Origin of the sequence: Arthrobacter sp. SIMBA_036 (assembly GCF_046535135.1) — a bacterium.
In the GTDB taxonomy this organism is placed as follows: domain Bacteria; phylum Actinomycetota; class Actinomycetes; order Actinomycetales; family Micrococcaceae; genus Arthrobacter.
The window spans coordinates 1-57,671 of record NZ_JAWRXG010000013.1 but is presented as its reverse complement, the minus strand read 5'-3'; the positions used below and the strand labels follow the sequence as shown (position 1 = coordinate 57,671).

Here is a 57,671-nt window from a genome sequence, read left to right as displayed (position 1 = left end):
AGGGTTATCCCGTTGCCGCCAAGGATTGTGCGTGCCTCACGGCAGATTTCGATAGCTTCCCGGCAGTTGTTGAGCTTGCCCACGCTGATCTGATGGTTCTGCAGCTTGCCGGCGTCTTTTAGCCGTCCCAGGTGCAGAGCGAGAAGGAAGCCCTTGTTGATCTCCAACGCCATGTTCACGAGTTTCTGCTGGGTCAACTGGTAACCGGCCAAGGGCCGTTCGAACTGAAGCCGATTCTTGGAGTAGTCCAACGCGTCTTCAAAGGCGTCGCGCGCGGCACCCATGGTGCCCCACGCAATGCCGTAACGTGCTTCATTCAGGCAGGTAAAAGGGCCTCGGAGGCCAGTGACATTCGGCAGAACTGCGTCGGCAGGCAGACGTACCTCATCCAGCCGGATTTCACATTGGACAGAAGCGCGCATTGACAGCTTCGGCTCAATTGGCGTGGCGGTAAAGCCGCGAGTCTGGGTTGGTACAACAAATCCGCGCACGCCGGTGTCTGTCTGGGCCCAGATAACTGCCACCTGGGCTACATTGGCGAGTCCGATCCACCGCTTGGAGCCGGTCAATATCCAGTCCTCGCCGTCGCGGCGGGCAAAAGTGGCCATGGCAGAGGGGTCTGAACCGGCAGTGGGTTCCGTAAGGCCAAAGCATCCGATGGCGGTGCCGGCAGCCATCTGGGGCAGCCATTCCGCTTTCTGTTCTTCAGAGCCGTGCTTCGAAATTGCCGACATGGCCAGAGAGCCCTGGACGGAAACGAACGTGCGTATGCCTGAGTCACCGGCCTCGAGTTCGGCAGCGGCCAACCCGTAGTCCACTGCGCTTCCGCCGGCGCAGCCGTAACCTTTCAAATGCATTCCGAGCAGGCCGAGTTTGGCCAGATCAGGGACGATTTCCAGCGGGAACCGGGCCTCTTCATACCAGCTGGCGATGTTCGGTTTGATTTCCTCCCGAACATAATTCCGGACCCGGTCGCGCAGGGCGATTTCCTCGTCCGTGAGGAGGGTATCGAAGGAGATCAGATCCGAGGGCTCGAGCGCGGTAGCGGCCTCGACGTCGGCGGAACTAGGGGCGAGAGTCATGATGTGGTCCCTCCTGGGCATAAACGACTTCTGAATGGGCGGCACTTTGAGGGGTGTAGGTAAACGTTTTGCTTTTGGGGTGGTTCCGTAGCCAGTCCAGCACGTCTTCGGTGTGCTCACCGAGGGCGGGTGGAGCTTGGGTCCGGGGCGGCAGTGCCGGCGTCCAGGTGATCGGATGGCGGATCTGGCGGCCGGTAATGTTCCCGCCGGCGTCATGGACGTGAATTGTCGGCTCCAGGCCCAAGGATTCGGCGTACGCGATGCCTTCACCGATGCCGGCAACGCGGCCGGCCGGTACTCCCACGGATACAAGCCGGTCCTGCCATTCCTTCGCTCCAGCGTCTGCGAGCCCGGCTTCCAGCAGTGGCACAAGTTCCCGGCGGTGCCTGACCCGAGCAGAGTTCGTGAGGAACCGGGGATCAGCGGCAAGTTCCGGGTTGCCGATGGCGGCGCAGAGCTTGGCGAACTGTGAGTCGTTTCCCACGGCAACGGCCAGTGGGTCATCACCTGTGGCAAGAAGTTGATAGGGGACGATGGAGGGGTGGTCATTGCCCAGTCTGGTAGGAGTAACACCGGCGCCGAGGTACGCCTGTCCCTGGTTGGCAAGGGCGCCCTGGAGGCTCGATAGAAGATTGACCTCGATCCGCCTGCCCAGACCCGTGGAATTACGCTCGGAAAGGGCCGCGAGGATGCCGATCGTGGCGTCTTTCGCTGTCAGAACATCGACCAGGGCGACGCCCACTTTATAGGCGTCGCCCTGCGGGTCGCCGGTAATGCTCATTAGTCCGCCGACAGCCTGCACGATGAAGTCGTATCCGGGCAGATCACGACCGCCTTCCGAGCCGAAACCCGAAATTGATGCGTACACCAGCCCGGGGTTCTCCTCGGCCAGTGACTCATATCCGAGGCCGAGCTTGGCGAGCCCTCCGGGTTTGAAGTTCTCCACCAGGACATCGGCGCGGAGTGCCAGTTCCCGGGCAAGCTGCAGGTCTTCCGGGTCGGTCAGGTCAAGGGTGACGGATTCCTTATTCCGGTTGACGCTTTCGAAGTACGTCGCACCTGTCGTTGAGGAAGGTGGCGCCCACTGCCGGGTGTCATCTCCGGTTCCGGGGCGCTCAACCTTGATGACCCGGGCGCCGAGATCGGCCAGGGTCATGGTCGCGAGCGGACCGGCGAGCACGCGGGAGAAATCGGCGACGACGATCCCCTCCAGTGGTGCGCCCGAGCCCGCTCCCGACCTCATAGCTGGCCCCGCCGGGTCCGCCTTCCCCGGAAAATCACGACAATACCGACCGAATGGATGCCTCCAGCACCGCAAGGCCCTCGTCAAGGACGCCCGTTTCGATCCCGAGCGGAGGCAGCAACCTGATGATGTTTCCGTTGGTCCCGCAGGTAAGAGTCAGGACGCCGTGAGCGTTGGCTGCCTTCGCGGCCGTGGTGGCAAGGTCTCCACGGGGTCCGGAGGCATCGCGGAATTCGATTGCCATCATTGCACCCCTGCCGCGCACGTCTGCGACGCCGTCAAGTTCTACGAGCGGCTCCAGGCGGCGCCTGACTGCGGCTTCAATGGCAGTGGCGTTCTCCAGTAGCTTGCCGTCTTCGAGGAGTTCGAAGACGGCCAGAGCGGCCTCGCAGGCTACGGGGTTGCCGGCGTAGGTCCCGCCGAGACCACCGGTGTGGACTGCGTTCATCAGTTCGGCGCGGCCTGTGACGGCTGACAGTGGCAATCCACCGCCAAGAGCTTTCGCGGACAATGTGATGTCGCCGGCGATACCCTCGTGCTCGGAGGCGAACAGCGTGCCGGTCCGGCCCATGCCGGCCTGGATCTCGTCGATCACCAGTACGATGCCGTGGCGGGTGGCGATTTCGCGGATGCCTTCAAGGAACCCGGGGGCCTGAACTATAAATCCGCCTTCGCCCTGAATCGGTTCGATGACCATGGCGGCGAAGGTTTCGGCGTCGTGTTCTGCCAGAAGAGCCTCGATCTGTTCGAGTGCCTTCCCAGGCCCCTCGGGGGAGGTGTGGGCGGGTGCCGTCGGCGCCCGGAAAACTGAACCCGGCAGAGGCCCGAAGTTGATCCGGTACGGATTCTCCTTTGCCGTCATCGCCATCGTGAGCTGGGTTCGGCCGTGGTACGCCTCGTCAAAGACGAGGATGTTGGGGCGCCGAGTTGCGGCCCGGGCGACCTTAATGGCGTTTTCCACAGCCTCCGCACCGGTAGTGAACAGTGCTGTGCGCTTCTCGAAGTCGCCGGGGGTGTGCTCATTGAGCCAACGGCAGACTTCGACGAAGGACTCATATTCGGTGACCATGAAGCAGGTGTGGGTGAAACGCTCCAGTTGGGCGGCGGCGCGCTTGGCCACCTTCGGGTTTGCAGCACCAACGCTGGTCACGGCAATGCCTGAGGCGAAATCAATCAGATGGTTCCCGTCAACGTCCACGAGCAGGGCACCCTTGGCGTGGTCAATGAACACAGGCAGAGTGATGCCAAAAGCGTCGGTGACGTGCTGGCGGCGTTCGGCCTCCAGCTCGCGGGAACGCGGGCCCGGAAGGTCGGTAAGCAGGCGACGGGCGATGGCCTTAACAGCGGCCGGATCGTTGGCCTGGTTCGCTGCGAGTTCTTGTGTGACAGTCATAGGTCCTCCTCGTGTGGTGAAATCCACCATAGGGAGAGTCTGCTGATGTGTCGTTGGACGATCTGTCCAAAGATACTGAAGGATCAGTCTCTACGTACAAATCCCGGTCGCCTATGATTTAGCCATGATCACCCTGGCACGGCTTGTTGAGGCCGCAAAGCGGGACCTGGCGCCTTACTGGCCCGTTCCCCTCCCCCGTGTTGAACTGACGGGCGTCCACGTCTCCGAGCTGGAGGATCCCACAATGTTCCTCTACGGCGGCGAGCTTCTGCTCACCGTTGGACTGCAGCTCACCGGTCTGGATGGAGACGCGCGCCAAGAAGCGGCCGAGAACTATGTCCAGCGCTTGGTGGACGGCGGCGTGGCTGCACTGGGCCTCGGCTTGGGTTCAGGGCATGCCATGGTGCCGGACGAACTCCGGACAGCTTGCGTGGAGGCCGGCCTGCCTCTTCTGACGGTTCCCCGCGAGTCCCCGTTCCTGGCTGTGTCGCGCGCATATTGGGAGCTTGTCAGGCAGGGGGGCGAAGCCGAACTCACCGCTTTGTTAGGGCTTCAGGTGGCACTGACGCGCGCCGCCGCGCAGGATGACGCGGAACCGGAGATCGTCCGGGAATTGTCCCGCGCTCTGGGGACCTGGGTTGCATACCTGCCTGAAGGCGACCGAACCCCGGCCTCGGCCGCCAATGGTGCTGAACTCCCGCCAGGATTGCTGACCGATCTCACAAGGGAATCTGCCATTTTGCGTAACGCGCGCCGAGGTGCCACCGGTAATATTCAATTGGCCTCCGGTGTTGCTTCCCTCTACCCGGTATCTGACGGTCCGGCCGCGTCGGGCTACCTGGCCTTAGGCAGGAGCGGGCAACTGGCTGCTGCCGAGCGGCACCTGTTCCTCACCGCATCCACGCTCCTGGCGGCCAGAGCAGCCGGACAGCGCAGCGCCGCGGCTGAGCGTCGACGCGCTGAGGGTATGCTCGCAGCGCTGGTCCTGGAAGGACATGACGATGCAGCCCGGCTCCTTGCAAGGCAGATGGACTCCGACCCGCTACCGGAAACAGCCTTCGTCGCCGTCCTGCCCGACTGCGAACAGCGGGCGGCGCAGCACGATCTGTCAGGGCTGGTACTCGAACGTTCGGGTGTTGTATTTGTGCTTCAGGCAGCGTCGAGCCCCTATCCGTCCCTGCCAAAGGGTGTCCGCGGTGCATGGGGTGGCCCCATGCCTCTGCGGCGTCTTCACGAAATCGGATCCCAGGTGGCCGAGGCCGCCGCCTCAGCACCCCCAGGTCAGCTGATACGCGTTGGTCACGGCCTCGACCTGCCGGCAGATGAATGGGTGGAGGAACTAGCCTCCCATCCCGGACAGCTCCTTGAAACAGTCCGCTCCTACCTGGCCCACCGCGGGCAATGGGAGGCGGCCGGCCGCGACCTGGGAGTGCACCGGAACTCGGTCCGTTACCGAATTGCCCAGGCAAAGGAACTGCTGGGGGTTGACCTGGATAACCCCGACGTAGCAGCCCAGCTCTGGCTCGCCCTTAGAGGCCGCTCTCAACGAACCCGGAACGACTAAGCCGCAGCGCGGTCCTCCTTGGCCGGTAACCCACCAGCCACCGGCCGAAGCGACCCCTGGTGAAAGCCGCCAATGGGGCCGCCGCGTGGGTTCTCCCCTAACCGCGGTTCCACAACTGCGCCCGCACACTTTGACGCATCGTACAAAGGAAAGCGCAGATATCGACTTTCTGCACCGTGACGCATCCCCTCCCGGCTACCTAATCTCAATGGACAGTGCACAGCCTTACTGCACCACCGAGAGGACAATCGTGACGATCGAAGATACGAAGTCAAACGTGATGCCGGCGACCGGCACCAGGACCATACGCGGGGCGGTACTTGAGGTCATAGGGGCAGAGCGGCCCTACGCGGACACCCGTCCTATCCATGTGGAGGACCTCGAGCTCGAAGGGCCCGGCGAGGGCGAGATCCTGGTCCGCATCGAAGCGGCCGGTATATGCCACTCCGATCTTTCCGTCGTCAACGGAAACCGGCCGCGACCGGTTCCGATGTTGCTCGGCCATGAGGCGGCCGGAATCGTCGAGGAACTGGGCGGAGGCGTCAATGACATTTCGTTGGGCCAGCGCGTCGTTATGACCTTTCTCCCCCGCTGCGGTCAATGCTCCGGATGCAGATCCAACGGCAAAACGCCGTGCGAGCAGGGCAGCGCTTCCAATACTGAAGGAACGCTGCTGGGCGGGAGCCGCAGGCTCTCGCGCGAGGGCGAGCCTGTCCAACACCACCTTGGAGTCTCGGCTTTCGCCACCCACGCCGTGGTCTCTCGTCGTTCCGTTGTGCCGGTCGGGTCCGACGTCCCGGCGCACATCGCAGCTTTGCTCGGATGTGCCCTTCTCACGGGCGGAGGAGCCATCCTCAATGTCGCCAAGCCAGCGCCTTCCGCCCGGGTAGCCATCGTCGGTCTCGGCGGAGTAGGCATGGCGGCACTCATTACTGCCATCGCCACGGGAGTCGAGCACGTCGTGGGCATCGATACACTGCCGGCCAAACTGGAAGCGGCAAGGAACCTCGGCGCCGTTGACGCCATGACGTCGGCCGATGCCCTGGAACGCGGCGAAAAGTTTGACGCCGTCATCGAAGCCGCTGGGCACCCGCGGGCTTTGGAAGCTGCCATCGCACTGACGAAGCCGGGCGGCATCACAGTCACGGTGGGATTGCCGGCGCCGGGCCAGTCGGTCTCCATCGACCCCCTGACCCTCACAGCCGAGGCCCGGTCCATCGTGGGCAGCTACCTCGGCTCGGCGGTCCCGGAACACGACATCCCGATCTACGAAGAGCTCTGGCGATCCGGACAGCTGGCCGTTGAAGGCTTGGTGTCGGACACTATCCGGCTCGAAGACATCAACCGCGCCATGGACACGCTCGACGGCGGCCACGCGCTGCGCCAGATCATTACCTTTTCCTGACCACTCCGCATTCCAGCTCCGAAGAGAGAACATCATGACCTCCACAAATGACCACATCTACAGCGCAATCATCATCGGCGCAGGCTTCGGCGGCCTCGGCCAAGGAGCTCAGTTTGTCCAGGAAGGTATCGAAGACTTCCTGATCCTTGAGCGCGGCAACGACGTGGGTGGCGTCTGGCGGGAGAACACCTACCCCGGCGCGGCATGCGACACCCAGGCCCTTGTGTACTGCTACAGCTACTTCCTGAACCTTAAGGTAACCCGGATGTTCGCCGGGCAAGCGGAGCTCCAGGGCTACCTGCGTTCCATGGTTGAGGAATTCGGGCTCGGCAAGCACATCCACTTCGGCCAGAACATCACCGCGACGGAGTGGGACCAGGACCGCCGCCTTTGGACCGTGCACACCGCGGACGGGTCGCAGTTTCTGACCCGCTCGGTCGTGGCTGCCTGGGGCCAGCTGAACGAACCGAACATCCCTAACTTCCCCGGCACGGAAACCTTCGAAGGCGTAGCATTCCACTCCTCCAAATGGCGGCACGACCTTGACCTGACCGGCAAACGCGTCGCATCCATCGGCTCCGCTGCAACTGCCGTACAGTACGTGCCCGAGGTTGCCAAGGTCGCATCGAACCTGACCGTATTCCAGCGCTCGGCCAATTACATCCTCCCCCGTGACCAGTACATCTTCACGGAGGAAGAGAGCGCCCGCTTCCAGGAAGAGCCGGACACCTACCGCCAGCTGCGCCAGGAAATTCACGAATTCCGCGAAGCCGGATTCGAACGCACCCGCAAGCACACCTCAGCTTCCGAGGAAGGAGTCGGCCTCGCCCGCCAGCACCTTGAAGCCCAAGTGTCCGACCCGGAACTGCGGGCCAAGCTCACCCCTGATTATGATTTCGGTTGCAAGCGCATCCTGCGGAGCGACGATTTCTACCCCGCGCTGACCCGCGAGAACGTTGACCTCGTGACAGAGGCAATCACGGAATTCACCCCCCGTGGCCTGCGTACCGCTGACGGTGTCGAGCACGAATTTGATGTCATCATCTACGCCACAGGGTTCAAGAGCCACGCCTTCATGGGATCCATGCGCGTCACCGGGCGGGAGGGCATTGGCCTCGACGAACGGTGGGGCAACGCCCCGGAAGCCTACCTGGGCATCACCGTTGACAACTTCCCCAACCTCTTTCTGGTCTACGGCCCCAATACCAACCTCAACCACAACTCGGTAGTGTCGATGCTGGAGGCCCAGCACCGCTACATCGCGCAGGCTGTGCAGTACATCGCGGCCGATGAAGCACGGTTCCTGGAAGTAGACCGGGCGGTAGTGGAGAAGTTCAACGCACACGTTCAGGAAGAACTTCAGAAGTCCGCGTTCTCCTCCGAATGCTCCTCCTGGTACAAGAACGAGGACGGCCGCGTCATCAACAACTGGTCCGGAACGGTCGAAGAATACCGGGCCCACACCCATGACCTCCAGCTTGAGGACTACCTGCAGCTGGCGGACTCCGGGCCCGCGAAGTGACAACGACCGACCGGTTCAGCGGCAGGCCCGTTGCCCCGGACGCTGCAGAGGTTCTGCAGAAATTCCGGGCGGCCGGCGGGCGCCCGTTTCACTCCTACCCCGTGAAGCAGGTGCGCGAGCTCTATGAGAGCGGCTGCGCGGCCAATGGATTGAGCGGAGACCCGCTGCCGTCAGTCACTGACTTCGATGTGGCGGAGTTCAAGGTTCGGGTTTATGACCCCCGCAACACCGCAGGATCCACCCCCGCCGTTCTGTTTTTCCACGGCGGGGGGTGGGTCATGGGAAGCCTCTCAACTCATGACGGGTTGTGCCGTCGATTGGCCGCGCTCACCAACCTGCCCGTCGTCGCGGTGGACTACCGGCTTGCCCCGGAGCATCCCTACCCGGCCGCTATTGACGACAGCCGCAGCGCGATTCGTTGGCTGTTTGGTGGTGGCAAGGAGCACGGCCTGGACGTCACCTCGGCTGTGCTCGTCGGTGACAGCGCGGGAGGCCAGTTGGCCGCAGTCCTGGTCAATGAGAACGCCGGCTCGCCGGACCCGCTGCCCGTCATTGGTCAGGTCCTCCTGTACCCCATGGTGGATCTGACCATGTCCTCGCCCTCCTACGACCGCGTCACCGATGGGTTCCCATTGGTTGCCGATACCATCGGCTGGTTCGCTGACCACTATCTGCCAGAAGGCGTGGACCGCTCGGCACCGGATATCAGCCCCGCCATGGCTCAGGTCCCTGCCGGGCTGCCGCCAACATACGTGGTCACCGTGGACAACGACCCGCTGGTTGATGAAGGCGCAAACTATGCCGCAGCCCTGGCCAGGGCAGGCACGGAAGTCCTGTACCAGCACCTTCCCGGGTACGCCCATGGGCTGTTCACCTCTGCGGGACGAATTACCCGGGGAGAACAAACAGTGGACCAGGTTGCTGCCTTTATCAGGGACCGCACTATCTGACTGAGGTGGAGTACGTCCCTTCATCCGATCATTCAAAGGACGGCGATAGCCCCCACCAAGGGGTGGGGGCTATCGCCGTCACTCACGTTTCTTTAGGAATCTCATGACTACTGCCCTCCTTGATCCGACCGTCCCACGCCAGCGTGAGGCCGATCTCCTCGCCTCCGTCCCTACCGGTTTATTGATCGGAGGTCAGTGGCGGGACGCGTCCGACGGCGGAACGTTCGACGTTCACGACCCCGCCACCGGAGAGGTGCTCGCCACCCTTGCCTCAGCCACCAGCGAAGACGCCATCGCTGCGCTCGACGCCGCGGACGCCGCCCAGGCATCCTGGGCGCAGACCGCACCCCGGGTGCGGGCCGAGATCCTGCGCCGCGCCTTTGAGCTCGTGACCGAGCGGGCCGAGGACTTCGCGTTGCTGATGACCCTGGAAATGGGCAAGCCACTCGCGGAATCCCGCGGCGAGGTCACCTACGGGGCGGAATTCCTGCGCTGGTTCTCCGAAGAAACGGTCCGGGATTACGGCCGCTACCTCACCACGCCCGAAGGCAAAAACAAGATCCTGGTCCAGCACAAGCCGGTGGGACCCTGCCTGCTCATCACACCCTGGAATTTCCCGCTCGCCATGGCCACCCGTAAGGTCGCCCCGGCCATCGCCGCAGGATGCACCATGGTCCTCAAGCCCGCCAAACTGACCCCGCTGACCTCCCAGCTGTTTGCGCAGACCATGATCGAGGCCGGCCTTCCCGCCGGTGTCCTGAACGTGGTGTCCTCCGCCAGTGCCTCGGGAATCTCCGGACCGCTTCTGAAAGACTCGCGGCTGCGCAAGGTCTCCTTCACCGGGTCCACCCCGGTGGGAAAACGGCTGATAACCGACGCGGCGGAGAATGTGTTGCGCACCTCGATGGAGCTCGGCGGCAACGCACCCTTCATCGTGTTCGACGACGCAGACCTGGACCAGGCCGTGGAAGGGGCCATGGCCGCGAAAATGCGTAACATGGGCGAAGCCTGCACCGCCGCCAACCGCTTCCTCGTCCACGAGTCAGTGGCCCAGGAATTCACCGCCAAGTTCGCCGCCGCGACGGGCGCCCTGACCACAGGCCGTGGGACCGACCCCGCCACCCAAGTGGGCCCGCTGATTGATGCCAGCGCCCGCGACGACGTCCACGCCCTCGTAACTGCCGCCCTCGACGCAGGAGCGACCGCCGTTACCGGAGGTTCACCCGTGAACGGTCCCGGTTATTTCTACCGGCCAACGGTGCTGGGCAACGTTCCCCACAACGCTGAGATCCTCCGTCAGGAGATCTTCGGGCCCGTCGCCCCCATCACCACCTTCGCCACAGAAGAAGACGCCATTCGCTTGGCCAACTCCAGCGAATACGGTCTGGCCTCCTATCTCTACAGTCAGGACGTCAACAGGCTCCTGCGCGTTGCCGAGCAGATCGAATTCGGCATGGTCGGCTTCAACGCCGGCATCATCTCCAACGCCGCCGCCCCCTTCGGCGGCGTCAAACAATCCGGCCTCGGCCGTGAAGGCGGCTCCGAGGGCATCGCCGAATACACCACCACCCAATACATCGGAATTGCCGATCCCTACGCCGGCAGGTAGCTGACAGAGTCCCTCGTCAGCGCGGAAACCGTACCTAAGGGCCATCTATGCCGGCCCCGGCAGCCGCAAACGCCTCATCCGTTAGCGATCTCCCTGATCGTCAAAGTCAAAAGGAATCTTGATGAAAATTGTTCATCAGCGGGCTCAGGGGAAGGAACGTGAAATGGCAGCCCGACGACCGGCAGGCGCCCACGCCCCGGCTGGCCTTCCCGCGGTGCCGGGGCCAGGAGCCGCCCGCCGGCTCCTCCTCGCCCCGGCAAGCACTATGCCCTGGAACTGGACTGCCTCCCCTCGCCTCGAGATGAATGCCGCCAGGTTCACGCCCTCTGGGCGCCAGGCCCTTGGTACCAGCAGGGGTGCCCCTCATGGGGTCAATGCGTCAGATTCCGCCGAGCTCTCCCAAGTTTTGCCAATAGCTGCCTTTCAGGTTTTTGACAGCGTCGACTCGCAGGACGGTTGCGAGGAAGGTTGCCACTACTGCAACGGCCCGGAAACGGACTGAGACCTGCAGATACGACGGCACCCCTTAGGGGGCATGGTCAGACAACTGACGTTTTCTCACCAAAACCCGGAAGTGCACATAGCCCGCTACGAGCGGGCCCGCGAAAGCAGAACCCAGGAAGGTGACCTTCAAAAATCTGAAATCCCATGTTTTACATGGCGGTAACACGGTGGAACCAAAGCGGGCGATTTTCCCGGCCAAACTGGGATTATCACTCAAGCGACGAACCGTCTACCGTCCCGGGTTGAACATCTCTCCAAAATTCCCCCCCGTCACCTCTTGCGATTTCAAACATCTAAAACTAGAGTTATCAGTGACGCGGATCACGATGAGCTGATCCCAGCCCCAAGCAGACGTTCTTTCCTTTCAGCGATAGACGGCGACGCAGCCGTCCCAAGGAGTCCCCATGTCCACCAATTCCACGGGTGCAGAGCACTCTCCGATAGATGAAGACGCCGAGCAACTCGCCCGGCTGGGCTACACGTACGAAACGCAGTTCAAGCGGGAAATGTCGTTCTGGGGGAACGTCTCTCTCGGGTTCACCTACCTCTCACCTGTCGTGGGTGTCTACACGCTCTTCGCCTCCTCTCTTGGCCTGGGCGGGCCGCCCATGATCTGGTCCTTCCTCATTGTGGGAGTGGGTCAGTTCTTCGTTGCTCTCGTATTCGGAGAGATCGTCTCCAACTACCCAGTTGCCGGGGGTATCTACCCTTGGGCCCGACGGCTCTGGGGGGCCAAGTGGGGCTGGATGACTGGCTGGGTCTATCTGGTCGCCCTGCTGACCACCATCGCCGGCGTGGCCTACGGAGCGGGCCCATTTCTTGATGCCCTCATAGGGGTAGAAGCGACAACCGGCTCCACCATCACCTGCGCCATCCTGTTGATCCTCGCCGCGACTGCCGTCAACTTCGGCGGAACCAAGCTCCTCAACAGGGTCGCAATGCTGGGACTGTGCTGCGAACTGGGTGGGGCCCTCGTTGTTGGGATCTGGCTCCTTGTCACGGCCCGCAAACACGACCTCAGCGTTTTGTTCAACTCCTTTGGAGCCGGTGGCGGAAGCAACTACTTCATCGCATTCGCGGCCGCTGCGCTCATTGGCATCTACCAGTACTACGGGTTCGAGGCATGCGGTGACGTAGCCGAAGAGGTTCCCAATCCTGGCGTCCGTATCCCTAAAGCAATGCGTATGACGATCTACATCGGCGGGTTCGCTGCCACCTTCGTCTGCTTGTGCCTGATTCTCGCCGTCCCCGATTACGCCGCCGTCATTTCCGGTCAAAACACCGACCCCGTCGGCACGGTCCTCTCAGGAGCATTCGGTGAAGTCGGTTACCGGGTCGTCCTTGGGATCGTTCTGATCTCCTTCCTCTCCTGCGTCATGAGCCTTCAAGCCGCCGCCAGCCGCCTGAGCTACTCCATGGCCCGCGACCGCATGCTGCCCGCCAGCCACCTGCTCGCCCAGTTCCAGGAAAAGCGTCACGTTCCCCCTTACTCCCTCCTGCTGGCCTGCGTTGTCCCGGTCTTGGTCATCCTCGGATCTGTCGTCTCCCCGGACGCACTTGTCGTGATTGTCTCCTTCGCCGCGCTGGGAATCTACCTGGGCTTCCAGCTGGTCGTCTTCGCGGCATTGCGGGCTCGACTCAAAGGCTGGAAGCCAGCCGGACAATTCCAGCTGGGCAAATGGGCCGTGCCGGTCAACGTCGCAGCCCTGGCGTGGGGTGTCCTGGGCATCACCAACATGATCTGGCCCCGCACCCCGGACAGCCCCTGGTACGTCAATTACCTCGTCTTGCTCTCCGCTGTTGTCGTCGTCGGAGTGGGCCTGCTTTACCTCTTCGCGAAGAAGCCTTACACCCACAGCGACTCACCATCAGCGGACGCTATTCCTGGTACCCCCTCCGTAAGTGCCGCCTCGGCAAGCCCATCCAACAACGTTGAAAACTACCTGTGAGAGAACCATCATGACTACACCCATTGCTGAAGCCCCGTATCTGGATATTTCCGATCCCACCTTCGCGATGCAGTCCGAAGCACTCCGGAACGCCCGTGACCAAAGCTGGTACGCACGGACAAACTACGGAATCGCCGTCCTTCGCTATGAGGAAGTCACCAAGCTGCTCAAGGACCCCCGGCTGAAGCAGGGCAGCGCTCAGTGGCCCCAACACCATGGCGTCCACAGCGGCCTGTTTTACGATTGGTGGACCAAAAACCTCCTGGTCCTTGAGGGCGAAGACCACCACCGCATCCGCCGGCTCCTCAACCCCGCCTTCTCGCCCCGTTTGCTTAAGTCCCTGGTTCCCAGGTTCCAGGCCCTGGCCAACGAACTCGTCGACGCATTCATCGACAAGGGCGAATGCGAATTCGTCAGCGACTTCGCCGAGCCCTACGCCACCCGCGTGCTGACCATCATGCTGGGAATCCCGGAATCCGAATGGCCGACCATCGCCCGACTCGCCTCAACCATCGGGCTGGCCCTGGGAGTAACCCTCAAGCAGGATCTTCACAAGGTCGAAGCGGCCCTGACCGAGCTGTACGAGTACGCCGAGGAACTGATCAAGGACCGCCAGGCCAACCCGGGCGAAGACTTTGTTAGCCGTCTGGTGCTTGCAAGCCGGGACGGGGACAGCCTCAGCGACGCCGAACTCCGCAACGCACTTGTACTGCTGATTTTCGGCGGCATGGACACCACCCGCAACCAACTCGGACTCGCGATGCAGTCGTTCATGCGCAACCCGGATCAGTGGGAGCTTCTGGCAGAACGTCCCGAGCTTGGATCCAAGGCCGTTGAAGAAGTCATGCGGATCAATCCCACGGTGACGTGGGTAACCCGCGAGGCAGTTGAAGACTTCAACTACGAAGGGCTGGACGTAGCCAAGGGCACAACCGTCCACCTCTTCACGCAAAGCGCCGGCACCGACCCCAGGGCTTTCCCCGAACCGGAAATGAATCTCCTGGGCGAGCACGCACCCCACCACGGCTTCGGCGGCGGTGTCCACCACTGCCTCGGTCACTTCGTCGCACGATCAGACATGAGCGAAGCTCTCCCGCTCCTGGCACGTCGACTCCGCAATCCCCAGATCAACGGCGCGGACGAATGGATGCCGGACTCCGGTAACACGGGTCCGATCCGGCTGCCGATCAGCTTCACCAAAGGCGAATAGCCGGACCCGCCCCCAACGGACCCACAAGAACAGGAATGACCATGAAAATCTTTGTTGACCGCCAGCTCTGCGAAAACCACGGCCAGTGCGCCATCGCCGCGCCCGATGTATTCCGGATGAACTCCGAAGGCATCCTTGAATACGAGGAGAACGTCAACGACTCGTTGCTCGCCGACGTCGAAGACGCCATGGACGCCTGCCCTGTCCAAGCCATCTTCATCCAAGACCAGCCATGAGCCGCCGAATCATCGTCGTCGGCGGCTCGATGAGCGGACTCCGCGCTGCAGAACAGCTCCGGGCCGCAGGCTGGACCGAAACCATCACGGTCATCGGCACTGAGACGCACCTGCCCTACAACCGGCCGCCCCTGTCGAAGGAACTTTTGGAGAACCCCGGAACGACCGCCGAGGCCTTTGACTCGGTAAAGTTCCGCCACCGGGCTTCGGTCTCTGACGTCCAATGGCAGTTGGGCACGGAGGTTATCGGCTCGAACCTGGCCGAAAACACCCTCACCCTGGACACCGGCGAGACCGTCGCTTACGACGGACTCGTCATCGCCACCGGTCTTCGGCCCCGCAGGCTGCCATTGCCCGGCCCGCTGCGCGGACGCCACGTCCTGCGCACACTCGAAGATGCAGTTGAACTGCACGAGGAACTCCGCCCGGGCACCAAGGTAGCCGTCATCGGCGCTGGTTTCATCGGCTGTGAAACAGCAGCCACCGCAACCAAGCTCGGTTGCACCGTCACCCTCATTGAGGGCACTAGCGGACCAATGCAACGGGCATTGGGTGTAGAGCTCAGCGCCGGTATCCGGGACTACCTGGTCCAGCAAGGCGTGACCTACCACGGGCATGCCAAGGTTGCAGGCCTTCTCTCCACCGAAGCCGATACCGAAAGCGACTCCAGCTGCAACGGCATCACGCTTGCGGACGGCACCGAGATCAGGGCTGACGTCATCATCGAGTCAGTCGGCTCGATTCCCAACGTCGAGTGGCTCGAGGGCAACGATATTGACATCAGCAACGGCGTGCTCTGCGACGAACACCTGCGTGTTACAGGGACAAAGAACGCCGTGGCGGTCGGCGATGTCGCCCGCTTCCCCGATTTGCGGAACGGCTCCGGTGCCCGACGGATCGAGCACTGGTCCATCCCGGGCGATACCGCGAAAATCGCGGCAAAGGCCCTTATTGCAGAGCTTAACAACACGGCACTTCCAGAGCCGGCTATTCCCCTGCCCAGCTTCTGGAGCAACCAGTTTGACCTCAAGATCCAGGGAGTTGGCAGCCCTAACCTGGCCACGAGGATCGTGGAACTGGAAGGCTCCGCAAAGGCCCCCCATGACGGAGTCGTCATGGGCTATTACCAGGACGAAGCTCTCGTCGCAGTAGTAAGCGTGGGCCTGCCGGCTGACCGGCAGCTGCACTACAGGCAGCTCGTGGACAAGCGGCATTCAGACCAGCCGCAGCAAGACACCCAGCTTCAAGCCATCTGACCCAAGGACCGAAATCACCATGACTACCCTTTCCGAACGCCCCGTCCTTGACATAGTCAGCGACCGTAATGCCTTCGCCGCTCACCAGGAAAAGAACCTCAGCGCCGGCGTCATCGAGGACATGCAGCGCAAAATCAATGAAGCTGGCGTCGAGTACATCTACTACATGCTCCCCACCATCGGCTCACGTGTCATCGCGAAGATGGTGCCTGCCAACCACTTCAAACGCAACCTTGAAAAGGGCATCGCATTCCACCGCACCGCGCTGGCTGATCTTCAGACCGACCGGTTCGGCAACCTCATCGGTGGCGGAATCGAAGCGAAGGAATTTGTCGGTCTTCCCGACCCGGAAACTTTCGCGCCCCTCCCGTGGGACACCAGCGTCGCCCGCGTTTTCTGCAGCGCATACGAGCCGCCCCACCTCAACGAAGTCGGTGGCCGCCCGCTGGCAACGGATTCCCGCAGCCTGCTCAAGCGCGCCCATGCAGCATTCACCGAACGCACGGGCATGGAAGTCCGCTCCGGCTGTGAACCGGAAATGACCTGGACCGGTCCGGGCATGGAAGTTATCAAAAAACCAGGCTCCAGCCCCGCCTACCAGGTGGAAAACCTCGAGCGCATGCGCGAGGTGTACAAGAAACTCGTGACGTACTCAAAGGCCCTGGGACTCGACATGATCGAGGGTGACTACGAGGACGACGGCCAGCTTGAGCTGAACTGGATGTACGACCGCGTCGAACTGACAGCAGACCGCCTCGTTACCTACCGCCAGATCTGCAAGCAGGTTGCCCGTGAACTAGGCGTTCACGCCAGCTTCATGCCCAAGCCCTACACCGGATCCATGGGCAACGGCTGCCACCACAACATCAGCCTCTGGAAAGGCGACACCAACCTCCTGATCGACGAGGGACGGGTTGAACTTCACCTCAGCGACATCGGCCGCTACGCAGTAGGCGGAATGCTCGAGCACGCCGCGGGATCCATGTCCATCATGGCCTCAACCGTCAACTCCTACAAGAGGTTCTGGGACGCCGGACAATTCGCACCCAGCGCGGTCAACTGGGGCTTGGACAGCAGGGCATGCATGGTGCGCATTTCCTCTAACGGGCGGATGGAGTACCGCCTGCCGGACGCGAGTGTCAACCCCTACCTTTCCCACACCCTGTTGATCGCTGCGATGGAAGACGGCATCAACAAGCAGACCGATCCGGGTAAGCCCCTTGACGACCAGGTCCGCGGTTCGGCAGAACCTAAGTTCAAGCCCTTGCCGCTGACTCTGGGTGGTGCCATCGATTCCCTCAGCGCCGACCCGTACATCCTGAATGCACTCCCCGAACAGCTCGGAGACATTTACACCGCACTCAAGAATGACGAGTGGGCCCGTTATTGCGGCGCCGTCACCGACTGGGACCGCGCGATGTACTGGGAGACCCTGCCATGAGTGACCGACTGACACTGGCCTGCATCGACTCTGAGGCCCCTCCGCTGTTCAATGCCAGCCCTGATGGTGTACGTCGAACCGGTTATGAGCCAGAAGCCGCAGCCCTTGTCGCGGCTGAGATCGGCCGTGAGGTGGACTGGCTCATCACGTCTTGGACCGAGATGATTCCGAAAGTCCAGACGGGCGAAGCGGATGCTGTCTGGTGCGGACAGGGCATCACTGCAGAGCGGCAGGCCCAGGTTGATTTCACTCTTCCTTACGCGATCTTCGATGAGACGGTGCTCGTCCGTAAGGATGACCCAGCGCGGGGCCCCGGGGATCTTGCCGGCTACCGCGTTGCTGCCATCGCCAACAGCACGAACATGGCACTTGCTGAAACCTTTCCGGGCATCATTCCCGTCCCCTTCGGTGCCAGTGATGACGTCTTCGCGGACATGCTGGATGCCTTGCGCAAAGGAACCGTCGACGCCGTCGTGGACGATGACGTCGTCACCGTGCCGCTCGGGACAGACCCGGACTTCGCGATCGCCTTCACCGAACCGACTGGGAACCGATGGGGAGTTGGGGTAGCCAAGGGCAACTCGGAGCTGCTTCAGCAGTTGAATACAGCCTTGGAGACAGTCATCGAAGACGGACGGCTTGAAGCCATCTGGACCAAATGGATGCCCGATCTGGCCTTCCCATTGAACCAACCTCAAAAGGAACGGTAATGACAACACCGCGAACCAACGCTCCAGCAGAGGGTGGCGACCCTCAGCCCAACGACCAGGAACGGCCGCTGATTGGGGTGCCGGGCATGTGGTCCGGTTCGGTCCAAGGCCTACGCTTTGACGGCATCGCAGTAGCGGTTGAAGTCCTGAGGTCGATTCTGCGCGCTGGTGGAGAGCCGGTAATTCTGTTCCCCAGCGAAGACCACAACGATCGCTCCCGCTACGCGCTACTCGACGGTGTGGTCCTGCCAGGCGGTGCAGATGTGTCCCCGGAACTCTACGGAGAGGTGCCGTCTGACACCACCCGGGTAGCTCACTACGGAGGGCAGGACGCCGCGGAAATCGCAGTGATCCGGCACTGCGTCGAACTGGAAATACCGACGCTCGCCATCTGCCGAGGCCTCCAACTGCTGAACGTCGCATGCGAAGGGACCCTCACCCAGCACCTGGATGCGGAGGAGATCGACCACGTCAACAGTCTGCACACCGTGGACATTTCAGAAGGCTCCCGAACCGCAGCAGCAATAGGCACCCTCACGCCCAAGGTCTCGTCCTATCACCACCAGGGAGTGGCGAAACTGGGGCGCGGCCTCAAGGTCGTCGGCCGCGCTGACGACGGGGTGATCGAGGCAATCGAGCACGATAGCGCCCCGATCATCGCCATCCAATGGCATCCGGAAGACAACGCGGCAACCCTGGGCTCCGATCAAGCACTGTTCGACTGGGTCGTGGGGGAAGCCCGCACGAGGAAACTGGGCAACGCCGAAGCACGTGCAGCAGAAAAGAAAAAGAAAGCAGACCTTCACTCATGACTAACCGAGACGGCCGTGTCAGGACCTTGACTCCCATTACGCCAGCTGATGTTATCCCCGATGGCTTCGCCGAGCTCCCCGGGAATGCGCCGATCATTGCGGTGGTAGTTTCGTTGAACTTCCCTGACATGACCGTCGAGGTATCCCAGCTCGTGAAGCGTTTCACCAGGACCGCCCTGGAGACCCTGCTCAAAGCAGGGGCCAGGGCAGTCCTGGTGGACAGCAGTGCCACCAGCCTGCCGGACCCCAAACATATCGCCGGCGCCAGTGGCGTGCTCTTCCTCGGCGGTGGGGACGTTGATCCCAGCTTGTATGGTGTCTGCGGCCCGGTACCGAACCTCTATGGAGTGGAACGCCGTGCCGACGAATACTGCATGGAACTGATCGACAAGACGCTGGCCCGCGATGCACCCCTGCTGGCCATTTGCCGCGGTTCCCAACTCCTGAATCTCACCAGCGGAGGGACTCTCATCCCTGATCTGGACCCTTACGACCTGCACCGCGGTGGCAAGGGAGAAAGCATGTTCCTTGACGAACCTGTCACTATCCTGCCGGGAAGCCGCCTTCACAGCATTCTGGGCAGAGACCGCATCACTGTCCGCTCGGGGCACCACCAGGCCGTCGAAGAGGTAGGGCCCCGTCTCCGGGTCTCCGCAGTGGCCGATGACGGCATCATCGAGGGAACTGAACATATGGACAACACCTGGGTCGTCGGCGTCCAGTGGCACCCGGAGGACTCTGACGGAAATGCCGAAGACCGGGAGTTGCTCTTCAAAGCATTTGTCGAACAGGCCAGCAGTCATGCCGAAAAGATGCAGAACCAGGCAATGGCTCACACAGGCGGTCCGGTGTGAACGCTTACGATGCCAGGTGCAGGAAATGAAGATTCAAAGCCGGAACTTCCAGCGCAATCTTGCGTGCACCCGGCGGGGTTTCCTTAACCCGGTTCCCCACCAGGAATCGGCCCGAGTTACTCACAATGACCCGGTCCTGACTGTTCAGCAATGCCGCGTCTCCCGGCACCGCGCGCATCGCTGGAACGAATACTCCTTCCAGGTCCCTGACCCTGATATCACTGCCCGTAACCCCCACGAAGTCACTGTTGACATACAGCGGCACCGTCAGGGTGAGGATGTACTCCCCCATGCCGAGGTAGTCGACGTAAGGCCCCACCAAGGTGAGCTGACCGGTGCGGGCAGCGATCGTGAACCAAGGCTGCTGCTCGTAATCGTAGTAGGCATCGGTATCAGGAATCAGGTCGAACTCCCGCTTGCTGATCCGACCGTCGTCATCCCGGAGCCACCACTCAAGAACGCCCTGCGCCTTGCTGACGCTGGCCACCGCGAAGATCGCGCCGGCACCAACGGCGGTTTGGTGTCCTTCAAGGAACGAACGCGATATTTCAGGGAGGTCAAGCAAATCAGAATTATTGATCTTGGTGCGGTCGCCCATCCGCCGCGTCAGCGATTCGCTCATTTTATCGGAAGCGGATTCAAGGTCGCGGTAAAAGGACTTAAGCCATTGGCTGATCTTGTTCGCACACTCCTGTGCGACGGCGTCATTACTCATAATTGGTCCCTGTCATGCGTCGCGTATGTCAGCGTTAGTTTGACGTCAATCAGATGATAAATATTCGCACGAATGTGCTCGAGCGCAATTTTCTGGGCCAGCTCCCGGTCATCCCGGCGCAGGGCAGCAACAATGGCGAGGTGGTCCTCCGCCGCGCGGACCTGATCAAACTCCCTAGTAAGAGGCGCCCACAGCAGCTCGCCCACTTCCGCTTGGAGTCGGACCTCGGACGTCATGAGCCGTTCCGACTGGGCCGCCACCGCAACGCCGATATGAAACCTGCTGTCAGCACGCGTACGGGCGCCGGGGGAATCGGCACGCTCCAGTGCATGAGCCAAGGACTCAAGCATGTCCAGGTCCGTTGGGTCCGCCCGATCCGCAGCCATACGGATCGCCCCAGCGGCGATGGTTGCGTGTTCGTCACCCAAGTCCCGCAGCTCAGCCATGGACAGGGACGTGATGCGTTTGCGCAGCAGGTCCAGGGAAGGACTAGGCGCGCCGACGACGAACGTGCCCCCGAACCGACCCCGCCGGGTCTCAACAACGTTAAGATCCCTCAGCGCGGCCAGAGCCTCTCTGAGTGTGGCAACTGCAACACCGAACATTTCGGCCAGCTCAAGTTCGGCAGGCAACTGGTCACCGGGACGGATGAGGCCAAGCGACACTGCGGTGTTGATGCGCTGCACGATGGCCTCGGCCCTGTCCAACTCGGGAAGGGCGCGGTAAATCTGTGCACTGAAGTCAGCCAGCCCTGCCATGCGCGTGTCAGCCCCCTCCATCAACCAAACCGGTTCTATTCTATGCGATTCTATATTCCCTCCCGAACACGGCAGCAGACATACCGATCGTGTTGGGTATTGAGCGCTTATAGTCCCCGCACTCCCCCTATTTGAGACTTTCTAACTTCACGGTCCGTCAAAAACTATCGATTGGTAAGGCAAAATAAAATGACTGCTTATAAAACCATTAACCCCGCTACCGGCGAGACGCTCCGCGTCTTTCCGGAAGCCACTTCAGCAGAAATCAGCGATGCAATCAGTCGGGCGCATAAAGAATTCCTCAAGTGGAGGGAGACGCCGGTAGCAAGCCGCGCAAAGATCATCGCCAGGGTCGCCGAACTGTACCGCGAACGCAACGACGAACTGGCGCGCATCATCAGCCTCGAGATGGGTAAACCGCTCGCCCAGGCCCGCGGTGAAGTTTCATTCGTCGCAGACATCTTCGACTACTACGCGACCGAAGGACCTGGCTTCTTGCAGGATGAACACCTGAATGTAAAAGGCGGCGGTGAGGCCATTGTCAGGTCGACCCCAGTCGGCGTCCTCCTGGGAATCATGCCCTGGAACTACCCGTACTACCAGGTTGCCCGCTTCGCGGCCCCCAACTTGATGCTGGGCAACACAATCCTGCTCAAGCACTCGGCCAACTGCCCGCAGTCCTCACTGGCCATGGAGAAAATCTTCCATGACTCAGGCCTTCCCGAAGCTGCCTACATCAACGTTTTCGCCCGCCGCGAGCAGGTGGCACAGATTATCGCCGACCCGCGGGTTCAAGGCATCTCCTTGACCGGCAGCGAGGGTGCCGGCGCAGCCGTCGCCGAAGTGGCCGGCCGTAACCTCAAAAAATACGTTCTCGAACTTGGAGGCAGTGACCCGTTCATTGTGCTCGACACCGAGGACATGGACGCAACAGTAAAAGCTGCCGTCAGCGGCCGCATGAGTAATGCCGGCCAAGCCTGCACAGCCGCTAAGCGTTTCATTGTGGTAGCTGATCTTTACGATGAGTTTGTTCAGAAATTTACCGATGAAATGTCACGGATTACGCCTGGCGATCCGCTGTCCCCGGACACAAAATTTGGACCGATGTCTACGCAGGCAGCGGCCGATGACTTGATCGAGCAGATCCAAGATGCCGTTGACAAGGGTGCCACGTTGAAAACTGGGGGCAAGCACCTGCCGGGGCCCGGTGCCTTCGTCGAACCCACAGTCCTGGCGGATGTAACCCCGGACATGCGAGCCTTCTCAGAGGAACTCTTTGGGCCTGCCGCCGTTGTGTATAAAGTCGCTGACGTGGACCAAGCCGTCGAGCTGGCCAATAATTCCCCCTACGGTCTGGGCGGGGCGGTGTTCAGCAAGGACGTGGAAAAGGCCAAGGCCGTTGCTGACCGCCTTGAGACTGGGATGGTGTTCATCAACGGAAACACTGATTCCCAAGCCGATCTTCCATTCGGCGGAGTTAAGCGGTCCGGAGTTGGCCGTGAACTCGCGCGTTACGGAATGAACGAGTTCGTGAACAAGAAGCTGATCCGCACTCCTGAACGACCTGCCCCCAAGGTAGAGAGCGGGGACTCAGTAAGGCCCTAAGGCGCCGGCCAGGACATCGGTCAGCAGCGGCGGGAGGCCGTGGCTAGCGGGCTCCCGCCGCTGCAACTCTTGCTGCCCACAACCATTTAGAGCAACAGCATCGAAGCAGCAAGCGATCATCTGAAGTGCGGCAAGTAGCAGGGTCTTCTCAGCGACGGTGCCGGACGCCGACCGTTGACATTAGTGCGCACCATGTCTCCTGAGGAACTGAGCCCTTGAAAGACAGCGGAAGATACATGAACACAGAAACTAGCGTGACGGGCAGCAGCCGTGTGAAGCGCGGTATGGCGGAGATGCTCAAGGGCGGCGTCATCATGGACGTCGTTAACGTCGAGCAGGCCCGTATCGCTGAGGACGCCGGTGCTGTGGCGGTCATGGCGCTTGAGCGTGTCCCTGCCGATATCCGCGCCCAGGGCGGCGTGTCCCGCATGTCCGATCCGGACATGATCGATGCGATCATCGCTGCTGTGTCCATTCCGGTCATGGCGAAGGCCCGCATTGGTCACTTCGTCGAAGCGCAGGTTTTGCAGTCCCTCGGCGTCGATTACATCGACGAGTCCGAGGTCCTGACCCCGGCTGACTACGTCAACCACATCGACAAGTGGAACTTCACCGTTCCTTTCGTCTGTGGTGCCACGAACCTTGGTGAGGCGCTGCGCCGGATCAACGAGGGCGCGGCGATGATCCGTTCCAAGGGCGAGGCCGGTACCGGGGATGTTTCGAACGCGACCGGGCACATGCGGAAGATCCGTGCGGAGATCGCGAAGCTTTCAGCCCTTCCCGAGGATGAGCTGTACGTTGCGGCCAAGGAACTCCAGGCCCCGTATGAGCTGGTGAAGGAAATCGCGGCCACGGGCAAGCTCCCGGTGGTTTTGTTCACCGCCGGTGGGATCGCGACCCCGGCTGATGCTGCGATGATGATGCAGCTCGGCGCTGATGGTGTGTTTGTTGGTTCGGGCATCTTCAAGTCCGGGAACCCGGCAGAGCGCGCCGCCGCCGTCGTCAAGGCCACCACGTTCTACGACGACCCCGATGTCATTGCCAAGGTCTCCCGCGGCCTGGGCGAAGCGATGGTCGGCATCAACGTCGACGAGATCCCCCAGCCCCACCGCCTCGCAGAGCGCGGCTGGTAACAGGAACATCAAACGCTTTTAGTGTCCACATCACATAGCCGCTGGGCGGGTCTGGTCTTTTGCCAGGCTGTGCAGTCTTCCCATCAAGCCAAAGTGGGAGCACTCACCCGTGACCGGCTGAATCCGGGTCGCGCTGGTCACCAGTTTGGACGGCAAGGCTAAGGCGGGCGACGCCGTGCATAGCATCAGCTGCACGCACGAGGGCAAGGTGGGAAAAAGCCTGCGGGTAGTTGCCCGCCATCCGCATCTCTTTTGCGTCGTACTCTTCGCTCAGCAGGCCTAGCTCATTGGCAAACCCTATAAGTTTGTCCATGAGCATCTGGGCGTCAGCGCGGCGTCCCGTACGTGCGTACTGCTCCGCAAGCCAGAATGAACAGGCCAGGAAGGGGTGTTCCCCAGGCTCCAGACCGTCAAGACCGCTCTCCGTCCGGTAACGAAGCAGCAGGTCGCCGTCGGTTAGAAGCTCGTCCTCCAACCGGGCGACGGTTCCCAGCATGTGTTGGTCGTTGTAGGCGATGAAGCCAACTTGGGGCAGTACCAATAGGGAAGCGTCAGTCTGTCCCCCTCCATATGTCTGGGTGAAAGAGTTGAGGTTAGGGTCAAAGCCCTTCGCCATAACTTCTTCCCGAAGCCGGTGGCGCAGGGCCTCCCACAGCTCGACATCGCCGGGGAGGCCGTACTGGCGTACGGCACGAATCCCACAGTCAAAGGCTGCCCACATCATGACGCGGGAGTGCGTGAAGTACTGGGGTTCGCCTCGCATTTCCCAGAGGCCAAAATCCTTCTCGTCGAAGTGCTTCTCGACAAATCCCAATAATGTCCGCTGAAGGGCCCAGGAGAAGTTGTCCTCCTTCCCTCCAGCGAGACGTAACCGTTCCAACGCCACCATCACTTCACCGACAACATCGGCTTGAAATTGCGATACCGCCTCGTTGCCGATACGGACGGGCCTCGACTCCTCGTACCCCGGAAGATGCAGAAGCTCCCGTTCCGAAAGGTCCCGCTCGCCCCCAACGCCATACATAATCTGAAGATCTTCGGGATCGCCTGCGAGGGCGCGAAGGAGCCAGTTGCGCCACTGCAATGCCTCCGTTTCGTAGCCGTGGGTCAGCATCACCTCCAGGGTCAGGGCGGCATCCCGTAACCAGCAGAACCTGTAATCCCAATTCCGTGGGCCGCCGAAGTCCTCTGGCAGCGAAGTCGTGGGGGCGGCGACAATACCCCCTGTCTCATGATGTGTAAGGGCCCGCAGCACCAACAGGGAACGTTTTACCGCGCCTCCATAAGTACCTTCGTCCCGGCAGTGGCTCCCCCATCTTGTCCAAAAATCGACGGTCGCTTCGAGCGCAAGATCGACGTCCATGGCTTGTGGAAAAGGACGGTACGAAGGAAACCATCCGAATTGGAAATCCAGGGTCTCACCCTCTGATACATCGAAAGTTCCTTCATGCCCGTGAGGGTACGCCAGTGGGAGTGTAGGTCCTCTTAAAGCGAAAGCGTCGGGGCCCGCCATCGCCAGCAGAACCGCTGCCCCTGTGCCGGCAACGTCTTGGACGCGGCTCACCCAGGGCAAAACCCCTGCATACCCTGGACGAATAATGAGTTCCTGGCGCATTTCCACGGTTCCTGATTGCCCCGTAACCCGGCGCAAAAGAGATGAACCTTCGGTCCCTACCGGCATGAAATCTGTGACAAGTACCTGCCCTGTCGTCGTCCCCCAGGTGGTCTGGAGCACAAAGGTTGATTCAATGTAGTGGCGTTCGATAACCACCGCCGTTGGCTCATTCGGAGCTAATAACCACCGGCCATGCTTGGCGGTCCCCAAAAGGCTGCTGAAAACCGATGGTGAGTCAAAGCGTGGGAAACATAGCCAGTCAACGCTCCCATCCCGGGACACCAGAGGCCCGGTACGGAGATCTGACAGCAACGCGTAATCCTCTATGGGGGCAGCCATGCTTCACTCAACCACAACTGCTGCATCATGCGGCAGGCTTTCAACTGCGAAAGATGCCTCTTCTGCTCCGCTCCCGTTCAACTAGGATCCAGCAGAGGGACCGGGCTGCCTTCGCCGCAGCACGTCGCCGTGGTGGCAGCGGCGCGGTCTACCGAACCCAGATCCACCTGCTCTACCAATCATATGAACTTAGATTATTTTGATTTCCGCACTCGCCACCAAACTGTCCAGTCAGGTAGAGGAAATATCTACGTCGCTCTTTCTTTTTTAAACATCTAAAACTAGACTTATAAATGAGCTCACAACAGACGGTGCCGGTCCTCACCGATCCCTCATCTACTGCGCACCGAACTACTTGAAACAGTCCAAAGGAGAACGAGATGACGCGCGAAGAAGCCTACGCAAAGTGCCCTTCCGATTCGTACGTGGAGTTGTACGGCGGCCAGTGGCTCGTCGTCCCATTCGCACCTGTCGTCCAGCCCCCGTTTTTTACCTGCTTGCCAAGCTCTCAGCATGTCGCACGACAGAGGGCAGTTAGCGGAACCTAGCCCCGCTGGACTCCAAGCTCCAGAAAAACTAAGGAGCTAGTCTGTACCGACGAACTACAGCGCGAGAGCGACAGACTTGATCCCTTCCCGGAGGATCACGTAAACCACCAGGGCCCTCCACTCTCGCAACGGGGAGGCCCTGGTCCACCATCCGAGGATTAAGTGCTGGGGACCTTAGGACATTGGTGTCCGCCAAACGGCGACCTCATGCATAGGAACATCAAGGACCATGACGCCAGCCAATGAACAACACGCGCAACAGCATCAGGACGTGTGTCTCAATGCACCTACCGGCGACCTTGCACCAGTAAGTGGTTGGTGGCGGCCGGACGGTGATCCCGTGCCATTTCGTTACCTCGAACAGGGGGAAACCATGCCCCGGCTGGGCGGAAAACATACGATCTGGACCCTTGTGTTCGATATAGCGCCCTCAAACAAAGCCCAAGTTGCCAAGCTGCGCCCTTGACCTGCCGACCGACCTTATTTCCTCGGCCCCCACAGGGTTCGAAAGTACGACTACTAGTCCAAGCATCGAAAAAAGGAGGAAGGCATTGGAGCATGAGAGCATTTTCCACGATCCGCTCGCCGGCTTAGGAGCATACAAGCCTAACCCTGAGCCCTTTCCAGAGCGGGGCAACAATCCCCGGAAGGGGCAACTACGGACGGAATAGAGCACACCCCAGCCTGACGTCAGGGGGTGGCACGAAAGTACGTCAGAATAGGGTGTCCGTGCCTCGTTCCGGACATGATCTGGCGAGGGTCTTTGGTTTCAACCTGACACATTCAGTGCATCGTTGCTGACGGTGGCTTCCTTCGTTTAGTGCTTGGGAAGGGTCCAATCAAAGTCCCTGTCACGTTGCGCCCGGGATCCCCGTTGAGGTCCCTCGGTGCAAGGCTGGGCCTAAATGAGATAATAAGGCCTCCTTCTAACGCTTAGCCGGATAACTGTAAGGATTCTTTGCGTGTCCTTACACTTACTCCCTAAGAATCCGGATCTGTCAGGGCTCCCGGTCGTTATTTACACCTACATCGATAAATGTAAGAATCTGCTGGAGATCTTTACAGATAGGACAGTATGGAACGGCCTAGGAATCAGGGCGGCACTTCCGGGTACGTCACGCACCCTGAGGCGGCCATCTCCTCGGGCTCAAAGCTTGGGTGGCCGCAGGGCGAGTACGAAAGCCACGAGTGGGTGGGCAACGTTGATGCCTTCAAATCCAGCAGCTACCTCTCAGGGATGGCGGGACAAACGTACGAGGCGTTCATCCCGCCGCTGATTGCACGGTCTTCCTACCTGCCCTCTCCCGCTACGGCGACCCTTGCAGAGGAGGCGGCGCACGAGATCAGCCGCTTCGATGAACGCTACGGGGAGCACGTCAGGCCCTTCGCTGCGCTGCTGCTGCGAAGCGAGTCCGCGGCGTCCTCGCGGATTGAAAACCTGACAGCCAGCGCCCGCAGCCTCGCCGAAGCCGAACTCGGGGTCGAGGAGCGCGCCAATGCGACCTTGATTGTCCGCAACGTGCGGGCCATGGAGTCAGCCCTCGCGGCAGCGGAGCACCTGGACCCGGGGAGCATCCTGGATATGCACCGCGCCCTGACGGACGGCACGAAGGATGCCGACGTCGCTGGGCAGTGGCGCGAAGAGCAGGTGTGGATCGGATCCAGCCACGTCAGCCCGATCGGCGCAGACTTCGTTCCCCCGCACCACAGCCGCGTCCCGGCGCTGATGGAGGACGTGATGGACTACGCGCGGCGGACCGACCTCCCGGCAATGGTCCAGGCTTCCATCGCCCACGCCCAATTCGAAACCATCCACCCGTTCACAGACGGCAACGGCCGCACCGGACGGGCGCTCCTGCATTCCATGCTTAAACGCCGTGGTCTGGCCTCCCACGTGACAGTGCCAGTGTCTGCCGGTCTCCTCGCCGACGTCCACAACTACCATGACGCGTTGACCGCCTTCCGTGCCGGTGATCCGGAACGGATCATCACCGTCACAGCCGAGGCGTCATTCCTGGCCATCGATAACGGCACCCGGCTCGCCGCTGACGTCGCCGCCATCAATGAATCCTGGACCGATAAGGTCAAAGCTCGACGGGACTCCGCCGTCTGGCCCGTTCTTGAGTTGCTGGCCCGTCAGCCTGTGGTGAACGCCGCGGTCTTGGAATCCCAGCTGGGGCTGGACTACATGCGCCAGAAACGCGCGATGGATGCCCTTGAGTCCGCAGGGATTGTCATCGGCAACGACAAGTACAAGAAGGGCCGTTTCTGGCGGTCACCGGAAATGCTGGCCGCACTGGACGCCTTCGCGGAACGAGCCGGCAGGCGCGTGCGTAGCTGACGGGAGACTCCCCCCGATCCTCCGCGCACCAGGGACGCATCGACACCCGGCCACTGAGGATTCCATGAGCACCGTCAACTACCCGCTACCGGCTGAACCAGGACCAACCATCCCCGCCCTCGCGACAGAGGGCACAGGCTGGATCGGCAGAGGTGCACCATGCCTGATCGGTGACTCCGGAACCGAACAGAGTTGGTATTCGGGTTCGCGCCGAAATCCCTAGCCATTCGCCCCCCGGAAAGTTCGCCGCTGACGTGGCGGGAGGAGTAGCGTCGGCCCCGATCGGGGTTTGCGTGCAGTTCCGGAGACTAATCTTTGTCAATTCCTGGCAGCTGCCAACCCAAAGCCAGCTATCCCACCACGAATTGGCGAAGCCCCGGTCAAATAGCGGTTGACCGAAGCTTCAAACTGATTCTGCCCAGATCACCTGATGGTTCGCTGGGAAGCTGGGGTGAGGGCGTCTGCTCGGCTTGTCTTAGCCTTCGCACTCGGTGCAGTACGAGTGGCCCTCGCTTTGGCGGGCCAGTTGGGATCGGTGGCGTACGAGGAAACAGGAGTAACACGTGAACTCGTCCGCCGCTTGGGGAATCACCTGAACGATCAGCTCTTCGGAGACGATTTCCCCGCCGGGGGTCAGGCCTTCATCGAGAGCATCGGCTTCGTCGAGCTCACTGACGACGCTGCGTGCATCTGGGGCATTGGCGGACTGCAGTGCTTCGAGGGAGCGGTCCTGGGATTCCTTGACGTCTGAACGTACTTCGTCATAGTCGGTTGCCACTTGGATGATTCTCATTTCTGACGCTGCTCAATACTGACGAGTCTGCAACGTAGGCCGCAACTGGATTGTTCCCTGGGTCCCTGCTGGCCTGGAGACCTCGTGCTGACGTGCTAGGGGACGCCTCAACTCCGGCGCTGTCTCCTGGCGGTTGTCCCACGTTGCAACGACGCCTACTAGAGAAGGCGGTGTTGGTTTTTGCCAGCGCCCCAATCAACAGCTGCTCCCCGCTACCCCTCAAGACGACATATGGGCGCTTATCGGCAGGGCGATTATCGGCAGACTGGTCCGCGTCGACGTGCTCAGTCGACATTCGCGTGAACTGCAATGTTCCGGAGGACCACTGGGAGCTGTCATCTGCGTCGGGCCCGCGTCCCGCTGGATTTCGCAGTGCGCTTCGATGACACGGCCAGGACCCATTTGATAGCACTCGGCCGACTGTGGCCGCCGAACTCTCACTTCGGAATGAACCTGCACATGTAGAGCGCTTCCGGGTCCGCGTCATGTCGCTACTGCCACTCACATGCATGAGTGGATGAAGGTCCAAGGAGGGAAGAGCCAATGGCCGCAAGCAGTCACGATAAAGAAGATTTAAGTGTGGACAATGTCCACACCCCTTTGGCCTGACAAAGCAGCCGCCAGCCACGTCTCCTCCCTCCAGGAACGAACCGAAGTCAGGATATTCATCGCAAGTTCCCAAAGTCATGTCGTGCTCAGTCCCCCTACTCATGAAGAGGTGTAGGCCAACCCAGACCTACCGAACGAAACAAGAAGGGCAGACATAACCCCACTTCAGAGCAAGCGGAGGGCCAGCCAGCCACGACCCTGAACCCGCTCTCACAACCAAACAGGTGACCCGCGGCGCCAGGCACACCCCGCGGCCAGTGTCAGAGGGACCTGACCAACCAGAATGTCAACACGTTAAAGCAAAAACCCCCTCTGACGAGGGGGTATGCCGTGCCCGAGGTGGGACTCGAACGCGATTCCCGGCCTTGCCATTGCTGGGAAGTCGCGGAAACATGCGGAATCCGGGCCAATCCGGCGGGTGTACGGGCCAGTCCGGGGCCGAAAGTGTGGACATTGTCCACACTTTATTTTGCTCATACAGGTAGCTTCCCGGAGGCCGTTGGCAGAGGAACCCAAATCGCGGCCAAGGCGGCCAATGGGCACCCGTTGAAGGCAGCCGGAGCCGTTTGGTTCGACACAAGATACTGTCATCAGATTTCCTCCTTTCACACATTCATGGCGGCAAGATCAGGAGGCGACATGACCCCTCGAGAAGTCTATCGAGGCCGTCGGTGACCACAGACGTAAGGGCGATCACTCTGCTGATGCACCCACCAATGCTTCTACCTCCGCTGCTCACCTAACTCTCGAAATCGTCCAAGGCGTGGCCAGCCTACACCTACCAACGACAGGCCTTGGCCTGCACCCTTGGACATGCGCTGAAGTTTGGAGCGTTAACGATAGGGCTGACCTCCATCGCAGCCCACATGGGCCCTCGAATGCACTGCTATTCGCGGGCCCATTGGAGTTGCAGTGCCTACCCGCACAGCCTCGTAAGTCGTATCTGCCGGGCAGCCAAGGCGCGGATAGGTCACTTTCATCTCATCGAGCGCGCCGACACGAAATTCGTGTCGGGAGGTCGCCCCTTCCGGGCAGCCTCAGCACCGTTCTTCTTGGCATTTCATATATCTTAATGCTGAATCAACGACGGAATACGTCATTGTTGAATTCGCCCGGATCGAAGACCTTAGGCAAGTATGCGTGCCAAATAGGTCGTGGTTTCTGCCTAGAATCGCAGGTGTGACTGAACCATGGATAGACGCGCCGGAGACCGACCGCCGCAAAGACAAACTCGATCGCGGCCCCTTTGTCAAAATGGCGAAGGACCTCATCGAGAACCTTGCTGACAGCAATGACAGCACTGTCTTTGGACTCGTAGGTCCGTGGGGCTCAGGCAAGACATCCGTGCTGAACTTCATCACAGGCGCCCTTGATGATTCTGTTAAAGTCGTGCGCTTCAACCCTTGGTCCTTCGACGAAGTGCGTCTACAGGCCGAACTCTATGCAGCAATACTTGAAGCTTTTCCGCGAGGAACCCGTAAGAGTATTCGTAAGAAGGCGGTCGACGTCGCGCGGCGCACAACACCTATTTTGAAGGCCATCCCCCATGTTGGGACGGGAGTGTCTGAAACGGTCCGCGAATTCCTGCCGGAAAAATCCTGGGATTCTGCGTTCAAAGACATGGCCGGAACCATCAAGGCAGCACGTGTGAAGGTCCTTGTCGTCGTGGACGATGTGGACCGCGTTCAGCCCAAGGACCTGCTGCTGCTGATGAAGACCATCCGGCTTTTGGGTCGCTTCCCCAGGGTCAACTACCTGCTTGCCTACGATCGAAGGTCAATGATCAAAACGCTGTCCCTAGGCCTGGGTGGCGAAGAAAGCGACGCGCAGGTCTACTTGGAAAAGATCGTGCAGTATCCTCTGGACCTCCCGGACCCGCAGCAGCATTTTCTTCAGGAGATCATCGATACCGCGTTGAAGCCGATCCTGGCCCGCGCATCGGCTCAAAGCAACGGCGGAACGTCGCCGGCGAACAGGTTCGAATCGTTCTACGACAACCACATGGCCACCACACTGACCACCCCACGTGCTTGCCACCGCTATACCGGGCAAGCGGTGACATTCCTGCAGCTTGCCCAAGGTGATGTCGACCCAGCGGACTTCTTCGCCATAACCTTCCTCCGGATCTTCTATCCGGATCTCTACCGACGCTTACCGTCCTGGAGGGGAGAACTGATACGGAAGGGAATCAGCCGTGGAGTCAAAGCCACTTCCAAAGAGGTGTGGAGCAGCAGGATCAATGATTGTGGATACAAGGGCGACACGATAGTTGAACTGATGGAAGCTTTGGCTTCGCTATTTCCGCATGCTTTCCCCGACCCTTTTTGGGGCACTAACGGTGGAAAGTTCCGAGTCAGCGATTCCGAATACTTCGACAGGTACTTCACCTTTTCCCTGCCTGTGGGAGACATGTCCGACGCTGCCGTCATCAACGATCTGGCCCGAATCCGGCGAGGGGAAGTTGCTGCTGGGCACAAATGCCCTCAGACGTTTGACCACCCCAACGAACAAATGCAGATCCAGGCCTTGAAGAAGGGCACCCGCCACACGGATCATGAGTTGGACGGACAGCACCTCATCGACTACCTCAGCGCCGGATTATCCAAAGAGGACCTCGACGGAGACTTCCGCTCAACGACCATACGGCTTCGATCAGCCTGGCTGGCCAGCCTGCTGTGGCATTCCGAGCCATGGGATAAACCCGCCGTCGAAGTGTTCGTCGAGAAATTCACCCGCCCAGTAATCCTGGGGCACTGCTTACAACAGAACAAGAACCGGTCCGACAACGAAGTGGCGCAACGTTCGGTCATGGAACAATCAACGCCTGCTCCCGAGCATGAATTGTTCAATGACATGACAAAAATATGGAACCAGCAAGCTGCAGCGTGGCTGCTCGCGGAATGGCAAAACGCTAATTCCAAGGTTCCCATAGACGAAATACTCGCGGTGTGGCAGTACCTCGTTGTTCTGGAAGGCTTGCCCAGGCTGCAGGTCGAAACTTGGTCCGCTTTGGAGGCAGGCCCGCTTTCACTCACCGCTCTGGCTGCAAACTTTGTCATATCCTCATACGCCGCAGGAGACTACCAGGCGCTGCCGTCCAGTCTCACGTTGCTTACCAACCAACTCGAGAATACTGTCCCGCCCGACCAACTGCTGACGTTGCCGCTCGAGGAGCCGGCAGATGTTCCTGCGGCCCAAGGTGACGAAATCCCGTCCGTGGAGCAGCGTGCAAGGTTCGCCTTCGAAGAACTCCTGCGGTGGCGTCAAGAACGAGAAAGCGGACGATCCAGCGATGACTAATTGCCAGGACGCGGGCATATTGCGCGCTTCCTCAAAGGGTCTACCCAGCTCCTGCGAGCTCCCTGAGCCTGCCGCCAAACTGTGAAATTATCCGTTGCTGGTGTCGCATTCAATTGGTGCGGCACCAGCCTGTTGGATCGTCCATGCTTCACGGCAATGTGTTGTCCCAATGGTCCCGTCAGTTCCCGAAAAACCCATATGTCATGCTCGAACGGAACATCACGCAGTGGCGGAAACATGGGGACTCCGGGCCAGTTCGACCGAAGTACGGGCCAGTTCGAGGTGATAAGTGTGGACATTGTGCACACCCTCCTTGTCCCTAGGACGTGGGCTTCCCGCACTCGGCTGGAAGTGGAATGCAAGGAACCACTAAGGCGCCCAGGGAGCAATGGGTGGAGCTATTGGAGCCAACCGGCGGCGTGCAAATGCGGCACCAAACTCCCTCGTTTTACACGTCCACGGCGGTTCGGCCGTAGACGACATGACTAACGCAAGCCCCTAAAGGCGGCCGCCAGCCCTGCGGTGTCGCGATTTAGCATTTAGCGTGGGGAAGCAAATCGCGCGACACTGGTAGTTGAGAGAGGTGGGCGCAATTCCTGAGACATCAGATGGCCTGCATCATGTAAAACCTCGACCCGATCCAGCGTCGGGTTACGCGCTAACCAACCGAGGAATCTGGCTAGTCAGTCCTAAGCGCTAGGTCGGCAAGGATGACGCCATACCCCGGCTCCAATATGCCCATCGGCGGCATGCCGAGAGTTCCTGGATATGCGCACCATTGTAGGGATCAGGAAGCATCATCGAAGTGGTCGGAGAGATGTCTGTACGCATCTCCCACGCTCACGTCAAGTCCCGAGCTTCAGCGAGGCGCCCCCGATTGTTGTGCTTTTGCGTCTAGGATCGTTGGCGCGGAACCGCCCGCATGAGTGTCGCACGAAGAATGGGGAGTAAATGTTTGACCATGTAGGTTCTCGCTGGTGGAAGGTCGACTTCCACGCCCACTCCCCCGGATCATTCGACTTCGGTGCAGCCCAAGAGGGCGAGAAAAGCAAAACTACGACGAGCTATGAAGATTGGCTCCAGACTTATATGGACGCCAAGATCGATGCAGTGGTTATCACCGACCATAATGGATTCTCAGGCATAGATCAGGCCCGTAAAGCACTTTCAGAGATGCGCGGGAAACCAGGCTCACGCGAACTAGCCTTGCTGGCTGGCGTCGAGTTGACCGTTGCCGGAGGAATCCACCTCCTTGGAGTATTTGATGCGGACACAAGTACCGAAGTCATTCGAAAAATCATCGACCTGTCGGGATACGAGGGAACGTATGGTGAGAGCACTCTTGCGGCCTCCCAGTCCCTCAGCGCTGTCTCGCGGCTGATACATGAGCGTGGCGGACTAGCTATACCTGCCCACGCCGACAGACACGCTGGGGTCCTGATGCAAACAGGCACGGGTCTCGCCGAGGTCGAAGCGAAAGCGCCCATCTTTGCGATCGAAACGGCCGATGCCGCCACTACCTTTGAGCGACCCGGCTTTAGAAGGCTGGTCCGAGTACTCGGGTCCGACGCACACCACCTTGATGGCAGCAATTGCCCTGCGGGTCAGACGGCCAAGTACCCGGGTAGTCACTACACGTGGGTGAAGGTGGAATCGCCGACCTTGGAAGGAATACGAAATGCCATTTCGGATGGCAACTCCTCGGTGATTCCCTCCGACGGCCAAGCCGTCCAGACGCCAGTCCACTCACAAATTCGCCGCATATCGTTCGGAGGCACAACTCTAGACTTCAACCCGTGGCTCAATGCCATCATTGGAGGGCGAGGGGTGGGCAAGTCGACTGCCGTCGAATTCCTTCGGCTTACTTTGGACCGCGTATCAGATCTTCCCCACACACTAGCGTCCGAGTACGAGTGGTTTTCCCCCGCCACCACTCTGAGCAGTGGTCGGCGCGCGTGGTCCCAATTTAAGTCCATTGAGGTGACGTATCAGAAGGATTCTCACACTTACCTAGTTTCTTGGCGCCCCGGTGTAGACCCTTCTGTCAGCGAGCGAATCAATGGGGAATGGGTTCCGGCCCCAGGTGATGTCCGTTCTCGTTTTCCGGCGCGCATATACAGTCAGAAACAGATCTTTGAACTTTCCAAAGACCCCCAGGCAATCTTGGATATTCTCGATGCCTCAACAGAGGTCAACGCTTCGGCTTGGAAAGCGCGGCATCAAAGTCTGGTAGACGAATATCAACAGCTTGTCGCATCTGCAAACACTCTAAGGGATAAGGTTCTGGATGAGGCCCGCGTGAAGGGAAGCATCCAGGACCTCGAGCGTCGGATAACGGCGACCGAGTCTCTTTCGCAATCTGCAGACGTCCAGTTGCTTCAGCGGCTGGAAGGTGTGTCCGCGAAGACCGAGGTTCTCTTGGACTCGCTTGAGTCCCATCGCACGTACATTGCAGACGTTTCGGGCAAAGCTGCGGCTTGGAAACCGCTCGACTTCGCCCCATTCAAGGATGAACCTGGCCTTTTGGCCGCTTTGCGGGCATGCGATATGGCCGTATCTGATACGAGGAATACGCTCACTGCCCTGGCAGACCGGCTTTCATCCAGACTTGCAATTCTTCAAGAAGCTCGGTCCGATGCCGACATAGCGAGCCGAATAGCCGACCTCCAGAGTGCCATCGCGATGGAGGCCGGGCAGGAATCTGCCGCGTCTGTGCTCTCTTCCCTTGTCGATGTATCTGCTTGGCGAACGGATCTGGAGGTTGAGCAGAAGCGCCTGGAGGACATCCAGGATGCGAAGACTGAGCTAGAGGAACTTGAGCCTAAGATCGCGGACCAAAGGAAGCGCTTAGTCGATAATCGGCTGGAGCTCTCCACTAGGCGCAAGATCTACCTTCAAACTTTGAGTCCCTCGACACCGAATCTGAGAATTTCGCTTTTTGCCATGGGAAACAGCCACGGGTTAGAGGAATCGTTCAGGAAACTGCTAAGGAAGGAAAGGGCCTTCAACGAAGCATTCAGCGATGAAGGACTCTTCAGGGGCCTCCCCGACGGCAGGGATCCGAAATTCCCGGAAAAGGTTGAACAACTAAAGGCGGCTATTCTCGATATCGCACGGGGAGTGCCGCAGGACGAGTTCCTCAAAGACCGCAAGATAGATGGAAGGCTGCTCGAGCACATCCGCAACCTTTCTCGTCGAGATCTCGAGGACCTCGATTTATGGTTCCCCGACGACCGTATACAGGTCAAGTACCGCTCAGAAGAGGCAACCTCATGGGTTTCAATCGCGGAGGGATCGCCCGGGCAGAGGACGGGGGCATTGCTCGCCTTCGTGCTAAGCGTTGGGACGGAACCGCTCATTCTCGATCAGCCAGAGGATGATCTGGAAAACCAACTCATAACTTCCCTGGTCGTGGGAACACTGCAGTCAATCAAGCACTCCCGACAGGTTATCGTGGTTACCCACAACGCCAACATCGTAGTGAATGCGAATGCCGACAATGTCCTGGTACTCCACCGCGTGGGCTCAGGGACGACAGTTCGTGCGCGCGGAGCCCTAGAGAAGCAAGGAGTCAGAGACGCTGTGTGCGAGATAATGGAAGGTGGCGAGCCGGCATTCAGAAGTCGCTTCGAACGCTTGGGTATCAAGCTTCCTACACATATTGGGGCGCTAATAAACCAAGTCTAAGCCTCTGCTGAATACGGGATGCCCTGCACCATGCTGACCGTAGTCAGTCGACAGATCCGCGGCATGTGACCTTTCTTCGTCACCCGATCTTCGTCACCCGACGGACAGTCATTCGTTGCAGCGGCCCGGCGGGTGAGTCAAGCGGTGGACTTTACGGCTCCCGACAATATGGCCTGCATCTGAGTACCAGTATGGCGTTCATAAGATTTCGGGGCTGACCTCGACTACTTAGGGAGCGGGCAAGTCGCCAGTTGTGGGCGTGTATCTTTGCTGGAGCCCGGGAGAACTCGGCGCCCCTAAGGCGCCGACTTCTCTTATGAGTTGACGCTGTACTCACCCGCAGATGGGCTAGGGCTTCTATCGAAGGATCAGACAGCGTCATTTCTTATAGGCCGCTGATACGTAGTGTGCTGCCCACGGCAGCAAGACTGGCGCGGGATGCGGCCCGCTAACCAGCCAGTCGTGGCTGACGTCAGTGGCCTTCGCCGCGTGAAGCACGACTTGGGCGGCGAGGGCCACCGTGGACGGCGCGGACGTGTTGAGCTCGTCAAGCAGGAGCAGACCCGCCTTGGCTTTGTTCAGGTTCTGAACCCACTGGAAGGACCAGAACTTGGTCGCGCCCCCATCTTCGATCGACACGCGGAGGAAGTCGGTGGCTTCACGGTTGGAACCGATGACCGTTTCCTCGTGTCGGCCCCAGCCAGAGGTCGAGGATTCCATGGTTGCGGTCTTGCCCGGGCCGGGCTCACTCACCGATGACTCCGACGGGGACGTTGGCCTGGACACCGGCGGCAAGTGCGCGCTGCAACGGGGAGCCGGGGAAAGATTGGATGGTTGCCATGATGTTCTACTGAGCGATGAGGGGGGGTGGTTGTCCTTTGCTATCTCTCATGTGTGCGGAGCCGCCAAACCCTCTCACGACCCGGCTGGCAACTACAGTGGTGCCAATACGGCGAACCAGGGAGGCCAGGATGAACTCGTTTGAGGACATGGTGAATGACCGGGCTACCGAACTGTCCGGAGCCACCAAAGAGCAGCGATGCCGGGACGATGAGCTGCGAGATACCCACGCATCGGCGGGTGCAGTGGCAGCCCAATCTCTCAATGCGGTGCTAAATGAAGCCTGTGAAGTGCTGCAGCGGCGCGGTGTCCCTACCAGCCTGGCGGCCACCATCACCGGTCCTGACGGTGCGGGCTGGCATTTTGTTGCCGAAGCACTCGGCTGGAGCCTGAAGCGCGTCGGCGTCGATGCGTTTCTCAGCGTTGACGGCCGCATATGGATGGATCACGGACGCATGCAGTTCAGAAACGACTTCCTGTCCCCCACTCAGGTCGAGGCCCGATTCGAAAAAGCCACGGAAATCAAGCATCTGGTCAATCCAGGAGAGCTGGTTCCAGCATCCGGCCAGGTGATAGACCTTCGCTCACAGGCGGTTCCGTGGTTGGCCCCGGACAGGCTCATCGAAGTTGTTCATGGCGAAGCCAAGGTGCTCTGGCCACGGTCGAGCTACTCGTCCATCGGTCTCGATTTCACCAAGGACGGGCAGGTACTCGTGCACACCACCGATTGGGACACCGCCTCCTTCACTCCTCTGGACAGCTAGCTCGCAGATGCTGTCGGAGTCCTCATCGCGGAGCACAGTGTCTCACTGACAGGACCCACTGTCAGACCACGTTGCTCAGCTATAGTGACTGCAACAAAACATGAGGGCGGAGCCGGGATGTCATTTGAAGATCTGGTAGGTCGGCGGGTTGCCGACGCACAGGCCGCCGAGGCAAGTCACGAAGACAGAGAGGCAATCCTCCGCCACCAGTACGACACCGCCAAGCCACAAGCCCAGGCCACCTTCAAGGACACGGTTCGCAGTGCCCGGGACTACCTCACCAAACACTCAGCGTACGATCTGACCCTGAGCGGCGGCACCGGCTGGTACCTCAATGAGCACGATGGCGTCCGTGCGTTTATCTCGGATCACGGCAACCTTCACTTTGGTAATGTCCACACACACGCCGGCAACTGGTCACCTGTCGGCGACCTCACCTCGCCAACAACAGCGCTAATGCTGGTCAGCGGCTCCCGAGGGCCGACCAAGGAAGTCGTGCAGATCGGCAACCCGGATAACATCACGCCACCTTCCGGAAAGGTGGTGACCCTGTCGACCTGGGGTGAAGGCATCGACGGTCCCGCCAACATGATCGAAGCGGTCCCCGAAGGCTACGGTTCGCATTACCCACAGGCGCGGTGGCCCGGCCAGCAGTACTTCTTCAGTGGCCGGATCGACTTCGACGCCGAAGCCAAGCTTTGGGTGACCTACCAAGAGCACGTTCGAGACCGGACCTACGCTGTGTCCTTCGATTCGTGGCTGGCCGACCGCATAGCCTGGCGTGTGATCACCCACCCTGTGGGCGGCTGATCTCTTCGGAGTTGTCCCGCGGACAGCCCTCGCGGGTTGCATCAGGGAGGGCCGTCCGCCGGCAAGGCTCAGCCCATCAATCCGGCCTCCACATTGATGCGCTCCACACGGGTGCCCTTGCTAATCTCCGCGGCATGCTGATAGCTGACCTCAGCACGCCAGACTCGCCGCGCTTCCAACCAGCGCCACTGCAGCGGCTTCCCTGCCTCCTGCTCGGCGGCAGCTTTTGCAGCATCAAGACTTTGCATCGTGCACAACCGATCTACAGGGTGGACGGCATCGCCGTCTGGCGAGAACCCCAGGTCCAAAAAGTACATGGTCGTCATGGTCTTACTCCTTATACATGGGCCATCCCTGGCGGAAGGCTACTGTGCCATTGTTGGCAGGCGCAAGAAAACAACTGTGGGACCAAGGGGGTGTCGAGTCGACACCTCGCCCCTGAGGGACTTGCTAGCTCAGAGCAGCCCTCAGCCGTTCGGCCAGATCGTCGAGGGATTCCTTTCACTCGGGTTCATCGGCCTCGTCCCAAAGCTCGGCAAGCTCCGACTCTTCGCCGCCCACGCGTTCAACTGCGGTCATTGCCAGTTGAGCGTCTTCAACAGTGAGTTCGGAACCGTGGGCCGTCACCACAGGTTGCCACGCCCTTCGGCAAATCGCCGTGCGGACTGCCCCGGGTGGCGGCAGTGATTTCGGCGGCCGCGACAGCGACGCTTCCGTACGGAGCCTCGATGTAGCCGTCGGCTACCGCGTTGAGACCCTGGCGGACGATCTCCGCCCCGCCGGCTTAGAGGTCCTCCATCCAGTCCAGGGCGTCGTCATTCTCGAATGCCTGAAATCCCTACGCACCCATACGTGCTCCTTCAACTGTCCTTGGCTATTTCAAACCCGCCGTTGGTTCTGAATCTCGTGACTAAGGTAGCGGTCAACCAAAGCTCAGTCGCGAGGGCATTCCGGAAGGCGTAATTAACGTCGAGTTAAACTGTCAAGAGCATCGACCAGACAAGATCTGCTCCAATGGCTTCTGGCCAAACTTCACACACAATTGCGGCCAGTCCGCGAACAGTCGGTGCGCCGGCCACTTGGCGGAGTTAGCGGTGGCCGGCTCAGTCAACTACTCCGCGGAATGTCCCTAAAGACCCAACGGTTGCCTTCATATTCGAGGGTGTAGATGGCGTCGCCACGGCCGAGTTCTTACCATGCTCGATGTAAGCGATGCCATTGCCACTTATTTTCGCCACGTCACCGCGGACTTTAAACGCTGACTCATCAACACTGACTTCAGCTTCGGGATGCAAAACGAATATCGGCACCTAAATGTTGATGATGTACTGGATGTCCCCGTCGGCCATTCCTTGCATGAAGTAGGTGTAGGAGTTCAGCTCCAGTTGGCCGGCCACCAAGCTGGTGCGCGGGTCGTTGCCGATCGCGATGAAGACTCCGCTGACGGATATATGGTCGATGCTGCCACTACGGTCCGCGGTCTTGATGCCCACCACCTCTTCTCCGGCGCCGCTGGCCAGAGCGCAGCTCGCAATGGCTGCAATTTCAGTCTCGTAGCGTACTTGGATCCTGTCGTGGGCAATGACGCGGTACGACATGATCTTCGAAACTCGCAGCTTGTCCCCGCGAACGACGAGGTGGACTGCCGCGGCGAATCTAGTCAAGAACAGCGCCTCCCGGCAGCTGAATCTCCTCCCCGACGACGGCAACCTCACGACCTTGGAAGAAGGATCCATCGCGGGTGGCGCAGTAGGAGACGCCGTGACCTGAGAGCGCATCTTCGTTGGGAAGCCCGAGTTTACGATGCGCCGAGCCGGTGGAGATGATTACAGATTGGGCAAGGTAGACCTCACCGTCGGTGGCGTTGACCCTCTCGACCGGGACCTTCGAGTTCGAGCTTTGTTGCGTCCTCGAAAAGGGTCTCGGACCCGAACCTCTCCGCGTGGACTTGGAAGTTCTCCATCAGGTCAGGGCCGTCGATCCCTTCGGGAAAGCTCGGATAGTTCTCGACCGCAGTCGTTTTCATCAACTCACCACCGGACCCCAGCATGCTCGCCAGGATCAGGGGCTTGAGGTTGGCCCGTCCGGTGTAGATTCCGGCGGTGTAGCCGGCCGGTCCGGACACGACGATGATGACGTCATGGATGTGAGTTTCGGACATGGTCCGCTTTCTAGGGCGCTGAAGCCTGCTGGAAGCAGCGGTCTCCTAACACGTGTGCGGCCTCTGCCTGATTGCTCACCGGCGCTCAGCAAGAGATCACCATTGTCAGCGCTCCTTTGGTGTGCAACGATTTGCGTACGTTCTTTCCCAGCAGCCAGGCTTGTAGCCAAAGGAGTCACTGTGACCGAGCAAAGAACTGAATTTGATCCAAGGCTGGCTGGGAAGCTTTTGGCACTCCAAAGGTTGCAGCGCTACGGGATCGACCACGATGAGGGCCAGCTTCTGAAGTCAGAAGTAGTTGACGCAGCAATTGAAGAAGCATTGGAAAGTTTGCGCGGTAACGAACCTCTGGAATACATCGAATATCTTGCTGAGACTGTGGCGTTCGCTTCCATGGCGCGAGAAATCAGTGGTGATCGGGGCATCCGTCAGGAGTTGCTGATGCGCATCAAGGACATACTGCGTGAGGTGTTCGACGGCCTAATCTATCGGTGATGGGTAACCCGGAGCAGGCAGGGCAAAGGAAGGCGGAGACGATAGGCCTCCGGCTAGCGGACTATGACCGGTGGAAGCAGTTCTGCGCCTATCTCGGTGGTGGTATTGGTGCCCTCGTCTTGTTCGGCGACTTGGCCAAGGATTCATTCGAAGCTGCTCCACACTGGATGAGAGCGCTGTTCATCACACTCATTCTGAGCGCCGGCGTATTCCTAGGTAGAGCTTTCTTTGGTTACGTGTTTGCGGCCGCGGAGCTGTCGAAGAAGCAGTTGAACGATGGCATAAAAGTGGCCGATCCGGTGCCAGATGATCGTTGGTTTAAGTATCCGCAGGCCTCTTTTGTTTGCTATTGGGCTTCGCTTGTACTGGCCGCAGCCGCAGCCGTTCTACTTTGTTCAGCCGCTTGGCAAACGTGATGCTTTGAGAGTCGGAGCAGATATCCTTCTGTTTGGCCCTCTTCATCTGCGCCCATCATGGCTCTCCTCCAACAACTCGCGGAAATGCCACAGCTTCGAGAATTGACGGACGCATGGATCGACACCGCCCCCTTTGCCGTAGACGCACCAACCCGACGAGAAACACCTCCATGGGAGTAACCGAGCAGGCTAGAACGCCTGCGCGGGGAACGGAGGAAGGTGGTCGTCCCTGGTCTCTATGCGCACGATGTCTTTAAGCCTGCGTCGCCACGCGTCGGCTGACTTCGGTGCAGGGTCGCTAAGCCTCGCCCAGTGTTCAATTCCGAGATGCAGCGACGGCGGTACGAAGTCGGGTCCCCTGCCCTGCCATGGCTGCTGGGCCTCGTGCTCGGATGGGAACAAGAAAGGTACTAGCAGGTCAAGCTCGTCAAACGACTCGTAACCCATCCCGATCAAGGCGAATCGGAAGCTTAGATAAGCCGCCAGGTCCTTCTCCGATCTCATTGCTCTCATCACCATCACCAACTGGTGCAGTGGAATGACGCCAAGTTCTGCCACAAGCCCACCGACCAACGGAAGGCAGTCATGACGCCAGACAGCGCCCCCGTAATCGTGAAGCGGCACTGCCAAACCATAGATGGAGCCTCCCGGCGATGCCCAGGGCTGGCCGTCCACGGTGATCATCGCTCCAGCGGCCAAGGCCTCCATCCGCACTTTAACCTGGTCCGTCGCTTTGCCGACATCGGTCTGAAAGCTATTGATGACGCTGGTGGTCTTTGGCGAGGCCACCATCGATTTACACTCGCCGATGTAGGTTGAAGCCGCCCCTCGTAGGACAAAGTCAGTCTGGCCTGGATTCTTGCTAGCGGGTATGGGACACGCTGCTTCCCCGTCGCCCACCGCCATGTCGCTGGGGACGGTTATTTGCAGTGAGCGCCGTACTGTGGCCTCGAACAGGTCAGACCGATCCTTGTCATCATTCAACAAACGGCGCGCAAGACTGAACAGGGCGAGTTCCAGTCGACAACTCGCTTCCCGGTCCGACACGGGCATAACCCCACTAGTAAATCGAACGAACGGGTATTCCTCGTTGCGGAGATCGGACATCAGAGCGTCCGAAGGACGACCTCTAAGAAAACCTGGCGACAAAGAAAGTGCATCCAGAAGTGCAAGAGCATCCCCCGAAAGCTCAGGTACTCCAACGGCAGGGCCGGCCGAGACATCGGCGTCGCGGCTTCGTCCTTTCGCTTCCACCCACCTGAAAATCTCGCCCACCGCATTGGGGGTGACGATGCTCAATTCTGCATACTTGTCGCTTTTGTCCGCGACTTCGTGGGCGACGGACATGCAGATGAGTTCCGACGCCCACCGCACGTGAACTGCGACGTGCATGTAACGTCGGGCGGATTCAAACCACGGATTCGTATCGACGCCTCGACTGACCTCGAACTGGGCTTGCCGGAACCTGTTGGCCAGAATATCCGCTGCGATCCACTCGGCAGACGCCGCAACGAAGCCCTTCAGGGCACTGGAGTCGCAATCGGTCCCGCCTGCGGCCGCCGCGATCATCCACTGCAATCTATTGAAGCCGGCCTTCCTGCCGACATACAGCCCTTCAGTCGTCTCTCCTAATACTGACCAGAGCAGGCCGCTATCAAGAATCACCTCAGGAGTCAGCGCCTTGAGCCAGTAATCCACCCTGCGGCGGGATTTCCTCTTCGATTCATCCAGGACGGCAGCGGCCTTATCTCGGCTATGGACCGCCTGGCCATCGCCAAATGCACGCAACGTTTCCTCAGCAACACCGGAGGGCAAAAAGACATAATCTTCAACTTCATCGGCGCGCCTAGAAGCCACGCTAACCAGGCTAGCGGCTGACTGCATATCGGTCATTCCGTAGGATTTCCCTTCCTTGGGGGTTTTGTAGGGCAAGCCTATGCCGTCTCCGCGAGTTCGCGAGACAGCCGGTCAGCAGTCCCGATTTCAACCGGACACTATTCACATGGAGAGCGGCATGAGCCGCTAAGCCCTACATACCATTTTGAAATCGCTGCCACCAGTGAGAAACGTACGTCACACAGAAGGCCGCGAGGATGACAGCGACGATGACGCTCCGGGAGTCATCTTGCGACTACACGGCTACCGAAGTCTTCGGTCTCGGCCCGCCCCAACCATCCACCTTGGAGAGGTGTGACTCCGAAGCAGCACACTCATGTCGTTTAGGCCGGAGATCACCATGAAGAAGCAAGACCGCACAACCGCCCCAGTGAAAGCGAGGCACCGGACACACGAAAGGCCCCCGAAGGGGCCCTTCACAACAAAAATTTGTCCACGCTCTGAGGCCCAAAAAGGGCCCCTGAGCTGGGAAAACGTGCCCGAGGTTGGCCTCGAAATGCATTCCAGACACCGGAAACACAGGGAAGTTCCCAAAACATGCCGAGAAGAACGCCCCAGTCCGGCACCGGTACGACAGAGTCCGACGGGATGAGTGTGCACATTGTGCATACCCATTTTTCGGCTTTGAACCCGCTTCCCAGCCACGCCCAAGTTGTTCAAACGTCCGGGAATAGGTTGCCGGGTCAGGCGATCTGGATCCGCTCGTCGCCGAGTTCAACCTCGACACGAAGCCGGCCACCGACCGCTTCGACGTATTTCCGCAGCGTGTCGACCTGGGCGCGGTCGATGTCGCCGTGCTCAATGCGAGAGATCCGGTTCTGGCTGACGTGCAGCCGTGCAGCCAACTCGACCTGCGTCAACTCCGATGCCTCGCGAAGTTCCCGAAGCCGGTAAGCCCGGACCTCATCGAGTAGATGCTTCTTGTGGGCGTCCACAGCAACCCGGTCAACAGCCCGCTTGGCCAGCATCTCTTCGATCGTCTTTACCATTACGATCCTCCTTTCAGAATTCTCAGATGATCATCGAACAGGTCATCCGCAATCGGGATATTCGTTTTGTACCACTTGCTCCAGTTGCCGGCCTTGTCACCTGCAACAAGCAGGATCGCATGCCGTTCAGGGTCAAACGCGAACAAGATCCGCAGCTCCGACCGGCCACTCGACCCCGGCCGAAGTTCCTTCATATTCCTGTGCCGCGAACGAACCACCGTATCGACCAGCGGACGGCCAAGCTGCGGCCCACGCTCGGCAAGTAGCTCCAACGCGGCAATCACCTGCTCGTACGAGTCCTGATCGAGCGCAAGCAGCCACGACTCCACCAACTCAACGTCAATATCCCACACCGACTCCATGATACAACCCAGAGGTTCTACAACCCAAGGACTATATTCATTGGGAGCAGACACTCGCCTAATCCGTCGTCAGCTTGCTGAGAAGAGCTGGGTTCGCTTCTGAATAGTGGTCCGGAGGACTTTCTTTCGATCGTGAGTGAGAATTCCGGGACCGCGCAGGACGGAAATAAGGTGATCACCTTGTTGACGAGTTCCCTGCCCGCTTCGTCCTGGCGTGGTGGATGTTTGGAAGCTTCTGGATTGATTGTCGGTGAGGTCTTCGGTGCCGATCTGCAGGTCCGGCGGATCCCGTAGAGCTGGTCGCCCTTGCGTCCACGGTGACCGAGGTCGGCCTGCTGGGCCATGCGGCGGACTTCACCGACCTTGCCTGATTCCAGTCTCAATAGATGGAACGCATCCGGCACGGTGGCGGCTTCGGGCACTTCGTCGCGGATAGCGACCCCCAGAACTCCCTATGAAAATCGCATTTTGTCCATTCCGAAACGAGCCAACCTATCGAGCCCCAGCGATCGAGGGTAATGTGACGAGCTCGTGAGCGAGGCAGGTATTTGAATAGTCACGTCGTACTTGAGATACGCCTCGTAGACTAGCGCGTGACGCGGTACGTAACGAATTGGAGGCCCGCTCGATGAGCCAGCTGGATTGGGATGAGGCGAAGCTGCCTCGATCTACAGCGGACTGGGAAAAGCTGCTCCAGGCCATCGTCAAGCACGACAACTACGAATCAGAGTGGCTTGAACAGAAGTCCCAGGGCGACCCAATGAAGGGCGAAGATCTGGCAAAGTTAGCCAAGTGCATTCTCGCAATGGCCAACCGTGATCCAGGTGATGCCGAGCGGTACATGGGTGGCCACGGGCTTATGGTTTGGGGTATCAACGACGGCCAGCTCGCGGGCCTTTCCCGGACCGAAGACCACCAGCTCCAGAGTCGCCTGGAGCCATATCTCACTCCTGACGGACCCTACTGGCGGGGAATCCGGCTACCTGCGCTCAGTTCTGATCGCGAGATTTTGATCATCGATGTCGCACCTCCGCTCGAGGGGGACCCGATGTATATCTGCCACAAGGACGGTGCAGGAGTTGCAGACGGAGACGTCTACGTTCGGTACAAGACGGAGTCCCGCAAGGCTCGGAGCGCGGACCTCAACCGCCTGCAAGCAAGAGCCAAACCAAGGACTCCGGTGCCGGAAATCGCGGCAAGCCTCACGTCTCCGCTCTATCAGGTCGTTGACGACCCAGCGCATGACGAAGAGTACATACGCAAGATTGCCCAAAGTCTTCTCCGGGCCCTGCCAGAAAAGAGCTCTTCATCGATACACGGATCGTCGTCGCAGCAGCTCGGCCTCGCTGATAAGACTCTGATCGAGGCGTTCGCCACACTGCAATCGATAGAAACCCGGTCTCCCGAGCAATATAGGAATCAAATATCGCAGTGGTCCGACAAAGCCCTAAATAGCCTGCCGCGAATCAAGCAGCTGTTCCTCGCGACGAGTTTGCCCGATGCCGTCATCCGCATCGACAACCGATCCGATAAGTTCATTAAGAGCATGCAGTTCGACATTCACTTGGATCCCGGAATCTCAGCAGTCCAGGCATCTGAGAAGGAGTTTTCTCTTTCGGACGAGATGCCATGCAGGCCACGGCGCTGGGGGCCAACCCCCACTATGCCGTTAGGACTCGGTGCGTTCGACACAAGAGCGCACTTAAGATCAATATCGCGCATTCCCAATATTCGAGGTAATGTTTCCACCCATTTTCAAAACGGACCTTCCAACGTTCACGTAGTTGTGCATATCGATGAACTTCGGGCCCGTCAGACCGTGTCAACCAATGCGCGTATAGCCAAGCTTTACGTAGAAGATGGGTCCACTGGCTCAGTCTCGGCGACTTGGACGGCGACGATGGCCGACTACGACGGAGTTCTGAGGGGCGAATTCATGACGTCGGCGAGTGGCGTATTTGAGACGTCGCAGATGTACGGTCGAGAGTAACCCGCCAACTTCGACGGCGGATCTTTACCTGGCTCTCGAACTCACTCAGGTACGACAAGTCGGAACATGGAGTCGCTCCGCCTGACACCACGTCCGGCGCTTCATTATCCCCGGCCGGTCGCCAAACGGAAGATCTCCGACTCGACCTGTGCGCGCGTCCGACCATACGGACGGCCCCATTCCTCCAGGATTGCGAGGTAACGCTCGTAGGAGGGTGTCTTGGTCCTGTCCAGGGAAACCTCTGCGGCGCTCTTGAGCCATCCAACTATCTGCTTGTCAAAGATGGGAGCAGCGTCGGAGCTGTCGGCCCCGTCCACCGCCGAACAGAAGTAGAGCCACTTCGTGAAGTACGACGGGCCAAGATTACGGAGCGCGCCCTCGTTGTTCATCAAGTAGAACGCATCCCGCGCGCCGTCGTTACGCACGGACCTGGCTGCTGCCTCAAGCTTGACTGCAACCACCGGATCGATCGGCAGAGAGGTTACGTCGGCCGAGGTGTCTGTGGTTTGAGTAAGGATCCAGCGTGCACGGAGAGCACCAAGACCGCCCGGACCCCAACCCCACACCATCACGGCAACGAATGCCGGGAGGACACGACGGGCGTCGAGTTCCTCAGTAGCAGTTGCCAGTGTCGTCTCCCGGCTCACACGCTCGGGAAGACGCTCACGGAGCGAAAGTACCTCCGGAAGATCGTGGCACTTGCTTGCTCCACGACTCCCGAGTCCACGGGAAAGAGTTCTGCGGCCGAAGTTCAGTCTCGAGGGCCTCGGCGAGCGATGAAGGTATGCTCGGAGTAGTCATGGACCAATACTTACCTATGGGTCTGACATTTCTCATGCACGGTCCGCATCGTGCACAGATCGAGCCCTCGCAGGCCGCCTTCTGGAACGGTGGGGCGCTTTTCGTTTCGCCGGCTCCGCGACCTGTCGGAGGATGTCATTAGGCTGGCTACATGACCTCTCAACTGCGAGTACTCGACACCGCCTCGGATTGGCTGTATTCGGTCCTTTCGAATCCCGACGGCGACGTCGTCCTCGCGAGCCCCTACCTCTCCTATGTCGTATGCAGGAGCATCGCCGACGCGGCGATCGGTTCCTCCCGCTCATGGATCCTCTACACGACGCTGGATCCATTTGCCGTGGCGAGCGCGTTCCTCTCGGTCCCGGGAATGGTGCTCATGCTCGACGCGGGAGCCGAGGTCCGCCACGTTGACCGACTTCACGCCAAATGCTTCATCGTGGGCAACCGGGGGATCCTCGGATCCGCCAACCTTACCGGAGCAGGACTGGGCAGCTCGGTGAATGCGAACCGCGAGCTTGGTGTCGAGCTGGATTCTAGCCAGATCGAGGAGGCCCGGAAAATGATCAGCGCCTGGCCTTCCCGATCCATATCGAAGAGCGATCTCGACATCTTGGCCGAGCAAGCCAAGAAGCTACCGACGCCCGCTCCGATAGTGAGGGGTCAGGATGAAGACTCAGCGCTTCTTGACGTCGAACGGCTCCTTGCCGATGCTCGGGAACCGGAGCGATCTCTCTGGGTGAAGGTTGAGGACGGCGCTCCGGTCTTAGACCATTGGCGGCAAGAGTGGAGATTTGCGAACCCCGGTTCAAAGCGGGGAGACAAATGGATCGGAGAGCCCACTATCAAGACCGGCGATCTCGTCTTCATCTGCGCGACAGGGACCAAAGACTGCTACGTCGTAGTCGAAGTGACAACGGATCCGGAGCTTCTGCCGGAGGACTACGTCGAATGGGCTGCTTACCGGGAGGGCGAGGACCCGGAGCGATGGCCCTGGGTCAGCCGCACCAGGCCACGCCTTGTTCCTTCGAGTCTCATCGATTTCAAGTACGAAGACCTCCGTGGAGGAAAGAAACTACCTCGTGGAAGCCGTTTCCGGCTGAGCCCTGAGGAGTTCGTCGCCGGTGTCCGAGCACTCGCTCAACTGCCGACGGAGTGATCCACTCGCCATAAGGCGGATCATCCGACCCCTATGGCATGGGGATCCTTCGCGTCTCGGGATGAGGCACATTCGCGTTGAGCACCGCGTGCCTTTCGTCGAAGTGCGACAGCAGCTCCTCGAAATCGGTCGCGTCCCGACGTTTTCTGTTGGCTAGTGTAGATCCGCTGGACTACGCCTTGAGCGTTGCAGAATAGGGGCATGAGTCACGATGCACAACTGCCCGAAGAGTCTGGGATCCCTGGAGGACGTCGTGCTGATCTGGTTCCTACGGATGGCTTGCTTCCGGATCGGTTTGAGGATTTCACGGAGGATCTTCTTGTGGCCACAATATCCGTAGCTGAGCCTGCCCGACGTGTGAAGCGTGTCCAGAGATGGGCCACGGAGTACATTGCGGAGGCATTGACCAAGGACTGATCTATCGAATAGGAACTGAAGTTTGGGGGCTTCACGGTGCACGTGATCATTGCGGGAGAGTCGGTGCCGATTGACCGGTCGGCCTTCGTTGATCTCCCGGAGAACTCCGTGATGAACGGGCGGGCGCCATACACCCACGCTCTCGAGAAATCCAAGATCCAATACTCCGAACTCCTGACGCTTGCCCGGAAAGCGGAGGTCCCGCACCCACACCCCGCGTGGACTTGCCCATCCCCACCGGTGTCACCGGCGGTACAGGCTCGAGCGCCGCCCCATTCACAAACATGAGCTTGACATGGCCGGCAAAGGCGCCGCAGCAGAAGCACCAACCGTCGCCGACCCCGTAGTACGACATGCCCCACTTCACGGAGCGCCGGAGGTTGGGCAGCGTCTTTGCCGCCAGGGCGTCGACCGTTTCGGCGATGCCGCGCTGCGGCTGTGGCAGGCTGGCGATATATGCGAAGACCGGCTTGTCGGCCGACCGCCGCTTTCGCGGGGCTTGCCCTCGCCGTCATGGCTTCCGGCCGCGTGACCGCGACGTCGGCCGCAGATGAACGCGTGGCCGGCTTGTGGGCTTCCCTCTTACCGGTCTCCCTGCTGGTCATAGAGAGCATTATTCCTCACGCATCGCGGGAAGGAAGCTAGGGCGCATCTCCGATCCAGACGACAACCGACCAGCCTCGAAGTCCAGTTATTTAGGAAACCGATGCAAGTATGAAACGCCAACCAACCCGGACCGGAAGAAGAGTCCGGATCCCACACACCTGGACTCTGCCGACGGATCAGACCCAAGAGCCCAAAGACGTTTCCGCTGACAGGAACGCCCAATGAGACCAAGGATCCAGGCCGCGAAGTCATGTCACGTGCAACAGAGAACTGCATGAAGCGGTGTCGGAGACACCTGCAGGGAGGGATCAAAATCCAGGAGGAAAAGCCGCCCGTGCACAACGGTGTGCACGATGTGCACGCGACCTTTGGCCGGACAAACACACGATGAGCCCACACTACCTGGTTCGCAGAAGGCAACTACCCGAGGACGATCCTCAACGAAAATTCGGCATCGTCATGTCGTCACCGCACCTCCTGGCGATGAATGAGTGAGCACCAACAACTGGCCACCGGAAACAGCAGGAAAGGACAACACATAACCCGAGATTCCACTAGGCGCACAGGCCACCTGCAGGCACCCTGACCCCGCCACCCAAACAAGCGAACAGGCCACCGCGGGGCCACGCACAAACCGCGGCCGACGTCAGAGGGACCCGCAGAGGATCAATGTCCACACATTAAAGGCAAAAACCCCTCTGACGAGGGGTCATGCTGTGCCCGAGGTGGGACTCGAACGCGGTTCCGGGCCTTGGGAACACTGGGAAGTGGCGGAAACATGCGGAATCCGGGCCACACCGGTGGCTGAACGACCCAGTCTGTCGTGAAAAGTGTGGACATTGTCCACACTTCTTTTTTGCCCAGTCACGACTACCCCCAAGGCCGTAGCCTGCCATGAAAGTTCGAGCGAAAGCACCATGTTGCCGGTGGGCAACCACACAGCGATTTCCATCAATCGATTCACCTCCTTCCATATCCTTCATGGCCTACCGGTCCTGAAAGTAAATGACAGAGATCAACAACCTGAGGGCCACATCGGAAGCCCGACGGGCTGCCTCAGCCAACCGTGGGTTTCACTAGACAGACACAAGGATTTGCCTAGACGGAGTTCAGCGGAGCTCAAGCAATTCATCCGGCACGAATCGAGGTGCTGTCCGGCTCACCGATGGCCAGCGGTCAGCTTCATCGCCCCTTTCGGCACGGTAGTCGTCAGGCATGAACTCCGACCACGTAGCAGTCTCTCGTCTTCCAAAGGTAAAGACCTTCTCCTGGCTTTATGCTTAGCCCCCCTTTGCTGGGATTCCCAAATACCATTCGCTGCCCAAGGGTCCAGTGCCTGCTCGCCGTCCTCGGACTTCAGCCACAAGGTCCGCGTTCATCACGAGCATCAAGCAGAAGCTGCTCCACAAGTGCCAAGGCAGAAATTCTTTCCATGTCACCGGGGGCAATCGTTTCGCACGAAGCCAGGCGCAGGCATACTCCCGTATTCCCGCCGCGCAAACAGCCAGAGGCCGACCCTTCCAGGAAGAGGGACGGCGTCCAGGCCAACGGCTCAACATGCCGAGCCATGAAACCGCTGTCACTCCGCCCTCTTAGAGCGAGTCAAGCACCGCACTGTCGATCGACTCGATTCGCTCGTGGATCGACCTCAACCCTGCATCGCCGGCCACATGAGCGGATGCTGCGGCCACAGCAAGATCGATCGGCTTCAACTTCGTTGGCCCTTGTCCGGACGCTCCCAGGCAATACCCCGCGACGAATGCGTCACCGGCCGCAACAGCTACCCGCGCCTCAGCGACCGGACAACTCGTCAGCATGATCGCGTCATCCCAACGGTGGACAATCCCGCGCACCCCTAGGGATACGACGGGCTCGTCGACGCTGTGTGACACCATCCAACGCAGCCCGGCGATCGCTCGTGACAAGAGTGGGTCATCGACTCGCACACCAGGAATCGCGCCCGCCTCATGCTCATTTGGCTTTGCCATCGCCACGACACCCGTGCGCACAGCCTCGACAAGGGCAGCCCCCTGCCCGTCGACAACCACAGAGCCGCCGGCCGCCACGACAGACTGTGCCATGCGAGCCCATGTGTCGACGTCCAGACCGTCTGGGATTGCGCCGCTCAAGACCACGATATCGCCAGGACTCACGTCGCAAAGCAGCTTTGAAAACAGCCGATCAACTACTTCCGACGAGACTGGGCCGAGTCGCGGTCCGCTCGCGTGCCCCGCCATCGCGCCCAAAGATTCACTCGTAAGCGTGAGGTTATCTCGTGTCAGGCCCGGAACAGCGAAAGTGTCGACGTGAACACCGTCAGCCGCCGCCGTTTCTCGGAACCTCCGCTCGTCGAGATCACCGACCAGGGAGTAGGCGTGCGCTTCCGCTCCGAGCGTCTTGACGAAGCGCGCGACATTCATTCCCTTGCCTGCAGCGTGAACACGCCACGACATCACCCGACCAACTTCACCAGGATCGATGCGGTCAACATGTACCTCGTGGTCAAATCCTGGGCTAAGGGTTACCGTGCGGATCACGCGCTGGCCGCTGCGAGCCACGTCTCGAGGTACGCTGCGACACCGTCATCGTGATGGCGCGCGGTGGTGACCGTCGCCGCGTCCAGCACAGCCTGTTTGCCGTTCGCGACGGCGATGGAAGTTCCCACGGCGGCGAAGGCCGGGATGTCATTGTAGTTGTCGCCAAAAAAGTAGCAGTCGCTCTTGTCATAACCAAGCTCTTGGGCGGCAGCCTCAACGCCGAGTCCTTTCGAACAAGCCGAGTTGGCGATCTCGAGGTAGGTGTCTTTCGAACGGTACGTTACGACATTGGGCTCGGTGCTGAGGAGCGCCTCTATCCCATCTATCAACGACTGCTCACCCATGCACATGACCTTGTGCGGCGGATGTGCATCTACCCGACCAGACGAAATGTACTCCTTCGACAGCATCGCGTTCGGCGAAACCCCCGTGTTGTTGATTTCACGAGCAGTCCACGGATCATCGTCCCAGACATGCCAATCCTCACCAGCGAAGAAGCTAGCGTGCAGGCTAACGCGGGAGCAGTATTCGGCGATCCTCCGAGCGTGCTCCGGTGCGACGGCGATATCGTGCACAACTGCACCTGAACGGGACAGCACGAGTCCGCCATTGTAGGCAATCAGCGGCTCGTCGGCACCGTCGTACAGTCGCTCGAGGATCCGCATCGACTCGGGCATCCGCGAAGAACAAAGCACGAAAGCATGCCCGGCGGCTCGGATGGCTCTGACAGCATCGATCGTGCGGAGAGATAATGTTCGGTCCGGGTTAAGAAGTGTACCGTCGATATCTGTGCAGAACATGGCCATGGCTTGGGTCTCCTCGCGCGGTGTGAACGATTAGGTCAGGTGTGGGTTTGCGACGGGCAGCCGGGTCCGATCGTCGACGATCGGTTCCCGCAGCACAAGCCCCTCGACGTTGCAGTCACGCATATCTGCGCCGCGTAAATCGGGAGACTCGAATGTAGCGTTTCTCAAGTCGGCGGCGCGCAAGTCAACGTCGCGCAGGTCCGCGCCTATCAGGCGGCCCCCACGCAAACTGGCGGCCCGCAGATCCGTACCTCGAAGAACAACCGAAGTGCCAGAGCAATCCGATAGGTCGGCGCGCCTCATGTCCGCACGTTCCAAAACTGCACGGTCGAGCACCACTCGTGGAAGCCGGACATCCGCGAAGGTGGAGTCCATGATCCGAGCTTCGCTGAAGTCAACATCAGAGCCGGCGAGGCGCGCGAGATTTGCATTCGTCCAATCCACGTTCCTCACCTTGAGCGCATCGCCAGTCGCACCGTGGAGATTGAGACCAACGGCCCAAGAACGGCTCAGATCTGTCCTCGAGAGCCTTGACTTGCGGAGGTCTGCACGTGTGAGGTTGGTCGAAGTGAGATCTCCACCGCTGAGATCTCGCGCGGCGAGGATGATCCCCGCCAGGCTCCTGCCCGGTATACGGATCTCAGTTAGGTCAGCCGCGGCTATGAGCGTCTGGACGAACCGCTGCTCCTCAGCAAGTCGGTGCTCACGTTCCGCATCGACCCTCGCGACCGCCGCCTCTACATATAGAACAGCCACACCGATCACCGCGCCGACCCCGAGATTGATTCCTAGATCGGAGTACTTGTTGCCTTCACTTGGGCCTAGGGCCCACATTGTCATGCCGACAACAAAGATTACCGCGACAAGGACCAGCGCGGGCAGGCTCGTCGATCGGATCCTTGACCAAAGCCGACTCATGCGGTTGCCGCCTCCGCCTCGATTGAATCGCGGATCAGGGCCGCTCGATCTTCCTCCCCGTTGGCCTCGAGCTCGATCGCGATTACCTCCAGCAGCTCGTTCCTTTCAAGGTCCTGGGCGTCAGCTGCCGAGGTGAACCATTCAAGCGCGCGCGGGAGATCACCGGTTCTCAGCGCGATCTCCCCAAGCACGATCTCGGTCTCGCGAATACCTTGCGCATAGCCAATTGATCGATGCCCATTCAGTGCCCGCTCGGCAGTCGCATTCGCTTCGGAGAACGATTTCTCATCGTGAGCGAGAGTCATGAGGAATGTCGCCTTGTACTGCCAACCAATCGCTTGGGACCGAGCCGAACCGACCTGAGTGCTCCACGAGATCACACGCTCTATGTGTTCGAGCGCCTCATTCGCTTTGCCTGCCCGGCGAAGGGTCTTCGCATAGGGTACGAGAAAACGGTGACTCGCCACGCGACCGTCCACGGTGTCGATAGCCTGTCGGTAAAGGCTCTCCGCCACGGAGAGGTCGCCGGAAACGCGCGACAGCTTCGCTTTATTCCGCAGTGCCCGGGCCCGCAGGGGGCCAGGCGGGAGGTCATTACGCATTGCAAATGCTTCATCAACGTGTGTGATGTACTGGATCCTGTGACTCTCGGCGATGGCTGGCGCGATCCCCGCCTGTCGTTCGTATTGTCGGCCATGTAATTCGGCCAAATCACATAGCACTTCGCATAGAGCCTCCGTGTCGCCGAGCGCCTCCGCGAGTCGGCGACTCTCTTCATACGCTCGGAGAGCCTGGTCGATCTCACCCTCGAATAGGAGCACGTCGCCCAGTAAGTCAAGCGCCACGGTCCTGATCGAGGATGGATTGGCCTCACCGGTCAGTTGCGAAATTAGACGCCCAGCCTTTGCAACTTCGCTCGCACTTATGTATGCATTCACGAGCTCAAGCTGAATCGAGGCCCTTGAGTCGTCCCCGTCGAACACGACACCGTCCGACGACTCCAGCGCTTTCCCAAATAGCGCTGCAGCCTCAGTGGAAGCTCCCGTGGCCTGCGCGTTGCGAGCCGCCCTGAGGAGGTACGGAAAAGCATCTGAGTACTTGGCAGCCAGATACAAGTGCTCTCCGATCAATGCGTCCCAGTCCTCGTTGGAACTCGCCCGCAGATTGGAGATGACGCCTGCAACCTGGGCGTGTAACCGGCGCTTCCGCAGTCCACTAAGCTGCGCATACAGCACGTCACGGATCTTGCCATGTGAGAATTCGAAGGACTCGTCACTCGTCTGGAGTTCACGAATTAAGTCCACGTCGAGGAACTTTTCCATGTCGCGCAGGAGTTCGTCCTCGCCTGCCTCCATCAAGCCGTGAAGTACTGCAAAAGCAAATCGTCGGCCGACGACTGCGGCTAGTTCAAGTTCGTGCCTCTCTTCGACGTCGAGCAGGTTCAATCGAGAAGCAATAACCTCTTCCACGGAGTCGGGGATGTCCCAGGAACCAATGTCTCCCTCGAACAACCAGACATCTTCGACTTGACTCAGCGAGACTCGACCGGACCTCGGGTCGGGAGAGCAGAGCATTCGGATCAGTTCCCGGGTAAAGAGCGGATTCCCCTCAGTCTCTTCGTAAAGCTTTCTAGTGACCTTCTCCGGTAGTTTAGCGGGACCGCCGAGTAGTGATTCCAGGAGTGCCCCGAAGCCAACGTGGTCGAACCCTCGGATCTCGTGATGCTGGTAGACGCCTTCCATACGCCGGGCAGAAGCGATTACAGGACGGACGGGGTGAGTGGGTTCCGCTACCCGGTCGGAGCGAAATGCCCCGAGGATGACGACCGGACCTTCATTCAGACGTGAGACTAAACAGATCAGCGCGTCAGCGCTCCCAACGTCCAAATGTTCGAGGTCATCGACGAATAGTAGCCTCGGCGGGGATCCGGTTTTGCGATAGTCACCCATGATCACGTTGGTGAAAGTGGCCACGATAGCCTCTCTGCGGCTGGCTGGATCAGCAGAAATTGATTCGCTCACGGCCGCCATCTCGACCTCGGACGAACCGGATCCGAACTGCTCGGCGACTAGTTCTCCCACGGGGCGGCCCCCCGCCATCTGCCGTACGAGTTCGCGCACCGGGAAGTAGCTCATCCCCTCATGGAAAGGTTCGCATGCCGTGCGGACGCAGTCATAGCCCAGTTGTTCCGCTGCCTTCAACACCGCTTCGGCAAGTGCCGACTTTCCCGCCCCGCTCACCCCGCTGAGCATGATCACCGCTCCCGCGGGACTGGTTTCTCGTCTGCTCACGCGTTCGAGAGTCCTGCTGATCTGCGCCAACTCCGCGTCTCGGCCGTACAACCCGCCGACAATATTGCGATTCACCGACACCCCAAATATGCCCACATCGCACCGGATAGGCGATAGTGGGTTCATGCTATGGGCGCCTCAGGCGGAGGTCAAGGACTCGCGTTGACTCATGGAAAAGGTCCGCGGAGCCGGGTACGTTGCCTCATCGGAAAAGGTCCGGTTGGGGTTGGTTG

At 60.0% G+C, this 57,671-nt stretch carries 48 protein-coding genes and 1 pseudogene (1 of these 49 running past the window's edge); 27 read left to right on the top strand and 22 right to left on the bottom strand.

The genetic code is table 11. The features are described 5' to 3' along the window. The 3 genes in view from SB659_RS16950 to SB659_RS16940 are tightly spaced (at most 34 nt apart) and all read right to left on the bottom strand, a layout consistent with a single transcriptional unit that may run on beyond the window. On the bottom strand, positions 1-1,082 hold the 5' portion of the coding sequence (locus SB659_RS16950) for an acyl-CoA dehydrogenase family protein (RefSeq protein WP_410551168.1). The gene continues 121 nt to the left of window position 1, outside the view; only the first 1,082 of its 1,203 coding nucleotides appear in the window; it begins with the start codon at positions 1,080-1,082; the stop codon falls past the left edge of the window. Further along, positions 1,066-2,325, bottom strand: a complete 1,260-nt coding sequence (locus SB659_RS16945) for a CaiB/BaiF CoA transferase family protein (RefSeq protein WP_410551167.1) — start codon at positions 2,323-2,325, stop codon at positions 1,066-1,068. Before SB659_RS16945 ends, SB659_RS16950 begins: the two co-directional genes overlap by 17 nt. A 34-nt stretch (positions 2,326-2,359) precedes the next feature. After that, entirely contained in the window at positions 2,360-3,718 is a 1,359-nt protein-coding gene (locus SB659_RS16940; protein WP_410551166.1) for an aminotransferase class III-fold pyridoxal phosphate-dependent enzyme, read from the bottom strand. A 124-nt stretch (positions 3,719-3,842) separates the two neighbouring features. On the opposite strand from SB659_RS16940, the gene SB659_RS16935 reads away from it, so the two are divergent. From SB659_RS16935 to SB659_RS16870, 14 genes are all read left to right on the top strand, one after another. Next, positions 3,843-5,282, top strand: a complete 1,440-nt coding sequence (locus tag SB659_RS16935; RefSeq protein ID WP_410551165.1) for a PucR family transcriptional regulator — start codon at positions 3,843-3,845, stop codon at positions 5,280-5,282. Between the two features lie 280 nt (positions 5,283-5,562). After that, positions 5,563-6,687: an alcohol dehydrogenase catalytic domain-containing protein gene (locus SB659_RS16930; protein WP_410551203.1), complete on the top strand. Its 1,125-nt coding sequence runs from the start codon at positions 5,563-5,565 to the stop codon at positions 6,685-6,687. A gap of 34 nt (positions 6,688-6,721) precedes the next feature. Then, positions 6,722-8,209 carry a flavin-containing monooxygenase gene (locus tag SB659_RS16925; RefSeq protein ID WP_410551164.1) on the top strand — a complete coding sequence of 496 codons (1,488 nt, stop codon included), beginning with the start codon at positions 6,722-6,724 and terminating at the stop codon, positions 8,207-8,209. Then, the gene (locus SB659_RS16920; RefSeq protein WP_410551163.1) at positions 8,206-9,159 is read left to right on the top strand and encodes an alpha/beta hydrolase; all 954 of its coding nucleotides are present in this window, start codon (positions 8,206-8,208) and stop codon (positions 9,157-9,159) included. The genes SB659_RS16925 and SB659_RS16920 overlap by 4 nt, the downstream gene beginning before the upstream one ends. Before the next feature lie 103 nt (positions 9,160-9,262). Then, complete coding sequence (locus SB659_RS16915; RefSeq protein WP_410551162.1) at positions 9,263-10,768, top strand: NAD-dependent succinate-semialdehyde dehydrogenase; 1,506 nt, start codon at positions 9,263-9,265, stop codon at positions 10,766-10,768. A 163-nt stretch (positions 10,769-10,931) separates the two neighbouring features. After that, positions 10,932-11,270, top strand: a complete 339-nt coding sequence (locus SB659_RS16910; RefSeq protein WP_410551161.1) for a hypothetical protein — start codon at positions 10,932-10,934, stop codon at positions 11,268-11,270. A 406-nt stretch (positions 11,271-11,676) separates the two neighbouring features. Continuing rightward, positions 11,677-13,221, top strand: a complete 1,545-nt coding sequence (locus tag SB659_RS16905) for an APC family permease (RefSeq protein WP_410551160.1) — start codon at positions 11,677-11,679, stop codon at positions 13,219-13,221. Positions 13,222-13,231: 10 nt separating this feature from the next. Further along, entirely contained in the window at positions 13,232-14,431 is a 1,200-nt protein-coding gene (locus SB659_RS16900; RefSeq protein WP_410551159.1) for a cytochrome P450, read from the top strand. A gap of 41 nt (positions 14,432-14,472) precedes the next feature. Then, on the top strand, positions 14,473-14,667 hold the full coding sequence (locus tag SB659_RS16895) for a ferredoxin (RefSeq protein ID WP_189016673.1): 195 nt from the start codon (positions 14,473-14,475) through the stop codon (positions 14,665-14,667). Next, positions 14,664-15,923 (top strand): NAD(P)/FAD-dependent oxidoreductase, encoded by a 1,260-nt coding sequence (locus SB659_RS16890; RefSeq protein ID WP_410551158.1) that lies wholly within the window; start codon positions 14,664-14,666, stop codon positions 15,921-15,923. The genes SB659_RS16895 and SB659_RS16890 overlap by 4 nt, the downstream gene beginning before the upstream one ends. 19 nt (positions 15,924-15,942) lie before the next feature. Beyond that, positions 15,943-17,364, top strand: a complete 1,422-nt coding sequence (locus tag SB659_RS16885; RefSeq protein ID WP_410551157.1) for a glutamine synthetase family protein — start codon at positions 15,943-15,945, stop codon at positions 17,362-17,364. Further along, on the top strand, positions 17,361-18,074 hold the full coding sequence (locus SB659_RS16880) for a substrate-binding periplasmic protein (protein ID WP_410551156.1): 714 nt from the start codon (positions 17,361-17,363) through the stop codon (positions 18,072-18,074). The genes SB659_RS16885 and SB659_RS16880 overlap by 4 nt, the downstream gene beginning before the upstream one ends. Continuing rightward, positions 18,074-18,886: a gamma-glutamyl-gamma-aminobutyrate hydrolase family protein gene (locus tag SB659_RS16875; RefSeq protein ID WP_410551155.1), complete on the top strand. Its 813-nt coding sequence runs from the start codon at positions 18,074-18,076 to the stop codon at positions 18,884-18,886. The genes SB659_RS16880 and SB659_RS16875 overlap by 1 nt, the downstream gene beginning before the upstream one ends. Beyond that, positions 18,883-19,740, top strand: a complete 858-nt coding sequence (locus tag SB659_RS16870; protein WP_410551154.1) for a gamma-glutamyl-gamma-aminobutyrate hydrolase family protein — start codon at positions 18,883-18,885, stop codon at positions 19,738-19,740. The genes SB659_RS16875 and SB659_RS16870 overlap by 4 nt, the downstream gene beginning before the upstream one ends. A 4-nt stretch (positions 19,741-19,744) precedes the next feature. Here SB659_RS16870 and SB659_RS16865 read toward each other — a convergent pair whose 3' ends face one another. Together SB659_RS16865 and SB659_RS16860 are read right to left on the bottom strand one after the other, a co-directional pair. Beyond that, a complete protein-coding gene (locus tag SB659_RS16865; RefSeq protein WP_410551153.1) occupies positions 19,745-20,455 on the bottom strand; it encodes a cache domain-containing protein in 711 nt (236 codons plus the stop codon). Next, the gene (locus tag SB659_RS16860; protein ID WP_410551152.1) at positions 20,452-21,213 is read right to left on the bottom strand and encodes a FadR/GntR family transcriptional regulator; all 762 of its coding nucleotides are present in this window, start codon (positions 21,211-21,213) and stop codon (positions 20,452-20,454) included. The genes SB659_RS16865 and SB659_RS16860 overlap by 4 nt, the downstream gene beginning before the upstream one ends. 189 nt (positions 21,214-21,402) lie before the next feature. On the opposite strand from SB659_RS16860, the gene SB659_RS16855 reads away from it, so the two are divergent. Both SB659_RS16855 and pdxS read left to right on the top strand, forming a co-directional pair. After that, a complete protein-coding gene (locus tag SB659_RS16855; protein ID WP_410551151.1) occupies positions 21,403-22,818 on the top strand; it encodes an NAD-dependent succinate-semialdehyde dehydrogenase in 1,416 nt (471 codons plus the stop codon). Positions 22,819-23,054: 236 nt separating this feature from the next. After that, positions 23,055-23,951, top strand: a complete 897-nt coding sequence (pdxS, locus tag SB659_RS16850) for a pyridoxal 5'-phosphate synthase lyase subunit PdxS (RefSeq protein WP_410551150.1) — start codon at positions 23,055-23,057, stop codon at positions 23,949-23,951. Between the two features lie 103 nt (positions 23,952-24,054). Here pdxS and SB659_RS16845 read toward each other — a convergent pair whose 3' ends face one another. After that, the gene (locus SB659_RS16845) at positions 24,055-25,314 is read right to left on the bottom strand and encodes a glycoside hydrolase family 15 protein (RefSeq protein ID WP_410551202.1); all 1,260 of its coding nucleotides are present in this window, start codon (positions 25,312-25,314) and stop codon (positions 24,055-24,057) included. A gap of 267 nt (positions 25,315-25,581) precedes the next feature. Beyond that, positions 25,582-25,905: pseudogene (locus tag SB659_RS16840) on the bottom strand (trehalase-like domain-containing protein); the annotation flags it as partial. A gap of 1,623 nt (positions 25,906-27,528) precedes the next feature. Between SB659_RS16840 and SB659_RS16835 the strand changes: the two are divergent. Together SB659_RS16835 and SB659_RS16830 are read left to right on the top strand one after the other, a co-directional pair. Next, positions 27,529-28,794 carry a Fic family protein gene (locus SB659_RS16835; protein ID WP_410551149.1) on the top strand — a complete coding sequence of 422 codons (1,266 nt, stop codon included), beginning with the start codon at positions 27,529-27,531 and terminating at the stop codon, positions 28,792-28,794. A gap of 64 nt (positions 28,795-28,858) precedes the next feature. Then, complete coding sequence (locus tag SB659_RS16830; protein ID WP_410551148.1) at positions 28,859-29,017, top strand: hypothetical protein; 159 nt, start codon at positions 28,859-28,861, stop codon at positions 29,015-29,017. 252 nt (positions 29,018-29,269) lie between these two features. Here the strand turns inward: SB659_RS16830 and SB659_RS16825 are convergent, their stop codons facing one another. Next, positions 29,270-29,572 carry a DUF4193 domain-containing protein gene (locus tag SB659_RS16825; RefSeq protein ID WP_284980352.1) on the bottom strand — a complete coding sequence of 101 codons (303 nt, stop codon included), beginning with the start codon at positions 29,570-29,572 and terminating at the stop codon, positions 29,270-29,272. Positions 29,573-31,375: 1,803 nt separating this feature from the next. Between SB659_RS16825 and SB659_RS16820 the strand changes: the two genes are divergently transcribed. Beyond that, positions 31,376-33,496 (top strand): P-loop NTPase fold protein, encoded by a 2,121-nt coding sequence (locus tag SB659_RS16820; protein ID WP_410551147.1) that lies wholly within the window; start codon positions 31,376-31,378, stop codon positions 33,494-33,496. Between the two features lie 951 nt (positions 33,497-34,447). Continuing rightward, on the top strand, positions 34,448-37,183 hold the full coding sequence (locus SB659_RS16815; protein ID WP_410551146.1) for a TrlF family AAA-like ATPase: 2,736 nt from the start codon (positions 34,448-34,450) through the stop codon (positions 37,181-37,183). 378 nt (positions 37,184-37,561) lie between these two features. On the opposite strand, the gene SB659_RS16810 is transcribed toward SB659_RS16815, so the two are convergent. Beyond that, positions 37,562-37,936 (bottom strand): hypothetical protein, encoded by a 375-nt coding sequence (locus tag SB659_RS16810; RefSeq protein WP_410551145.1) that lies wholly within the window; start codon positions 37,934-37,936, stop codon positions 37,562-37,564. Positions 37,937-38,154: 218 nt separating this feature from the next. On the opposite strand from SB659_RS16810, the gene SB659_RS16805 reads away from it, so the two are divergent. Continuing rightward, a complete protein-coding gene (locus SB659_RS16805; RefSeq protein WP_410551144.1) occupies positions 38,155-38,787 on the top strand; it encodes a hypothetical protein in 633 nt (210 codons plus the stop codon). A gap of 117 nt (positions 38,788-38,904) precedes the next feature. Next, positions 38,905-39,597, top strand: a complete 693-nt coding sequence (locus SB659_RS16800) for a hypothetical protein (protein WP_410551143.1) — start codon at positions 38,905-38,907, stop codon at positions 39,595-39,597. Between the two features lie 68 nt (positions 39,598-39,665). Here the strand turns inward: SB659_RS16800 and SB659_RS16795 are convergent, their stop codons facing one another. From SB659_RS16795 to SB659_RS16780, 4 genes are all read right to left on the bottom strand, one after another. Beyond that, positions 39,666-39,923, bottom strand: coding sequence for a hypothetical protein (locus SB659_RS16795; protein ID WP_410551142.1), 258 nt, complete (start codon positions 39,921-39,923; stop codon positions 39,666-39,668). 175 nt (positions 39,924-40,098) lie between these two features. Continuing rightward, positions 40,099-40,227: a DUF4259 domain-containing protein gene (locus SB659_RS16790; protein WP_410551141.1), complete on the bottom strand. Its 129-nt coding sequence runs from the start codon at positions 40,225-40,227 to the stop codon at positions 40,099-40,101. Between the two features lie 680 nt (positions 40,228-40,907). Continuing rightward, on the bottom strand, positions 40,908-41,261 hold the full coding sequence (locus tag SB659_RS16785) for a hypothetical protein (protein ID WP_410551140.1): 354 nt from the start codon (positions 41,259-41,261) through the stop codon (positions 40,908-40,910). A gap of 185 nt (positions 41,262-41,446) precedes the next feature. Further along, a complete protein-coding gene (locus SB659_RS16780) occupies positions 41,447-41,758 on the bottom strand; it encodes an NAD(P)/FAD-dependent oxidoreductase (RefSeq protein WP_410551139.1) in 312 nt (103 codons plus the stop codon). Between the two features lie 180 nt (positions 41,759-41,938). Here SB659_RS16780 and SB659_RS16775 point away from each other — a divergent pair, with 180 nt between their 5' ends. Continuing rightward, positions 41,939-42,253: a hypothetical protein gene (locus SB659_RS16775; protein WP_410551138.1), complete on the top strand. Its 315-nt coding sequence runs from the start codon at positions 41,939-41,941 to the stop codon at positions 42,251-42,253. Beyond that, positions 42,253-42,669 (top strand): hypothetical protein, encoded by a 417-nt coding sequence (locus SB659_RS16770; RefSeq protein WP_410551137.1) that lies wholly within the window; start codon positions 42,253-42,255, stop codon positions 42,667-42,669. The genes SB659_RS16775 and SB659_RS16770 overlap by 1 nt, the downstream gene beginning before the upstream one ends. A 189-nt stretch (positions 42,670-42,858) precedes the next feature. On the opposite strand, the gene SB659_RS16765 is transcribed toward SB659_RS16770, so the two are convergent. The 3 genes from SB659_RS16765 to SB659_RS16755 form a co-directional block, all read right to left on the bottom strand. Then, on the bottom strand, positions 42,859-44,562 hold the full coding sequence (locus tag SB659_RS16765; RefSeq protein ID WP_410551136.1) for a hypothetical protein: 1,704 nt from the start codon (positions 44,560-44,562) through the stop codon (positions 42,859-42,861). A 686-nt stretch (positions 44,563-45,248) separates the two neighbouring features. Further along, positions 45,249-45,554, bottom strand: a complete 306-nt coding sequence (locus SB659_RS16760; protein WP_410551135.1) for a helix-turn-helix domain-containing protein — start codon at positions 45,552-45,554, stop codon at positions 45,249-45,251. Further along, entirely contained in the window at positions 45,554-45,916 is a 363-nt protein-coding gene (locus SB659_RS16755; protein WP_410551134.1) for a type II toxin-antitoxin system RelE/ParE family toxin, read from the bottom strand. The genes SB659_RS16760 and SB659_RS16755 overlap by 1 nt, the downstream gene beginning before the upstream one ends. 628 nt (positions 45,917-46,544) lie before the next feature. Here SB659_RS16755 and SB659_RS16750 point away from each other — a divergent pair. Further along, the gene (locus tag SB659_RS16750) at positions 46,545-47,906 is read left to right on the top strand and encodes an RNA-binding domain-containing protein (protein ID WP_410551133.1); all 1,362 of its coding nucleotides are present in this window, start codon (positions 46,545-46,547) and stop codon (positions 47,904-47,906) included. 104 nt (positions 47,907-48,010) lie between these two features. Here the strand turns inward: SB659_RS16750 and SB659_RS16745 are convergent, their stop codons facing one another. Further along, positions 48,011-48,661, bottom strand: a complete 651-nt coding sequence (locus SB659_RS16745) for a hypothetical protein (RefSeq protein WP_410551201.1) — start codon at positions 48,659-48,661, stop codon at positions 48,011-48,013. 197 nt (positions 48,662-48,858) lie between these two features. Here SB659_RS16745 and SB659_RS16740 point away from each other — a divergent pair, with 197 nt between their 5' ends. Together SB659_RS16740 and SB659_RS16735 are read left to right on the top strand one after the other, a co-directional pair. Next, positions 48,859-49,863: a hypothetical protein gene (locus SB659_RS16740; RefSeq protein ID WP_410551132.1), complete on the top strand. Its 1,005-nt coding sequence runs from the start codon at positions 48,859-48,861 to the stop codon at positions 49,861-49,863. A gap of 201 nt (positions 49,864-50,064) precedes the next feature. After that, positions 50,065-50,280 carry a hypothetical protein gene (locus SB659_RS16735; RefSeq protein ID WP_410551131.1) on the top strand — a complete coding sequence of 72 codons (216 nt, stop codon included), beginning with the start codon at positions 50,065-50,067 and terminating at the stop codon, positions 50,278-50,280. A 46-nt stretch (positions 50,281-50,326) separates the two neighbouring features. Here SB659_RS16735 and SB659_RS16730 read toward each other — a convergent pair whose 3' ends face one another. The 5 genes from SB659_RS16730 to SB659_RS16710 all read right to left on the bottom strand — a co-directional run bounded on the left by SB659_RS16730 (position 50,327) and on the right by SB659_RS16710 (position 57,564). Next, positions 50,327-50,668: a hypothetical protein gene (locus SB659_RS16730; protein ID WP_410551200.1), complete on the bottom strand. Its 342-nt coding sequence runs from the start codon at positions 50,666-50,668 to the stop codon at positions 50,327-50,329. 1,810 nt (positions 50,669-52,478) lie between these two features. Then, positions 52,479-53,444: a PfkB family carbohydrate kinase gene (locus SB659_RS16725; protein WP_410551130.1), complete on the bottom strand. Its 966-nt coding sequence runs from the start codon at positions 53,442-53,444 to the stop codon at positions 52,479-52,481. Continuing rightward, entirely contained in the window at positions 53,420-54,223 is an 804-nt protein-coding gene (locus tag SB659_RS16720) for a Cof-type HAD-IIB family hydrolase (protein ID WP_410551199.1), read from the bottom strand. The genes SB659_RS16725 and SB659_RS16720 overlap by 25 nt, the downstream gene beginning before the upstream one ends. A gap of 36 nt (positions 54,224-54,259) precedes the next feature. After that, positions 54,260-55,069, bottom strand: a complete 810-nt coding sequence (locus SB659_RS16715; protein ID WP_410551129.1) for a pentapeptide repeat-containing protein — start codon at positions 55,067-55,069, stop codon at positions 54,260-54,262. A gap of 74 nt (positions 55,070-55,143) precedes the next feature. Further along, positions 55,144-57,564: an ATP-binding protein gene (locus SB659_RS16710; RefSeq protein ID WP_410551128.1), complete on the bottom strand. Its 2,421-nt coding sequence runs from the start codon at positions 57,562-57,564 to the stop codon at positions 55,144-55,146. Between the last annotated feature and the right edge of the window lie 107 nt (positions 57,565-57,671).

Bases quoted from the DNA above. Each gene is read 5' to 3' on its own strand.
- SB659_RS16945 (WP_410551167.1), bottom strand. From the start codon at position 2,325: ATGAGGTCGGGAGCGGGCTCGGGCGCACCACTGGAGGGGATCGTCGTC.
- SB659_RS16940 (WP_410551166.1), bottom strand. From the start codon at position 3,718: ATGACTGTCACACAAGAACTCGCAGCGAACCAGGCCAACGATCCGGCC.
- SB659_RS16935 (WP_410551165.1), top strand. From the start codon at position 3,843: ATGATCACCCTGGCACGGCTTGTTGAGGCCGCAAAGCGGGACCTGGCG.
- SB659_RS16930 (WP_410551203.1), top strand. From the start codon at position 5,563: ATGCCGGCGACCGGCACCAGGACCATACGCGGGGCGGTACTTGAGGTC.
- SB659_RS16925 (WP_410551164.1), top strand. From the start codon at position 6,722: ATGACCTCCACAAATGACCACATCTACAGCGCAATCATCATCGGCGCA.
- SB659_RS16915 (WP_410551162.1), top strand. From the start codon at position 9,263: ATGACTACTGCCCTCCTTGATCCGACCGTCCCACGCCAGCGTGAGGCC.
- SB659_RS16910 (WP_410551161.1), top strand. From the start codon at position 10,932: ATGGCAGCCCGACGACCGGCAGGCGCCCACGCCCCGGCTGGCCTTCCC.
- SB659_RS16905 (WP_410551160.1), top strand. From the start codon at position 11,677: ATGTCCACCAATTCCACGGGTGCAGAGCACTCTCCGATAGATGAAGAC.
- SB659_RS16900 (WP_410551159.1), top strand. From the start codon at position 13,232: ATGACTACACCCATTGCTGAAGCCCCGTATCTGGATATTTCCGATCCC.
- SB659_RS16895 (WP_189016673.1), top strand. From the start codon at position 14,473: ATGAAAATCTTTGTTGACCGCCAGCTCTGCGAAAACCACGGCCAGTGC.
- SB659_RS16890 (WP_410551158.1), top strand. From the start codon at position 14,664: ATGAGCCGCCGAATCATCGTCGTCGGCGGCTCGATGAGCGGACTCCGC.
- SB659_RS16885 (WP_410551157.1), top strand. From the start codon at position 15,943: ATGACTACCCTTTCCGAACGCCCCGTCCTTGACATAGTCAGCGACCGT.
- SB659_RS16880 (WP_410551156.1), top strand. From the start codon at position 17,361: ATGAGTGACCGACTGACACTGGCCTGCATCGACTCTGAGGCCCCTCCG.
- SB659_RS16875 (WP_410551155.1), top strand. From the start codon at position 18,074: ATGACAACACCGCGAACCAACGCTCCAGCAGAGGGTGGCGACCCTCAG.
- SB659_RS16870 (WP_410551154.1), top strand. From the start codon at position 18,883: ATGACTAACCGAGACGGCCGTGTCAGGACCTTGACTCCCATTACGCCA.
- SB659_RS16865 (WP_410551153.1), bottom strand. From the start codon at position 20,455: ATGAGTAATGACGCCGTCGCACAGGAGTGTGCGAACAAGATCAGCCAA.
- SB659_RS16860 (WP_410551152.1), bottom strand. From the start codon at position 21,213: ATGGCAGGGCTGGCTGACTTCAGTGCACAGATTTACCGCGCCCTTCCC.
- SB659_RS16855 (WP_410551151.1), top strand. From the start codon at position 21,403: ATGACTGCTTATAAAACCATTAACCCCGCTACCGGCGAGACGCTCCGC.
- pdxS (WP_410551150.1), top strand. From the start codon at position 23,055: ATGAACACAGAAACTAGCGTGACGGGCAGCAGCCGTGTGAAGCGCGGT.
- SB659_RS16845 (WP_410551202.1), bottom strand. From the start codon at position 25,314: ATGGACGTCGATCTTGCGCTCGAAGCGACCGTCGATTTTTGGACAAGA.
- SB659_RS16835 (WP_410551149.1), top strand. From the start codon at position 27,529: ATGGAACGGCCTAGGAATCAGGGCGGCACTTCCGGGTACGTCACGCAC.
- SB659_RS16830 (WP_410551148.1), top strand. From the start codon at position 28,859: ATGAGCACCGTCAACTACCCGCTACCGGCTGAACCAGGACCAACCATC.
- SB659_RS16815 (WP_410551146.1), top strand. From the start codon at position 34,448: ATGTTTGACCATGTAGGTTCTCGCTGGTGGAAGGTCGACTTCCACGCC.
- SB659_RS16805 (WP_410551144.1), top strand. From the start codon at position 38,155: ATGAACTCGTTTGAGGACATGGTGAATGACCGGGCTACCGAACTGTCC.
- SB659_RS16800 (WP_410551143.1), top strand. From the start codon at position 38,905: ATGTCATTTGAAGATCTGGTAGGTCGGCGGGTTGCCGACGCACAGGCC.
- SB659_RS16795 (WP_410551142.1), bottom strand. From the start codon at position 39,923: ATGACGACCATGTACTTTTTGGACCTGGGGTTCTCGCCAGACGGCGAT.
- SB659_RS16780 (WP_410551139.1), bottom strand. From the start codon at position 41,758: ATGTCCGAAACTCACATCCATGACGTCATCATCGTCGTGTCCGGACCG.
- SB659_RS16770 (WP_410551137.1), top strand. From the start codon at position 42,253: ATGGGTAACCCGGAGCAGGCAGGGCAAAGGAAGGCGGAGACGATAGGC.
- SB659_RS16765 (WP_410551136.1), bottom strand. From the start codon at position 44,562: ATGACCGATATGCAGTCAGCCGCTAGCCTGGTTAGCGTGGCTTCTAGG.
- SB659_RS16760 (WP_410551135.1), bottom strand. From the start codon at position 45,554: ATGGTAAAGACGATCGAAGAGATGCTGGCCAAGCGGGCTGTTGACCGG.
- SB659_RS16755 (WP_410551134.1), bottom strand. From the start codon at position 45,916: ATGGAGTCGGTGTGGGATATTGACGTTGAGTTGGTGGAGTCGTGGCTG.
- SB659_RS16750 (WP_410551133.1), top strand. From the start codon at position 46,545: ATGAGCCAGCTGGATTGGGATGAGGCGAAGCTGCCTCGATCTACAGCG.
- SB659_RS16740 (WP_410551132.1), top strand. From the start codon at position 48,859: ATGACCTCTCAACTGCGAGTACTCGACACCGCCTCGGATTGGCTGTAT.
- SB659_RS16735 (WP_410551131.1), top strand. From the start codon at position 50,065: ATGAGTCACGATGCACAACTGCCCGAAGAGTCTGGGATCCCTGGAGGA.
- SB659_RS16720 (WP_410551199.1), bottom strand. From the start codon at position 54,223: ATGTTCTGCACAGATATCGACGGTACACTTCTTAACCCGGACCGAACA.
- SB659_RS16715 (WP_410551129.1), bottom strand. From the start codon at position 55,069: ATGACAATGTGGGCCCTAGGCCCAAGTGAAGGCAACAAGTACTCCGAT.
- SB659_RS16710 (WP_410551128.1), bottom strand. From the start codon at position 57,564: ATGAACCCACTATCGCCTATCCGGTGCGATGTGGGCATATTTGGGGTG.